Origin of the sequence: Pseudoflavonifractor gallinarum, from assembly GCF_014982855.1 — a bacterium.
In the GTDB taxonomy this organism is placed as follows: Bacteria; Bacillota; Clostridia; order Oscillospirales; family Oscillospiraceae; genus Pseudoflavonifractor_A; species Pseudoflavonifractor_A gallinarum.
Genome location: NZ_JADCKF010000002.1, coordinates 286,275 through 343,042, shown reverse-complemented (window position 1 = coordinate 343,042; position 56,768 = coordinate 286,275). Strand labels below are relative to the sequence as shown.

Sequence of the window (56,768 nt, the reverse complement as noted above, 5' to 3'; positions counted from 1 at the left end):
CTTCTTCTCATTCCAAGCCTGGGCGTCCCAGATCTTGGCCTTGTCATTGTTGCCCACCACGACGATGTCCCGGGTGAGCCCCGCATAGTCCCGCAGATCCTGGGGGATCAGGATCCGCCACTGGCTGTCCGGCTCACACCGGGCGGCGTTGCCGAAGATCACATCCATGGCGGCCGCCTGGCTGCTGGGCAGCTCGGCCACCCGCTCCTGTAAGCGGCGCCAGGTGGCGTCCGGATACATCACCAGGTATTTGCAGATGCCGGCGGCGTCGCGATTGGCGCCCACCGCCACGTGGAAGCTGGGGCCCAGCTCCTCCCGGAGCTTGGCTGGCAGGAACATGCGGCCCTTGGCATCCAGGGTATGCTCGTAGGTGCCGGTCATGCTCCGCTCACTCCCCTCACCGGAATGGGATTTTGCTCCCTATTCCTCCATTCTGCTCCACTCTGTTTCTTAGTATAAAGGCTCTGTAACCAAATTGCAAGTATTTTCTATTTCTTTTTTTCAAAAAAGTTCCGTCTTTTCGGGAAAATTTCACGGTTTTCAGCACAAAAACATACGTTCGATTTAAATAATATCCCCGTCCTCTTTCGCTCCGGAATCTGGCATAATTTTGTAAGAACCGTGACTTTCCGGCCCAAACATGGTAAGATGGGACAGAATCCCATCCTGCGTATACAGGACTGGAAGGAGGAAATCGGATGAGTCACTGTGCCAACTGTGCCCCCCACTCCTGCGCGGGGGGCGTTTTGGAGCACCCGCCTGTGGACTGCCCCAGCTGTGCCGGCCCGCTCCAGGAGCAGGCCATGTCCCTTCTGGCGGAGGAGGAAAACCAGAGGCTGGCCCGCACGGCCGCCCAGGTGGAGGCGGAGGGGTATGGCCGCCTTACCCGGGTGGAGGAAACCATCCTCTTTTTGAAGAAGATGGGCTGTCACAAGATCGGTCTGGCCTTCTGCACCGGGCTGTGGCGGGAGGCCCACGAGCTGACCAAGATCCTGGAGTACCACGGCTTTGAGGTCTGCTCCGCCATCTGTAAAAACGGCTGTCACCCCAAGCGGGATCTGGGCCTGAGTGACCAGGAGACCGTCCGGGGCTGTGCAGACGAGGTCATGTGCAATCCCATTGCGCAGGCACTGGTCCTCAACGAGGCCCGCACCGACTTCAACCTGCTGCTGGGTCTGTGCGTGGGGCATGACACTCTGATCCTGAAATACCTGGAGGGTCCCGCCTCGGTCCTCGCCGTCAAGGACCGGGTCACCGGACACAATCCCCTGGCCCCTATCTACCAGGCCCAGGGCTATTACCGCAAAAAGCTCTATCCGCCCCGGGAGGACTGATCCTCTCCCCCGGCCAAAAAACAAAAAACGCTCCCTCTTCCGAACAACCCGGAAGGGGGAGCGTTTCTTTGCATTTATTTATTGCCCATGCTGGAGGCGGCGCTGCGGAACCGGGCACGGGACTTCTTGATCTCGTCATAGGCCTCGGCCACTGCCTCTTCCGTGCGGCGCAGGGCGTCCTCACAGTAGGCGTTGGCGGCCTGACGCAGCTCCCGGCTGCGCTCCTCCGCCTGGCGGAGCATCTCGTTGCCCCGCTGCTTGGCCTGGGCGGTCAGCTCATCCTCGGCCAGGATCTGCTTGGCCCGGTCCTCGGCCTGGCGCTTGATAAGGTCGGCCTCCCGCTTGGCGGAGGCGATATAGTCGTTCCGGCTGGCGATCAGCTTCTTGGCCTCGCTCAGCTCCATGGGGAATTGGCCCCGGATCTCATCCAGAAGGTCCAGCGCCTTGTCCCGCTCGATGATGCACTTGTCACTGCTCAGGGGCACGCCCTTGGCCTCGTCGATCAGTTGATAGAGCAGGTCCATCAGTTCTTCCACACCGCTGGCCATTACTCTCCCCTCCTCTGTCTCATTCGTTCGTTCACATCGTCGATGATCTCCCTGGGCACGAAGTCCGAGAGGTCGGCCCCGTAGCGGGCCATTTCCTTCACCACACTGGAGCTGATATAGGTGTATTTCGCGCTGGACGGCATCAGCATGGTATCCAGTCTGGGATTGAGCTTTCGGTTGAGCAGAGCCATTTGCAGCTCGTTCTCATAGTCCGATACCGCCCGCAGGCCCTTCACCAGGGTGCAGGCCTTCCGCTCCCTGGCGTACTCCGCCAGGAGGGTCGTGGACCAGTCCACCTCCACATTGGGCAGCTTGTACACCACTTTGCGGATGAGCTCCGCCCGCTCGGGCGGGGTGAAGAGGCCCGTGTGGAGTTTGTCGGAATTCACCATCACGCAGACGATCAGCTTGTCAAAGCACACCGCCGCCCGCTTGATGATATTCAGATGGCCCAGCGTAATGGGATCAAAGCTTCCAGGATAAATCGCAGTCTTCAAGGGATAACTCTCTCCTCCCCCGCGGACGTCCGTTACAGTCCGCGCCGGTACAGGGTAATCTTGATTTTGCCGTAACGGTACTCCCTGCCCTTCTGATAGGGCTCAGCCAGAGCGGGAAGGGCCTGTTCGGCCGCACTTTCGCAGACCATTATACCATGTTCCGAAAGGATGTCAATTGCAGCGATCTGTTCCAGGGCCTTTTCCAGCAGGCCGGAAGCATAGGGCGGGTCCAGGAAAATCAGGTCGTATTTCTGCCGGCAGGTGAGCAGGAAGGACAGAGAATCCCCCTGGACCACCTTGCCCCGCTCCTCCAGACGGGTAGCCTTCAGGTTCTCCCGGATGAGGGCGGCCGCCTCCCGGCGCAGGTCCACAAAGGTACACTCCGCCGCTCCCCGGGACAGGGCCTCGATGCCCAGCTGGCCCGTTCCGCCGAACAGGTCCAGCACCTTGCGCCCCTCGATGTCAAACTGTACAATATTGAAAATGGATTCTTTCACCTTGTCGGTGGTGGGCCGGGTCTCCATGCCGCTCAGCTCCTTGAGCCGACGTCCCCGGGCCTCTCCCGATATCACGCGCATATCGCTTCATTCCTTTCCTGGTTGATGGGTCTGCCCCTCCGGCTCCTGCCGGGGGTGGAAGTGCGCATAGACCGCCTGGGCCGCATTTCTGGGCACTACGTTTTCCAGCTCCTCCACTGTGGCGGCCCGGATGTTTTTGATGCTCTTGAAGTGGCGCAGCAGCTCACTGCGCCGCTTCTCCCCTACGCCCGGGATCTGGTCCAGCTCGGAGCCCCGGACCCGCCCCTTCCGCTGGAGGCGGTTGAATTCGATGGCAAAGCGGTGGGTCTCCTCCTGGATCTGTCCCACCAGGGAGAAGAGGGCGGGATTGCCCTGAATACCGATCTCCTCCCCGGCCGGGGTGACCAGGGCACGGGTCCGGTGGCGGTCGTCCTTCACCATGCCGTACACCGGAATGGAGAGCTCCATCCGCTCCAGCACCCCGGCCGCCACCCGGGCGTGGGTGGTCCCGCCGTCGATGAAGAGGAGGTCGGGCTTCTGATCAAACTTCTCGTCCCCGTCCAGATAGCGCCGGAACCGCCGGGTCAGCACCTGCTCCATGGAGGCATAGTCGTCCGGCCCGTCCATGTCCCGGAGCTTGAAGTGGCGGTAATCCCGCTTGCGGGGCTTTCCATCCACAAAGACCGTCATGGAGGCCACGATGTCGTCGCTGCCGGTGTTGGAGATGTCATAGGCCTCGATGCGGTGCGGAGGCTCGGGCAGATCCAGGAGCTTTCCCAGCAGCTCCATGCGCTTGCTCTGGCGCTCCTCCCGGGAGGTGGCCCGGGCCACCTCCTCCACGGCGTTCTTGGTGGCCAGGCGGATGAGATCCATCTTGGCCCCCCGCTGGGGTGTGATGAGATGCACCCGCCGGCCGGCCTGCTCGGAGAGCATCCGGGTGATGGGCACCTCGTCCTCCAGCTCACAGGGCAGCAGGATCTGCCGGGGCAGGTCCCCCCGGCCCCCATAGAACCCCCGCACCAGGGCGGAGATCACATCCCCCTCGTCCTCCTCCATGGGGGTCTCCAGCAGGTCCCAGTCCTTGGCGGCCAGCTCCCCGTCCACATAGTGGAGGACCACAAAGCAGCTCTTGGCCTCTCCCCGGTGAAAGCCCACCACGTCGGTGTCGGCCAGACTGCCCGCCACCACCTTCTGCCGCTTTCCCAGCAGCTCGATGGCCCGATAGCGGTCCCGCAGCTGGGCAGCCCGCTCAAAGCGCAGCTCCTCGGCGGCCCGCTCCATCTCGGCGCGGATCTCCTCCCCCACCTCCTGGAACTTTCCCTCCAGAAGGCGCACCGCCTGTTCGATGGCCTCCCCATAGCGGGACTGGTCCATGTCCTTCCGGCAGTAGCCGTCGCACCGTCCCATGTGGTAATTGAGGCAGGGACGGCCCTTTCCGATGTCCCGGGGGAAGACCCGGGCACAGGTGGGCAGGCGCAGGGCGGCGCAGATGGCGTCCAGGATGGCCTGGGTATTCCCCCGGCTGGCAAAGGGCCCGAAATACCGCGCCCCGTCCTCCGCCACCTTGCCCACCAGGGAAAAGCGGGGATAGGCGTCCTGAACCGAGAGCCGGACATAGGGATAGCCCTTTCCATCCTTGAGCAGGATGTTATAGTGGGGCTGGTGCCGCTTGATGAGGGCGTTTTCCAGCACCAGGGCCTCAAACTCGGAGTCGGCCACGATGACGTCGAAATGGTCGATCTGGCTGACCATGGCCCGGGTCTTTTCCGTGTGGGAGGCCAGATTGGCAAAGTACTGGCTGACCCGATTTTTCAGGGCCTTGGCCTTCCCCACGTAGATGACCGTGTTTTTGGCGTCCTGCATGATGTACACGCCGGGCTGGAGGGGCAGGCTGTGGGCTTTTTCTTTCAGTTCGTCAAAGGTCATATTCCACCTCTGGAGGACATCCCAGGAAAACGGTTGAAAAAAAGCGCCGCGGTCAGCGGCGCTTTTTTCTTGTGCGCATAAAGATTACTCGGAGAAATTGGAGCTGATCAGCTCGATGAGAGCCTCCACAGCTTCCTTTTCATCGGGGCCGTCCGCGATCAGGTTGATGGAGGTGCCCTTCACGATACCAAGGGAGAGCACACCCAGCAGACTCTTAGCGTTCACCCGGCGCTCCTCCTTCTCGACCCAGATGGAGCTCTTGAACTCATTGGCCTTCTGGATGAAAAACGTCGCCGGACGCGCATGCAGACCGACCTGGTTGTTCACCACTGCCTCTTTCATATACATAAGCGTTTCCTCCCCATATGCACTTGCATACTCTGTAATATAGAATATCAAATTTGTCCCAACCCGTCAATGACATTTTACACAAATTCCAGCGAACCATGTCGCTCCTTTCCACGCAAGCATGGAAAAGAGTCATCTGTTTGTCACAGGCGGACGTTCCTTTCAATATCCGTCGATTACTTCAGCTCCACCACGGTGACGCCGTCCTCGCCCTCGCCGTAGCGGCCGGGCCGGAAGGACTTCACATAGCGGCTGCGCTTGAGGTGCTCCCGCACCGCCTTGCGCACCGCGCCGGTGCCCTTGCCGTGGATGACCACCACCTCGGTCAGGCGGCCCATGACGGCGTTGTCCAGGAAGATGTCCAGCGCGCCCACGGCCTCGTCGGTCATCATGCCCCGCAGGTCCACCTCGGGCGAGGCGCCCAGGCTGCGCAGCTTGTGCTCGGCCCGGCGGATGACCTTCTGGGCCTCCTTCTTGGTCTGGCTCTCGCCCTCCACCACCCGGACCTCGCTCTGCTTGGCGGTGATCTTCAGGATGCCGGCCTGGAGCTGGAGGGAGCCGTCCTTGTTGACGCTCAGGACGGTGGCCTGGGTGCCCATTTTGACCAGCTCCACCGTGTCGCCGGCCTTGGCAGGCCGGGTGGGGGGCGGCGCGGGGGTCTCCTTCCGGCGGCCCAGCTTGTCCTCGGCCTCGTTCAGCCGGTGCTTCAGGCCGGAGCGGGCCTCGTTGACCCGCTGCCAGTCCTCCTCCTTGCGCTGGCGCTTTCGCATGTCGTTGAGCTCCTGGAAGACCTGGTCGGCGGTCTCCCGGGCCTCCTCCAGGATGCGCCGGGCCTCGGCCTGGGCCTTCTCCACCGCCTTGGCCCGCTCCTGCTCCAGCTTCTCCCGGTACTCCCGGGCCACCTTGGCGGAGTTCTCCATCTCCCGGCGGAGCTTGGCGGCATTCTCCTTCTCCTGTTCCATCTGCTGGCGCTGCTCATCCAGCTGGGTGAGGACGTCCTCAAAGCGGACATTCTCCGCGTCCAGCCGGTCGGCGGCCTTCTGGATGATGTGCTTGGGCAGGCCCAGCCGCTCCGAGATGGCAAAGGCGTTGGACTTGCCGGGGATGCCGATGAGCAGCCGGTACGTGGGGGCCAGAGAGTCCACATTGAACTCGCAGGAGGCGTTCTCCACCCCCTTGGTGGTCATGGCGTACACCTTGAGCTCGGCATAGTGGGTGGTGGCCGCCACCAGGGCCCCCAGTTCCCGGGCGCTCTCGATGATGGCGGCGGCCAGGGCCGCGCCCTCGATGGGGTCGGTGCCCGCTCCCAGCTCATCGAAGAGGATGAGGGTCTCGTCGTCGGCCGCCTCCAGAATGCCCACAATGTTCACCATGTGGGAGGAGAAAGTGGACAGGCTCTGGGCAATGGACTGCTCGTCTCCCACGTCGGCCAGCACCCGGGAGAACACCTGGATGTGGCTGTCCCCGTCCACAGGGATGTGGAGGCCGCACTGGGCCATGAGGACCAGGAGGCCAATGGTCTTGAGGGTGACCGTCTTACCGCCGGTGTTGGGGCCGGTGATGACCAGGGTGTCAAACTCCTCCCCCAGCATCAGGTCGTTGGGCACCGCCTTGTTGGGGTCCAGCAGGGGATGGCGGGCCCGGCGGAGGTAGATCCCCCGGGAGACGATCCTGGGCTCGGCTCCCTTCATCCGGTAGGAGAGCTTGGCCCGGGCAAAGATCACATCCAGCAGGATGAGCAGGTCGTAGTTCTGGGCGATGTCCTCCCGGTAGGAGGCGCACTCGGCGGAGAGCTCGGCCAGGATGCGCTCGATCTCCTTTTCCTCCCGGGCCTGGAGCTCCCGGAGCTCGTTGTTGGCCTTGACCACGCCCATGGGCTCAATGAAGAAGGTGGAACCCGAGGAGGACACGTCGTGGACCAGTCCGGGCACCTCGTTCTTGTGCTCCGACTTCACGGGCACCACATAGCGGTCGTTGCGCTGGGTGATGATGGCCTCCTGAAGGTACTTGGCCTGGTTGGAGGAGATGAGCTTGTTGAGGATGTCCCGCACCTTGCTGGCGGTGGAACGGATGTGGCGGCGGATGGAGGCCAGCTCGGGACTGGCCGAGTCGGCGATCTCATCCTCTCCCACGATGGAGCCGGTGATCTTCTCCTCCAGATAGCGGTTGGGGGTCAGGGAGGCGAAGAGGTGGTCGATGCAGGTCCGCTTCTCCCCGCCCGCCCGGCCGTCGGCGTACTCCTTGGCGCTGCGGGCGGCACGCAGGACGGCCGCGATGTCCAGCAGCTCCCGGGTGTTGAGGGCACCCCCCATATTGGCCCGCTGTAGGGAAGCTCCCACCGGCTTCACGCCGGAGAAGGAGGGCGTCCCGCTCAGGGTCATCAGCTCCACCGCCGCCGTGGTCTCGGCCAGACGCCGCTTCACGTCGTCGGCGTCGGTGAGGGGACGCAGGGCGGCGCAGCGCTCCTTACCCTCGGCCGTCACCGCCTGCTCGGCCAGGCGCTCCAGCACCCGGGGCAGCTCCAGCGTCTGTATGGATTTTTCAAATAGATCTGTCATAGTTTCGATATACTCCAATCGGTTTCCCGGCGCCCGTCCTTACAGGCAGTGGACCCGCGCCGGGTCATAGCGGTCCTGCTGGGCCTTCTCCCGCTCGGGATAGCCCACAGGCACGATGGCGAAGGCCTCCAGATGATCGGGCAGATTCAGGATCTCCCGCATCTTATCCATTCGCTCCGGAACCGGGGCGATGCCCAGCCAGACAGCGCCCAGCCCCAGCTCCACCGCCTCCAGCAGGATGTTTTCGGTGGCGGCGCTCAGGTCGATCTGGGCATACTCCGGATGGGCCGCGTCCTTCCGGTAACAGGGCACGACGGCCATGGGTGCGTTTTTGGCACACATGGAATAGGCATGACACTGGGACAACTGCTCCAGCAGCCCCCGGTCCCGCACCACATAGAACTCCCAGGGCTGCTGGTTGGTGGCGGAGGGAGCCGCCATGGCCGCCCGGAGAAGCTGCTCCACCTGGGCGTCGGTCACCGGCTTGTCCTGAAATTTACGTACGCTTACCCGCTGAAAAATACTGTTCATACTGATCGGTTCTCCTGTTGGTCGTTGCCCCCCGCCGCCGGGCTGAGCCCGGGTATGGGAAAGGCCAGATTCTTATAAAAGTCCAGGGTGCGAAAGCCCCGGTCCAGCTGCGTGGTCAGAAACCGCTCGCTCACACGCCCCAGCTGCCGCAGCCCCTCCTCCCCCAGTGCAAAGGAAAAGAGCCGCTTGGGGTCGCCGTACACCACATGGCGCATGGCGGCCAGCACCCCCGGGCTCACCGGGACGGAGAGTCCCTCCCCGCCCCCGCGGCAGCGAGCACACAGCAGCACCCCGTCCACCAGCTGAAAGCGGGCGTCCTCCGGCTCGGGCACGCCGCAGACGGCGCAGGCGTCCAGCAGCGGCTCATACCCGATGAGGGAGAGGAGCTTGAGCTCAAAGGCCGCCTTGACCAGCGGCAGGGGCTTGTTCAGCCGGTCCAGCGCGTAGAGGGCATTGAGGAGGAGGGAGAGCACGGCGGGATCGGGCTGCTCCTCCCCCACCACCGCCTCCAGCACCTCGGCAAAGTAGGAGCCCAGGGCCACCTTCTCCACGTCGGAGCGCACGCCCCAGAAGAGCTCCAGCGGCTCGGCCTCGTTGAGGGTATAGTGGTCCCGGTAGGAGAAGAGGGTCATCTCCGAGTAGACCAGCAGCTGGGTGGAGGCGGCCAGGCGGCTCCCCTTCCGGCGGCAGCCCCTGGCCTTGACCGTCACCTTCCCCCCGCTCCGGGTGAGTACGGTGAGGATCTTGTCCGATTCCTTGTAATTGACCTCCCGCAGGATGATCCCCTGTGTGGTGAGCAGCATGTCCCTTTCCCCATTCTATGTAAGGGGGACAAGTCCCCCCGCCGCCTCAGGCGGTCTTATCGTTTTGGGCCTCCTCCTCGCTGTGCCGGAGATACTCCGCCAGCGCGGCGGCCTCCGGCAGGCCGGTGGCCCAGAAGAGTTCCCACAAGGTCTCGCTGTCCATGGCGCAAGCCCCCTTTTCACGGTTAGCTTGGCTGAGGACGCGTGGATTTATAAGCGGTAAATTTTATGGTCACTCGTCTTTATATCCAAAATTATGGATCAAATTCAGGTTGTCCCGCCAGTCCTCCTTCACCTTCACCCAGGTCTGGAGGTACACCTTGGCGCCCATGAAGCGCTCGATATCCTGCCGGGCCAGGGTGGAGATCTTCTTGAGCATGGCGCCCCCCTTGCCGATGATGATGCCCTTGTGGCTGTCCTTCTCACAGTAGATGGTGGCGTCGATCTCGATGACGCCGTCCCGCTCCCGCTCGGCAAAGCGGATGAGCTCCACGGCGGTGCCGTGGGGGATCTCCTTGTCCAGGCACAGCAGGAGCTTCTCCCGGATGATCTCGGCACAGACCTGCCGCTCGGGCTGGTCGGTGACCATGTCCTCGGGGAAGAGCTGGGGTCCCTCCGGCAGGAACTGGGCGAGCACGTCCAGCACCTCTTCCACTCCCTCGCCGTTTTTGGCGGAGATGGGCAGGATGGCGTTGAACTCGTGGGCCGCAGCGTAGGTCTGCATGACGGCCAGCAGCTCCTCCTTCTCCACGGTATCGATCTTGTTGATGATGAGCACCGAGGGGACGCCCAGGCTCTTGATGCGCCCGATGAGCTCCTCCTCCGGTCCTCCCACGTGGGGAATGGGCTCCACGATGAGACACACCGCGTCCACATCAGCCACGCTGTCCTTGACCACCTTCACCATGTAGTCACCCAGCTTGGTGCGGGCCTTGTGCAGGCCCGGGGTATCCATAAAGACGAACTGGCAGTCGTTCCGGTTGACCACAGCGCAGATGCGGTTGCGGGTGGTCTGGGGCTTGTTGGTGACAATGGCGATCTTCTCGCCCACCAAGGCGTTGGTCAGAGTGGACTTGCCCACGTTGGGCCGTCCCACGATCGATATCATGCCCGATTTTTTGATTTCCATAGGTTATCCTCAACTTTCTTGAGCATATTTATGTTAGGATTCTCCGTGATAAGCGAGATCCTGCCAGGCCTCTTCCACCGGGAACCACCCCCGGCTGTCCACGGTGTACTCCGCCCGGACCACCGGGGTGAGCTTCCCGTCGATCCGGTCCTCCACGGTCAGCAATACCCGGTCCTGTTCCTCCGTCGCGCCGGGGATGACGCTGCTGTCCGTGCGGCGGACGCACACCAGCTCGCCCTCCTCCCAGCGGTAGAAGGCGTGGGTCCCCACCAGCCCGGCATAGCCGCCCCGGGTATAACTGCGCACCACCTGCCCGGCTGCGTCAAACTCCGGTGCGCAGACCTCCGCCAGGGCGGGCTCCTCCACAAATTCTCCCGCTTCCGGGTCCCAGAGCCAGTAGTTCCAGTAGGTGGGCTGATTGCCCATAAAGTACAGACATCCGAAGTCCGGGTATCCGTCAAAATTAGCGTCCGCCACCTCGCTCACGCCGAAAAAGTAGGGGGTCTCCAGCGTCTGCTCCATGGTCTGGAGGGGGGCGGACAGATCGGTGGGGTCCCACACCTGGATGCAGGACTTGTCCTCCTCGATATGGTTCAGGGTGACCCAGAAGTCCCCTACCGCGAAGGCCCGGTGGTTCTCGTCGGAGAGCCACCGCACCGCTTCCTGCTCCGGATCCTCGGCGGCCTCCGGGGTGGGCGTGGGTACAGACTCCGGGGCCGCGCAGGCGCACAGGCCGGTCAGCAGTACCGCGGCGCTCAGCGCCAGGGGCCACTTATTCTGCGCCATGGTCCTCCTCCCGGGTGATACCCAGCGCGCCCAGGATGGCCTCCTCCCGCTCCCGCATCTGCTTCTTCTGGGGGCCTTCGTCCAGATGGTCGTAGCCCAGCAGGTGGAGCACCGAGTGGACCGCCAGATAGCAGAGCTCCCTTCGCTCACTGTGGCCGAACTCCGCGGCCTGGGCCTTGATGTGGTCTACCGAGAGTACCATGTCTCCCAGGGGGAGCACCTCGCTGCCCGGGTCCAGCAGGTCCTCGTCCTCCGGCGTGGGAGGCTCCCCCGGCGTGAACTCGAACATGGGAAAGGAGAGCACGTCGGTGGCGCGGTCCACATCCCGCTGCTCCAGATTGATCTGGTGGATGCCCTCGTCGTCGGTGAAGAGCACGTCCACCTCACAGGGAAGCCCCACTCCCTCCGCCTCCAGTGCGGCCGGGATGACCTCCCGCAGGGCGTCGGCAAAGGCCTCGACGCCCTCTACCTCGGTCTCAATGATGATCTGATGTTCCATCTGCTTCTCCCCCTCGTGCGGCGCTTCCCGTTACTTGTCCCGCCGGGCGTTGCGGCGGTTTTCATCCTCTTCATAGGCCTTGATGATGCGCTGTACGATCACATGGCGCACCACGTCTCCCTCATTGAGCTTGCAGATCTCGATGTCCTGCACGCCCTTGAGCACCCGCATGGCCTCCTTCAGACCGCTGACCTTGTCGGTGGGCAGGTCGATCTGGGTGATGTCGCCGGTGATGACGATCTTGGAGCCGAAGCCCAACCGGGTCAGGAACATCTTCATCTGCTCCCGGCTGGTGTTCTGTGCCTCGTCCAGGATGATGAAGGAGTCATCCAGGGTCCGGCCGCGCATATAGGCCAGGGGGGCCACCTCGATGTTGCCCCGCTCCACATATTTCTGATAGTTCTCCGGCCCCAGCATGTCGAAGAGGGCGTCGTACAGCGGGCGCAGGTAGGGGTCTACCTTGGACTGGAGATCGCCGGGCAGGAAGCCCAGCCGCTCCCCCGCCTCCACGGCCGGGCGGGTCAGGATGATGCGGTTGACCTGCTTGTCCCGGAAGGCGGCCACCGCGGCGGCCACCGCCAGATAGGTCTTGCCGGTGCCCGCCGGGCCGATGCCCAGGGTGATGGTATTCTTCTTGATGGCCTCCACATACCGCTTCTGGCCCAGGGTCTTGGGCTTGATGGGCTTTCCCTTTGCGGTGACGCAGAGCACGTCCTTGGCCAGGATGCCGATCTTGTCCTCATTGCCCGCCCGCACCAGATTGATGATGTAGCGCACATTCTGCTCGTTGATGGACTCCCCCTTGGCCGAAAGGGTGAGCAGGCCCTCGATGGCCTTCACGCCGTACATGACGGCCTCGGCCTCGCCGGTCACCTTGAGCTGGGAGTCCCGGTTGAGCACCGTCACCCCCAGCTCCTGCTCGATCAGCTTGATATTTTCATCGAAGGAGCCAAAGATATTGATGGCCTCCTCCATCCGTTCGATGTTGATGGTGTGTTCGATCATGAATTTGTTTCGTCTCCTCTTCCCGCCGGCAGGCGGGTCTGGTATCCAGGCTCGTCAAAGGGTACGAACCGTCCGATCTCTTCTGTGCACTCCGCCCGGAGGGTGACGGTCAGCATCTCATCCGTCACAACGGCGGTATACTCGGTCCGCGTGATGCTTCCTCCTTCGATCTGTTCCGTGAGAGCCCGCTCCAGCTGCGCCTCCAGCATCTCTTGGGCGGCAGCCAGGTCCACTTCTGCCGGGGTGAGCGTGTATTCCCGCATGGTCTCCCGGCCCAGGCTCAGAGGGAGAGCCAGATCCATTCCGCTCCCCGCATTCCAAGTACTGCTTATTTTATCATACTGTGGGAAGGAAATTCCACTCTTTCGGTAAAAATTGATGCGTTTTCCCAGAATGGTGAGAAACCAGCGTCCGGTCTCCCGCCCGGTGTACTCCTTGACCTGGGCCGTGAGCGGAATGGTGGCCTGAAGGGTGCGCCAGGTCTGTGCCTCCACCCGTCCCTGGGCCCGGACCTGCTGCCAGCCCACGTCCTGTTCGCTGTACATGGGCCCCTCCAGCAGCACATTTCCCTGGATGAGCACGTCCCCCGCGGCCACCGGCTCCCCCACCTTGCGCTCGGTCTCTCCGGCGAGGACCTCCAGGCGGGTGATGACGCCGTCGGTCTCGGCGATGATGTCTCCATGCTCGCTCTCGTCCACCAGCTCTGGGGCCTTGACCCGCTCCCGCACCAGCACCTCGGCCCGGGCCCCGTGGAGGTTGATGGACATCCACGAGATGCCTTCCAGCTCCAGCAGCGCCCGCTGCTCGATGTAGTTGATCTCCAGCGCCGGACCAAAGGCCCCGGGGCGCACCCCCAGACGGCGCAGGGTGGACAAAATCGTGGCCGACGGCACCTCGGTATTGCCCGAGACATCCACCACCAGCACAAACTGGGTCATCAGGAGGACCGCCAGCAGCGACAGGGCCAGTCCGGCCAAGAGGGCGTACCGCCTGCGGAAGCGCTCCAAAAAGGTGGGCAGCCCGCCCCGCTCCACCTCGGAGAGAGTGCATCCGGACCGGACCGCCAGGTCCTCCAGGTCGCCGCGCTCCTGCCGGGGCACTTTGAGCCGCACGGCGGTACTCTCCACCCATTCTACCCCCCAGAAGGACACTCCGCGCTGGGCACACAGGTTGAGAAACCGCTCCGGAAAGGCCCCCTGGGCCTCCACCTCCACGCTGCCCCGGAGGAAATTGACCACTTTTTTCATCCACTTCCTCCTAATCCAGCTCCACGGCCCGGATCTGTCCGGTGATGAGCAGCTCTCCGGCGTTCATGGAACGCAGCTCCAACCCCTCGCCCCGCACTTTCAGGATGAGTTTTCCTCCGGAAATATGGATCTCCTCCGACCCATAGGCCAGAATCCCCCGGTGATTCTCCATCCGCAGCTCCCGGTCACCGATCAGCTCCATCCGGGGCAGTCCCGCCACCAGATCGCCGGGCAGATCAAAGACCTGGGCGGTCCGCTCCAGAACGCTCTCCTTTTTTCGCTTCCCTGCCATGGCAACGCCCTCCTGTTCCCGACTACTTTATGCGCCGCCCCGCTCGGAATTGCCTGTCCCAACGAAAAGGGTGTGCATCCGGATCTTCTCCGGACGCACACCCTGTATTCTGCCGCTCACTCAGGACGCCTCAAACCAGAAGCCGGTGAAGCTGTCTTTCATGACCCGGTATCCGTTCATCATACACGGGTAGGAGAAGGAGCGCAGTACATTTCCCTCCCTATCGCACTCGCCAAAGGTATGGGCCACGCCGCTGTTGAACACATAGTGCTCCCCCACCTCCTGGACATTGGACACGATGCTGGAGTAGACCAGCGGGATGGACTCCACCAGAGCAAAGGTCCGGTTTGTCTCGTCCACCCGGTAGTAGTAGATGTAGGAGGATACGCCCGCCCCGTCTGTCAGGGACGTGCCCACACTCTCGTCCAGCTCCGGCTCATAGCCGTCCCGGGTGCTCAGCCCCCAGTAGTTGTTGTTGTACATGCGCAGAAGGTACACGCCCTCCGGCAGGCTCTCATCCTCCACCCGTTCCACATCGTGCTGTCCATACTGGAAGACAAAGTCCCCCTCCGGCTGATAGCACAGACTCTCATACTCTGTGCCCGCCCAGAAGTCCGGGTCTCCGATGAGCGCGGTGAGGACCGGCTCGGTCTGAAGGCCCGTGACCTGCAGAATGGTGGAGGTCTCCCGGGAGCTGACCACGATGCTGTCGCTCTCCTCCAGATACTGGATGGAATTCAGGTGCAGCCAGTCCCGCTCCCCTGCCTGCCAGAAAAAGGGGTCTGTGGCGCTGATCGGCCGGGTGCTCTGACAGTAGGAGTCCATCAGCTCGGAAAAATCCACCCGCTCGGTCACCGCGCCGCTCTCCAGATCGATCTCGATGACCACGTCCATCGTGGTCTCCTGCTCCGTATCGGTCACCAGGGCGAGGATGGTCCCGTCCGGCCCCCAGTTGATGTCGTGGTGGAGCTCATACTGTCCCAGATCATAGACCCGCACCGCCTGGCCCAGCGGATTGAGAAGGGCGATCTTCCGGCTGCCCACACAGGTGTAGAATCCCCGCTCCTCCCACAGGAAGCGGTCGGAGTGATAGCCCTCCAGCACCATCTCATACCGCAGGACCCCCTCATTGTCAAAGAAGAAGGTGTAGCCGTAATAATCTCCGATCCCCGTGGCATAGAAGAGCCCGTCGGAGAGGGCCTCTCCCTCCGCCTGGCCGGTAGCGTCCAGGCGGGTATCATAGCCCGAGAGGGCGTCCGGCATCGCCACCGTAAATGTGGCCGACTCCTGTACCTCCCCCCGCTCGTCCACCGCCTCCAGAGTGACCTGGTTGGTCTCCCCCGGGACCAGACCGATCAGCAAAAAGCAGTGGCGGTCCGTGTAGGCCTCCTTTCCGCTCTTGGCCGTCGCGGTAAAGTCGGGATCATCCGCGCTGGTGGTATGGACCGTATAGCGGATCTGGGTCTTCTCCCCGGTGTCAAAACACAGCAGCAGTCCGTTGGAGCCCGTACCGAAAGGATTGAGCACCGCCAGCGGCTCCCCGATCTCATGCGCCTCCTGCTGGATGAGTTCCAGCAGATGCTGGGCCAAACGCTGCTGTACCGCCTCGTCATAGTAGGTGAAGCCCTCCTGCTCATACTCCTCGGGCACCATCTGCACCACCGGGATGCTGGCCTCGCAGGGCGCCGTATAGACCTCGATCCCCCGCTCTTCACTGGTGTAGATATGCTCTCCCACCGCGATATCCCAGCTGTCCCGGCTGCTCATCTCCGCGCCCAGAAAAGAATCCACCGCCAGCTTACACCCCAGCAAAATACCGGCAACCAGCAGGATCCCTCCTCCGATCAGCAGGATCGCTCGTTTTTTTGTCATGGTACACTCGCTCCTTGGCGGTCCGCTCACCGGACCTGAGGTAAATTTCTATCTTTCAATGATACGGAATCCATTTCCGATATCAAGTACAAATCTGTAAATTTTTTGCGTCATTTCGTCTCTCTCCGCCCAAAAAGGTGCCGCCCGAACCTCCGGGCGGCACCTTTTTACGCTCTGTTCGCTTCCTGCTCCATCTGCTCTGCCAGCCGATCCACAGCCGCTCCGACCAGGGCGACTACCGCGCCGATCTGTTCCGGCGTGATGCCGTCCACATGGATGCCGCCGCTCACCAGGACCGCGCAGTCCAGCCGCTTGGCCAGCCGCTCGGCGGCCTTTTTCACCACGCCGTCCTCCTTATGGCTGGGCAGGACCAGCACCGACGCGCTGGAGCCGATGCTCCCGTCCGGATGGCGGTAGGGCGCGCCCAGCGCCGCCGCGCCCAGATGGGGAACCTCCCCTCCGGTGATGGTCACGTTCCAGTCCCGGCCCATGCTCTGGGCCGTCAGGGTCAGGGCGATCCCCTCCCCCTCGGTATGCAAGGTCAGCATGTCGTATCCTCCTCGATTGTCTCGGATGTCTCGCTCAGATAGGCCCGCAGCCGCTCCGGCGTATTGGCAGAGGGGTCTTCCAGTACGTGGTCCAGCAGCTGCCGCTGGGCCGCGCCGATGTCCTTCCCCCGGTAGCCCAGGGCCGCCAGGTCCTGCCCGGACAGGGCCAGTTCCTTCACGCTCCAGCAATCCCCCCGGCGGAGCACCTGCTCCAGCGCAGGGGAGCTCTCACGCCCCTCCCAGTCGCCCATCCAGGCTCCGGCCCGGGCTCCGTCGACGCCATACTCCCACAGGGCGCGCCGCCATGCCTCGTCGGTCTGGGGCAGTCCCGCCTTCCACAGCCGGAATCCGTCGGCACAGGCCCGGATGGTCTTTCTCTCCAGGCGCAGCGTCTCCAACAGGGAGGGCCCCTCCTCTCCCACCACGGCGCAGAAGCCCGCCCAGCGGGCCTCCGGCGTCCGGGGCAGACGGCTCAGGGTGACGAAGGCCCCCCGGGGGATGCACCCGTACCGCCGCATCAGCCCGGTGTCAAAGAGCATCCGGGCCCATCCCGGCCGGGGAGAGCACAAGATTTTCTCCAGCTCTCCCCGCACCCGCTCATGGGAGAGCACTTCGGCCAGCGCCGCACACCGCCAGATGCCCCGCGCCGTGTCGGTCTGGAGCTCAAACCCCAGCTGGGCCGCAAAGCGCACCCCCCGGAACATCCGCAGGGCGTCCTCGGTAAAGCGCTTCTCCGGCTCTCCCACGCACCGGATGAGCTCCCGCTCCAGATCCTGCCGTCCGCCGAAGGGGTCGATCACCCCTCCGTCCGGGGCCAGAGCCATGGCATTGATGGTAAAATCCCGCCGGGCCAGATCCTCCTCCAGCGTGGCGTCAAAGCGCACCTCGCCCGGGTGGCGCCCGTCGGTATAGCCGCTCTCCCGCCGGAAGGTGGTGATCTCCACCGGCCCGTCCCCGGTGAGCACGGTGACCGTCCCGTGGCGCATGCCCGTGGGGACGGTGCGGGGAAAGAGGGCCATCACGGTCTCGGGCCGTGCCGCCGTGGTCAGGTCAAAATCGCCCGGCGTCCGTCCCAGGAGCAGATCCCGGACACATCCGCCCACCGGATAGGTGGGCCACCCCGCCTCCCACAGGCGGTCCCGGCACCTCCGCACGCCGTCCGGTATGTACAGCTCTTTCACCATACCACCCCATTTCCCGTATTTTTCTCTTGTAAGGGGACTATACTGCGGTATATAATAATATGTTCCAAATCTGTTTTCCCTCTGCGCCCAGGGCGCAATACGATACCATATCGTCATTATAAACTTCTGGAAAGGGTGTGTAAACCCATGGCTGCAACTGACATCCATGATTATCTGCGTCCCGGCCGGCGGGCCCATCTGGTCGGCATCGGCGGCGTTTCCATGTCCCCTCTGGCGGAGGTCCTCCACGGGGCCGGTATGACCATCACCGGTTCCGATATGCGGGAGAGCGCCACCACGGAGCATCTGCGCTCCCTGGGCATCCGGGTGGACATCGGCCACCGGGCCGAAAATGTCGCCGGCGCCGATCTCATCATCCGCACCGCCGCCGCCCACGACTCCAACCCCGAGATCGCCGAGGCCCACCGTCTGGGCATCCCGGTCTTTGAACGGGCCCAGGCCTGGGGCTCCATCATGCGGGGCTACCGCAACGCCCTGTGCATCGCGGGCACCCACGGCAAGACCACCACTACCTCCATGTGCACCCACATCGCCATGGCCGCCGCCGCCGACCCCACCGTCATGATCGGCGGTACCCTTCCCCTGCTGGGCGCGGGCCACCGGGTGGGCAAGGGGGACACCATCATTCTGGAGAGCTGCGAGTACTGCAACTCCTTCCTCTCCTTCTTCCCCACCGTGGCGGTGATCCTCAACATCGAGGCCGACCACCTGGACTTCTTCAAGGATCTGGAGGACGTGGAGCACTCCTTCCGCGCCTTTGCCGACCGGGTGCCCGAGGGCGGTCTCATCATCGCCAACCGGGACGATGCCAACACCATGCACGCCCTGGAGGGGGAGGCGCGTCCCATCCTCACCTTCGGTCTGGAGGAGGGCGACGTCCACGCCGCCGGTCTGACCTGGGTCAACGGCCTGCCCGCCTTTGACGTGATCTGCCGCGGGGAGAAATTCGCCCATGTGGAGCTCCAGGTCCCCGGCGTACACAATGCGAAAAACGCCCTGGCCGCCGCCGCTTCGGCCATCGCCCTGCACTTCCCCCCCGCCGCGGTGGAGGAGGGCCTGGCCGCCTTCCACGGCGCGGGCCGCCGCTTTGAGCACAAGGGCAGCTTCCACGGGGCGGAGGTCTACGACGACTATGCCCACCATCCCGGAGAGCTCCAGGCTCTCTTCTCCGCCGTGAAGGGCATGGGCTATGAGCGCATCATCTGCGCCTTCCAGCCCCACACCTACACCCGGACCAAGGCCCTCTTCTCCGACTTTGTCCAGGTGCTCCGGGAGCCTGATCTGGCCATCCTGGCCGAGATCTACGCCGCCCGGGAGACCGACACCCTGGGCATCTCCTCCCGGGACCTGGCCGAGCAGATCCCGGGCAGCCGCTACTGCGCCACCCTGGAGGAGGTCACGGCTCTCCTGCGGGAGATCGCCCGTCCGGGGGATCTCATCCTGACCGTGGGCGCCGGCGACATCTACACCGCCGGAGAGGCTCTGGTCAAACACCAGTAATCCAGTCAAAAAGCGGGCATACCCGGAAAGTCCCCTCTTCCCGGGTATGCCCGCACTGTTATTTCTGCATGCGCTGGAATACGACGGCGGCCTGCTCCCGGGTCAGGGGGGCGCAGGGCTGGGTCCCGTCAAAGAGCCCCGCCTGCACCGCCGCCTCCCAGTCCGTCTCCGCCCAGGAACTGACCGGCTTAGCCGCCTGCTCCTTGCGGTAGGCCGCCATGGCGGTCTGAAACATGGCGTCAAACTGCTCCTGTGTCAACTCGTCCTCTCCTTCCAGAAGGGCCTTCACATCGGCCCGCAGGGTATCCATGCTCTTGCCGTGCCTGGGAAACCAGTGGGACACGTCGGCGTGGTTGCTGGCCATATCCTCCTGGTAGCCCTCCCGGTGGTCCACGATGTCCCGCAGGGGGTCCAGGCCGTATTTGCGGCAGAGCATGGCGCACAGCTCCACGGCGTTGGCGTAGACCCGCCGGAAATAGTCCGCGTTCTTCTCCGCGTCATAGCCCACCATGGTCCCTCCCTGGTAGGTGTGCCCGGCGGGCTCCAGGATCTCAAAGCTGATGTGGGTGTTGTTGGCCGACGTGCCGCCGTTGGGCGGCGTCCCGGCGTGCCAGCCCCGCCAGTTCCAGGGCAGGGTCTCGGTCACGCCGTCGGCATGAACAAAGGCGTGGGCGCATTTATCCACCCCCGGCTGGTCCCACAGCCGCAGCCAGACATTCACGTCCGGCTGCGGCGTCCCTGTGGAATGGACCATAATGCCCTTGGGTACGATGGTGCGCCCCGCCTTATAGCAGTCGTTTCGTGTTAAAATGTGTTCGGTCAGCTGCATGGTCTCTCCTCCCGGAGTATCCTATGCGCCGCCTCTCTTTTCGGACACCCTGCGGCCCCCTTGGGAGATCAGCCGCCCAGGGTCAGGCCGCTCCCCTTCTGGGAGAGACCGTCCTTTTCCAGCATCTGCTCCAGCACCTTCACATCGGTGGTGATGTCCATGGCCGTGTTCTCAAAGAGCTTATCCAGCTGCTTTTCAAAGCCCTCCACCACCTTATCCATCATCCCCTCGATGCGGACCTTGGCGGCGCTGATGTTCTCGCCCTCCACGCCCTGCTCCTCCAGCTGGGCATAGGAGTTGAGGATCTTCAGCGTGGTGGGAAGGTAGTAATTCAGGAAGCTGCGCAGCTGGCCGCCCTTTTCCGGGTTCTTCTTCTGATACTCAAAGATCTTGCGGGTGATCTCCTCGATGCGGTCGATCTTCTCGCTCATGGCGGCGTCCTCAATGGCGTCGTTCACCGCGCGGATCTGGGCCAGCGTCCGGTCGTCCTCTCCCTGGGCGGGTTCGGGCTTCGGCTCAGGCTTCTCCTCCTGAATTCCCTCGTCGCTGAGGATGAGGCGTCCGGTGCTCATGTCCAGATAGCCGGTGGGCAAGAGGCCCTCATCCAGCATCTCCTGCAGATCATCGCAGGCCGTATGCACCGACACCGGCATGGCCTGCGCCAATGTCTCCACCCAAATCGAGGTCTGATGCCCGATCAGCGCCAGATACTTGCGGAACCGGCGGGCCTTTTTGTTCCTGCTCATCCCCACGGCCAGCACCACGAAGCCGGCGCAGCAGAAGCCCAGGGGGAAGAATACGTCCTCCAGGTACCAGATGGGATTGCCGCCCCAGAACAGGCTCTCCACCATCTCCAAAATGGCGCTGGCAGTGCCCAGACCGAAGACGCCCGCGATCACGCCGCCGACGATCATCATGCTCTTCCCCCGGTTCAGGCGCAGGTGTTCCTGCTCTGCCGGGACCCGGCGCCGGACCTTCCGCGCTGCCCCCATTCCGGTGGATACCCCCTGGGTGCCGGGCTGGCGCACCTCCGTCCGCCGGCGTACCACCGGCCGCTCCTCCTGGTGCACGCCCTGGGTACCGGGCTGCACATAGGTCCGTCCGGTGGGGGCCGAACGCCCATGGCTCGCCGGGCGGTTGTTCTCGGTCAATTTCCGGAACAGCAGAAACAGACCCACCGGCCAAAACAGCGCCAGCATAAGCACGATCAGGATCCAGGATCCGATCTCACTGTTATTTGTATCTTTCTTCCCATAACCCGCCATATCCGGGCCCTCCTGTTCGGCAATGGTTTTTCCACTCTTATTATCTCTGATTGTAGCACAGAACTCTGAAAGAATCGATGAAAAATATATTTAAATTTTTTTAAACCCGCCCCACACAGGGAACCGAATCCCTTTTGGCACGTCTAAAAAGTACTTCAAACTCATACAACACGCTTAGATGGAGCGCAAACCGGCAGGAATAAGCCCTGTAACCGTTCTGTAATTGCATTTTGGGGCAGGGACACCTATAATGGAGAGCGTATCCAGTTCGTTACCTCAATATTGGGAGTTGATATCCATGGAACACTCGAAAGGCAAACGCGTCATGCCCGACCCGGAGGGCGGCAGACGCAGAAAATCCGGCCGACCACCCAAGGTCCTGGTCGGTGTACTCATTTTCCTTTTGCTGCTCTGTGCCGGCTACGCCGGCATGTGTGCCTATGCCGCCACCAGCGGGAAGCTGCTGCCCAACACCCGCATCAGCGGCGTCCAGGTGGGCAGTCTGACCCGGGAAGAGGCCCAGGCCAAGCTGGAGGCGGAGCTTCCCACCCGGCTCTCGTCCCTCTCCGCTGACTTCACCTGCAACGGCAGCACCTTTACTGTCTCCGGGGATGCCCTGAGCGCCGATATCTCCGGCGCGGTAGAGGCGGCCTGGAACAACAACCAAAAGGGCGGCGCGGCGGCCGGCGGCTTCCGCTTCCTCTCCGCCCTGGCAGGGCAGTCCAGCGAGACGGAGGTCCAGCTCTCCTTCTCCCAGACCCCCGCCTCCATCACTCAGGCGGAGGAGCATATCTCCAACCCCATGGTGGAGACCAGCTGGACCGTAACGGCCGACACGCTGGACTTTACCAAGGGCACCACCGGGCAGGCCATCGACGTGGACGCCCTGGAGGAGCAGCTCCTGCGGGAGTTCCAGACCCTGCTGTCCGAGGGCGGCACCTCCGCCCCTGTACCCATTGAGGTCCCCGTGATGACGGAAGAGCCCCCCGAGCCCGACTTTGAGGCCATCTATCAGGAGGTCTACACCGAGCCTGCCGACGCCTACCTGGACAAGAACACCAAGGAGATCGTCCCCTCGGTCACCGGCATCCGGTTTGACACGGACGCCGCCCGTACCGCCCTGGCCGACACTGCGGAGGGCGAGGTCTGCTCCGTGCCTCTGGAGAAGGAGGAGCCCAACATCACCACCGCTAAGCTCAATGCTAATCTCTTCAAGGATGTCCTGGGCAAGTCCTCCACCAAGACCGCCGGCGGCTCCTCCCGCTGGCACAATGTGGATCTGGCCTGCCAGCGGGTCAACGGCACCATTCTTCTCCCCGGCGAGACCTTCTCCTACAACGCCACGGTGGGTCCCTACTCCCAGGCCGGCGGCTATCAGAAGGCCGGCGCCTATGTGAGCGGCACCACCCAGGACACCTGGGCCGGCGGCGTGTGCCAGCTCTCCTCCACCCTCTATTATACGACCCTCAAGGCCAATCTGGAGACCGTGGAGCGCCACAAGCACAAGTACGACGTGGGGTATCTCCCCTCCGGCCTGGATGCCACGGTCTACAGCAACAGCCTGGACTTCCGGTTCAAGAACAACACCGACTACCCCATCAAGATCGTGGCCTCTCTCACCAAGAGCGGCGGCACCCGGTACTGCAACGTCACCATCTACGGCACCAACACCACCGGCATCTACGGCGATCCCTACTCGGTGGTGGTGAGCACCACCGCCCCCAAGACCGTCTACGAGCCCAACAGCTCGGTGCCCCAGGGCTCCAAGCCCCAGAAGGACCCCACCCGCACCGCCTACACCGGCAAGGTAGTGGAGGTCCATCAGCGCCTGCGGGATGCCAACGGCAAGGTCATCAGCGACACGGTCATCCACAACGACCGCTTTGATGTGCGCAACGCGGTCTACTTCTATAACCCCGCTGACGCGGCCCGTCTGGGCATCGACACCTCCACCGGTCTGATGACCGAGGTGCCTGTCACGCCCACACCGGCGCCCACGCCGTCCCCCACCGCGACACCGGCGCCCACACCGGCGCCCTCCAGTACCCCCGCTCCCACTGCGGCGCCCACGTCGACACCGACTCCGGCGCCCGCCACCTCCGCACCCCCCAGCAGTACACCGGCACCCACTGCATCCACCGATCCCAATGTGCCGGTCCTTCCCCCGGAGGCCCAGACCGGAACCTGAGTTTTTTCGTCACATGGAGCGCGGGTCATCTCTGACCCGCGCTCCTGTTTATCACTTCAAGGAGGGATTCCCCTATGTTTCAAGGCTTTTCCGATGCCACCATCGACTTTATGTGGGGCATCCGGTTCAACAATGAGCGCCCCTGGTTTCAGGCCCACAAAGAGGAGTATCTGACCCACTTCTACCAGCCCATGAAAGCCCTGGCCCAGGAGGTCTATGACGCCTTCCAGGACCGGCACCAGGTCCCGGGCCTGTGCTGCAAGGTCTCCCGTATCTACCGGGACGCCCGGCGCCTGCACGGCAGAGGCCCCTATAAGGATCATCTCTGGTGGTCCATGGAGCGTCCCACCGAGGACGCCTTCTCCACCCGCCCGGTCTTCTGGTTTGAGCTGGAGCCGGAGGGCTGGTCCTACGGTCTGGGGTATTACTCGGCCACTCCGCTGACCATGGCCAAGTTCCGCGCCCGGCTGGACCGGGACCCCGCGCCCTTTGAGCGCCTGGTCCGCAGCCTGGACCGGCAGGCGGTCTTTCAGCTCACCGGCGTGGACTACAAGCGTCCCAAGGGGGCCCCTCCCTCCCCCCTCCTCGCCCCCTGGTACAACAAGAAGAGTTTGGCGCTGGAGTGCGATCACAAGCTGGACGACCTTCTCTACTCCCACGACCTGGTGGACACTCTGCTGGAGGGATATGACTTCCTGCTCCCCTTCTACACCTATTTCTCCTCCCTGGACGGCGATCCGGACCCGCGGGAGGGATAAGAAAGCAGCTCTCCCGGCGCGTCTGGCGCAAACCGGGAGAGCTGCTTTTTTCCGAAACAAAAAAGCCCCTGCGGACTGTGGAGGAGTGCTCCATAATGTGCGGCCCGGACGGAAGTACCGCCCGGGCCGCACGTCAGTTTTGTGGAAAGAAATCCGTGCTTAGATCATGCCGTTACCGTCATCCCATCCAGGTAGGCCCCGGCGATCTCCACCAGATCCTGCAGGTCGACTCTGCCGTCCTGGTTTACGTCGGCCTTCTGGGCCTCATCCCATCCGGAATCGCCCTCTCTGACCTGATAGAAGTCCTGAGCCGCGGCGATGTCGTTGATGTCCAGCGTACCGTCTCCGTTCACATCATAGCGATTGCTCACCGCCGTCGTGACCGCGGCAGCCTGCGCGTTCACCTGTCCCTGAACACCGTCGTTGCATTTGACCTCGTTCAACGTGACCGTGAGGTTGCCCTCAGACTCCAGGGTACGGATATACAGGGTCATCATGTCCTTCTGCTCCGCCAGAGCCTGTACATCGGAAAGGCCATAGCTCAGCACCGCATCATAGCGCAGGGAGCCGTCTTCCTGTGCAGTCTTTTTGTAGGTCAGCAGCGTAAAGGGATCGGCCGCCACCAGAGAGGCGGCATCGGCAAAGAGGCCCTCTCCCTGTACCTGGAAGGTCAGATGGATGGTCTTGAGGCCCTCATCGCTCCCCTCCGCGGAGAACACATAGGGAACGCGGGCGTTCTGACCGGCCTGCGCAGGGCCGGAGACCGAGACGGAAATCTGATTCTCCTCGGGCTGGCTTTCCCCCTTGAGATCCGTACCATAGACTGCGGCGATCTCCGCGTCGCTCAGGGCGCGATTCCAGATGCGCAGGTTATCCATCCCGAAATCCAGATCGGTTCCGCCGATGTAGAAGGGGGAGCCGGAGGTCAGCGTGGCATTTTCGTGCAGGCTTCCGCTGGCGTAGGGGATGCCGTTGACATAGGTGGTATAGGTCTTGGCCTGGCGGTCCACTTTCAGCGTAATCATGGACCACTCGTTCTTGTCAAAATCACGGAAACGGATGTAGGCGGTCTGATCATAGTTTCCGTTGCCCGGCCCGATGGAGCCGCTGATATGGTCGGGGGTGCCGTCGTTGTAATCATAGGCGAAAATCACACCGGCATTGGTGGCGCTGCTCCAGCTCTTGTTGCCCATGATGGTCTGATCGGCCCTAGCGGTATAGGGCTTATACCAGAAGCTGATGGTCATGTCCTGGTCCTTGCCCAGTTGATCCAGGGTCTCCCGGGCGCCCAGATCAATGCGCTCTCCGCTCTCCAGGCGGACAGCAGTGCCGTTGTTGACGCCGGACTCGTAGCTAATGGTGTCGTCAGTGGTCACCGCAGCGGTGCTGTCGGCTCCATCCGTCAGGTCATGCTCAAACTGCAGGTCCATCTGCAGGCCATCCCAAATGCCTTCGGGCAGGACGGTGGGCGGGTCCAGGGAGACTTCCTTCCCTGCCTCAGCCTGCTCCATGAGGGACTCCAGTTCACTGATCCAGATGTAGCGCTGGAGATCTTCTGCCGCATCCTGACCGGCAGCGACCTCACTCAGCTTCTCTTTCAGGGCCTGGATCGTGGCGGCGGGATATGTGATTTGATAGACCCCATCTGTGCCGGCCTCCGCCTTTTCCAGCAGAGCCTGGGCCTTTTCCACCGCCTCGGCCAGCAGGGCGGGATAGTCCCCTTCCGGCAGGTCCGCACCCTCTCCCGCAGTCTGGAAGGTGATGCTCTGAGGCGTAGATTGATTGCCGAAGTTATCCACGGCAGTGACCTGGATCTGGTAGAGCGTGCCCGGCTTCAGCTCCGAGAAGAGCAGGGTCATCTCGGTGGGATAGGGCCGCAGGTAGAACCGGGAGTAGACGGTAAAGGACCCGGTATAGGACTTGGGCTCATTGCCGCCGAAGAGGGTAGGAGCCACAGAGTAAGTGGCGTCCTTGTTGCCCAGCAGTTCCTTGACCGAGATCTCATAGTGCTCGGTGAGCTCGTCGTCCACCGCCTGGGTAAAGGTGAGCGTGGCGCCGGTCTCACTGACCTCGGACATGGAGATCTGGGCATCCTCCTCAAACCAGGGCGCGACCTTGCTGCGCTGGTCGCTGGTGTAGCGGAAACCGTCGGTCCCCTCCTGCGTCTCGATGACCCAGGGCATTCCCATCCAGCGCTCATTGGTCGCATCAAAGCGGCGGATGACCGTGGTGCCGTCCTCCAGGACCGAGACGAAATTACAGGTGCGCTCATACTCCACCAGCTGATCTCCCTCGTACTTTCCCTGGGCGGGCGGGAGGACCGGCTCCAGACTGGAGGGCAGTTCCACATAGTCCATGGAGCCGTTGTTCACCACTGTGAAGTCATCCTGGTAGATCCCGTTCTCCGCCTCATTGCTGTAGTGGGAGTGGGCGGTAAACACGATGGCCTGCGGATAGTCCGCCAATGCGTTCTGGATCGCGGTACCCACAATATCCTGATAGCCGCCCCAGGTGGTTCCGTTGAGGCCGCTGTGAACCTGTACGAAGATGGGCTTACCCATATCGTAGTCCTCGGCCGAAGAGATCTCCTCCAGCGCCTGAGAGAGGAAGGATTGGTAATTGCGGTAATCCAGGGAGATAAAGTCGTAGCCGTTGATCTCCACATGGTAGTTGCTGTAATCGCCGCCGTCCGCCTGCTCAAAATACCAGTTGGGACGGCCGTCCGCCTTCGCCTCGCTGAACATGGGTATCATGTAGTCGCCGGGGCGGTCATGGTTGCCTACGGCATAGAGAATGGGCATCTCCTTGCCGAAGGTCTCATCCATCAGCTGGATGACCGCGTTGTAGAAGTCGCGGCTGCTGTCTGGATATTCCAGGCGCTCATTGGCCTCCACGTCGCCGTCCACCAGTACCGCATCGGTTTCAAACCCATTGTCCACAGCCCAGTCTTTGATATTGGTGAAGACGTTCTTCCACTTCTCATAGCTGGAGACATGGGTATCCGACATACTGATGAATTCCAGCGCCGCCGGGACATCGTTATAGGCCTCATTGGCCTGATCCACCCGCTCCTGCGTCATGGCCTGTACGCCTTCCGGCGCGGCTGCCATGGCGGTGGGAAGGATGGAGAGCATCAGCGCCCCGCTCAGCGCGGTCGCCATCCATCGTCTCATGTGCATAGCAAATTACCTCTCTTCGCTCTCAAATGTACAAGGGCGCCCCTGTGTCAACCCAGCGGCTGTCCTTACCCCAAATACGGTTTTCCATACGTGCGAACCTTTCTTCAGGGGATCCATAGGATAAGTATAAATATTCTCTGTAAAGTCTGATATCCGCCTTCCGATAAGTTCTCGTAAAGCAGAGTCTCCGCTTTCTTCCCTTCTGCAGGCAGACCACCCCAAGGGAAAATATCCATTTTATCTGTACATTTTTCTTCTTCCCATTTAAAATCACATCCGGGCTATTTCAGAGCAAAATAAAGATTGTACAATTATTTTGTAAATTTTCATACATTCTTCCGGGTCTCCCGCACAGTCCATGCCTTCCCAGGCAAGGCCATAAAGCGGCGCGCTTCTTTCGTGATTTTGCCGAATGCAACGCACAAAAAATGCCCCTCAGGACCAACGGCTGATCGCCGTGTCCTGAGGGGCACATGTCATACATCGAACTGAGGCTTCCAAATACACCCAGATCGATTTTCTCTTATGATATCAGTTCAAAAAGTCCTTGAGCTTCTTGGAGCGGCTGGGGTGGCGGAGCTTCCGCAGGGCCTTGGCCTCGATCTGGCGGATACGCTCACGGGTGACGTTGAACTCCTTGCCCACTTCCTCCAGGGTGCGGGTGCGGCCGTCCTCGATGCCGAAGCGGAGCTTGAGGACCTTCTCCTCCCTGGGGGTCAGGGTGGAGAGCACGTCCACCAGCTGCTCCTTGAGCAGGGTGAAGCTGGCGGCCTCGGAGGGCTCGGAAGCGTCCTCGTCGGGGATGAAGTCGCCCAGGTGGGAATCCTCCTCCTCGCCGATGGGGGTCTCCAGAGAGACCGGCTCCTGGGCGATCTTCAGGATCTCCCGCACCTTGTCCACCGGCATGGACATCTCGGCGGCGATCTCCTCGGGGCTGGGATCGTGGCCCAGCTCCTGGAGGAGCTGACGGGAGACGCGGATGACCTTGTTGATGGTTTCCACCATGTGGACGGGGATGCGGATGGTACGGGCCTGGTCGGCGATGGCGCGGGTGATGGCCTGCCGGATCCACCAGGTGGCGTAGGTGGAGAACTTGTAGCCCTTGGTGTAGTCAAACTTCTCCACGGCCTTGATGAGGCCCAGGTTGCCCTCCTGGATCAGGTCCAGGAAGAGCATGCCGCGGCCCACATAGCGCTTGGCGATGGAGACCACCAGACGGAGGTTGGCCTCGGCCAGACGCTGCTTGGCCGCCTTGCCCCGGCGGATGGCCTTCTTGATGGCGGCCTCCTCCTCGGCGGTGAGGGGATAGTCCTCCCCGTTCTTGCGGGCCTTCTCGATCTCGGCCCACTGCTCCTCAGCGGCGTCACCGGCGCCCATGTCCTGGGCCAGCTGGATCTCCTCGTCGGGGGAGAGGAGGTTGACCTTGCCGATCTCCTTGAGGTACATGCGCACGGGGTCGTCGATGTTGAAGGCGTCCACCAGCGTGTTGGGGTCTACGATCTCCTCCTCGGGGATGTCCTCCAGATCGTCGATGGAGGGGACGATGTCATCGCCCAGGTCGGGGAGATAGTCCTCACCGGCGGTGTCGATACCCAGGTTTTCCAGGGTATCGTAGATCTTGTCCATCTGGTCGCTCTCCAGATTCATGTTCTCCAGCACGTCCATCAGCTCGCTGGCCGAGAGCTTGCCCTTCTTCTTGCCCCGCTCGATGAGCTCGCTGAGCTTCTCCGCGCCGGGCACACCCTCCACGACCTTCATGATCTCCAGGCGTCCGGCTTCGATCTGGGCCTCGCTGGGGCCCTTGGCACCCTTGGCCGCGTTTACTTTCTTTTCACTCATGTGCTCATCCTCCGTAGGCTTTTTTTTCTCTAAATTTTTCCGCGGCCGCCAGGAGGGGGTCCACTGCGCTCTCCCCCGCCCGCTTGAGGGCCTCGGTCTGAATGATGGCTATGTAATCCCGCAGAGCCTGCTGGCTGTGGGCCAGAGACTCCGGCTTTTCCAGCACCCCGGCCAGGAAGCTCATCTCCTCGCTGGTCAGCTCGCCGGCCAGGGCGGCCAGCTGGGTGCTGCGTCCCTCCTGAAAGCGCTGGCGCAGTAGGGCGTATACCCGCCCCAGCACCGGGACGGAAAACTGCTCCGGCGTCAGGGATTCGCTCTCCCGGAAGAGGGCGGGCTCCAGCAGCATCAGCCGCAAAACCCCCTCCTCCGCCCGTCCCGAGCGCATGTTGGGATAGCGGATGCCGTACTCCCGGGGCTGAAGCTGGGCCGCCGGGGTCAGGTCCCGCCGCTCCTGCTGCTTCTTGGCCTGCCGGAGCCGGCGCTGATACTCCCGCTGGATCTCCTGCGCCATGGCCTGGGGGGAGATCCCCGCCGCCTGGGCGGCCCGGCCGCCGTAGATCTCCCGCTCCACCGGGCTGGGGAGGGTGGAGAGCATGGCGGCGCTCTCCCGGAGAAATTCCACCTTCTGGGCGTCGTCGCTCAGGTCGTATTTCACCTGGATCTGGCGCAGGCGGTACTCAATGTGGTTCTCGCTCTGATCCAGCAGCTTGGCAAAGGCCTCCCGGCCGTATTTCTTGATAAACTCATCCGGGTCCTTGGCCCCCCGCATCTGGAGGACCTTGACCTGGATGCCCGTCTTTTCCAGAATGGGGATGGCCCGCTGGGCAGCCTTCATCCCCGCGCCGTCCCCGTCGTAGGCGATGACCGCCTCCTTGGTATACCGGGAGAGGAGCTGGGCGTGCTCCTGGGTCAGGGAGGTGCCCAGGCTCGCCACCGCGCAGTCAAACCCCGCCTGGTGGAGGGAGAGGGTATCCATATACCCTTCTGTGAGGATGATCCGGCCCTGCTTGGATTTTTTGGCGATGTTCAGAGCAAAGAGGTTGCGGCTCTTGTTGTAGATCACCGTATCCGGGGAGTTGAGGTACTTGGGCGTGGAGTCGTCCAGCACGCGGCCGCCGAATCCGATGACCTCCCCCCGCAGGTCGATGATGGGGAACATCACCCGGTTGCGGAAGCGGTCATAGATCCGCCCCTTTTTGTTGTCCACCGCCAGTCCGGCATCCAGCAGCTCCCGCTTGGTATAGCCCTTCTCCATCATGGCCTGGATCAGGTTGTCCCACCCTTCCGGGGCAACGCCCAGTCCAAAGCGGGTGACCACCCCTGGGGAGAGGCCACGCTTCTGGAAGAGATATTCCGCCCCCGCTCTCCCCTCCGGGGCCCGCAGTTTTTCGTGGAAAAACCGGGCCGCATCCTTGTTCAGAGCCAGGAGCCGCTCCCGCCGGCGGCGGTATCCCTCATTCTCCCCCTGCTCGGGCATCTCCATGCCGGAGCGCTGGGCCAGAAAACGTACCGCCTCCACAAAGGGCAGGTTCTCCATCTCCATGATGAAGGAGATCACCCCGCCGCCCTTTCCGCAGCCGAAGCAGTGGTAGATCTGCTTTTCGGGGGCCACGGAGAAGGAGGGGGTCTTTTCGTTGTGAAAGGGGCACAGGCCCCAGAGATTGTTTCCCTTTCGGGTCAGGTGGACGTAGGAGGAGACCACGTCGGAAATCTCGTTCCGGGCCACCAGCTCGTCGATAAATGCCTCAGGTATGGCCATGGCGCTCCCCCCCTCTCCCCTCATTTTACCGCCCAGGCCCTTGGGATGGCCAGGGTGCGGAACTGCTCCACGGCGTATTTGTCGGTCATGCCGGCGATGTAGTCGCACACCGCCCGCTCGGTCCCCTCCAGCGCCCGGATCTCCTGGAACTCACCGGGGAGGCGGTCGGCCTCCCTCCGGTAGTACTCAAAGAGAAAGCGGAGCATATCCTGGGCCTTGCGCTCCTCCCCCTTGGCCAGGGGGCTGTGGTAGACCCGTGCAAAGAGAAAGGCCCGCAGCTCCTCCATGGCCCGGCGGCAGGGCTCCGACTGGCAGATCTCTCCCTTGTCCCGGCTCTGTTCGATCACGTCGGAGACCAGGGTGTCGATCCGCTCCCCGTGGGAGAAGCCCAGCACCTGGGACAGCTCCAGCGGCACATCCAGCGGATAGAGCACGCCGCCCCGGATGGCGTCGTCGATATCGTGGTTGATATAGGCGATCCGGTCGGCCAGGCGGATGAGCCGTCCCTCCAGGGTGGCGGCCTCCTCCGCGCCGGTATGGCAGCGGATGGCGTTGCGCACCTCCCAGGTGAGGTTGAGTCCCGCGCCCCCCTGCTCCAGCCGCTCCACCACCCGGAGGGACTGGACATTGTGTTCAAACCCGCCGGGCATGATCTCGTTGAGGACGGCCTCCCCGGCGTGGCCGAAGGGGGTGTGCCCCAGATCGTGCCCCAGAGCGGCCGCCTCGGTCAGGTCCTCGTTGAGACGCAGTCCCCGGGCCATGGTCCGGGCCACCCGGGCCACCTCCAGAGTGTGGGTCATGCGGGTACGGTAGTGGTCCCCCTCAGGGGCCAGAAAGACCTGGGTCTTGTGCATCAGCCGCCGGAAGGCCTTGGAGTGGACGATCCGGTCCACATCCCGCTGAAAGTCCGTGCGCATGGGACAGGGCGGTACCGGCCGGGCCCGGCCGCGGCTCTCCTCTGCCCGGCAGGCCCAGGGCGACAGCTGCTCCCGCTGGGCCTGTTCCACCGCTTCCCGTACTGTCATGGCGCTCCTCCTCCCGAAACGACTGAAAAGGCACTCCAATTACTATATACGCTTTCCGGCGTGAAAATCCTTCTTTTTGCAAAAATTTTTTTGCACTCCGGCTTACACCGGGTCGTCGGCCAGACGGACCATGTGGATGTGGTCCTCCCACACCCCGTGGATGCGCAGATAGGCCCGGGCCAGGCCCTCCTCCCGGAAGCCGCATTTCTCCGCCACCCGGAGGGAGCGGCGGTTGCGGGGCATGATGTTCCCCTCGATGCGGTGCAGGCCCAGCGTCCCGAAGGCAAACGCGGCGCAGGCCTTGACCGCCTCGGTCATATAGCCCTTGTTGATCTCGCTCCCGTCCATCTTGCAGCCCAGGAAGCAGGACTGAAAGGCACCCCGCACGATGTTGTTGAGGGCGATGTAGCCGATGGCCCGCTCCGGCTCCCCTTTGCGGAAGAGCCAGAAGGAATAACCCCGGCCCTCCTCCCGGTCGATCCGGGCCTGCCGGAGCAGGCGGCTCTGCTCCTCCAGCGTGTAGAATTCCGGCGCGCGCTCGGGCTCATAGGGCTCCAGAAAGTCCCGGTTGCGGGTGTAGAAATCCAGGACCAGAGCGGCCATGGACTCCTCCGGAGCCCGGCCCACCAGGCGCTCGGTCTCCAGATACAGTTCCTCTGTCATCTTCTCTCCTCCTCACTCAGCCGATGGGTACGTCCTTGAATACCTCTCCCACCACCTGGGCCGTGGAGGTGCCGGCGGTGAGCTCGGTGATGCGGGCCTGGAAGGGCTCCACCGCCCCCTCCGGCAGGAGGGCGTGGACGGTGACGTCGGCGGCGTATTCGGTCTCTCCCAGCACGCCGCCGCAGGCCTCCACTTCCAGCTTGACCCGCTCAAACATCGCATAGGGACAGGGCACGGCCGTATCCACCCAGCGGCGGACTACGGAACGGCCCGCCGCGTCCAGGGCGTCCTTGGCCGAGCGGGTATAGGCCCGCACCAGGCCCCCAGCCCCCAGCAGGATGCCGCCGAAGTAGCGGGTCACCACACAGCAGACGTTGGTGATCTCCTCCTTCTGGAACACCCCCAGCATGGGCTGTCCCGCGGTTCCCTGGGGCTCCCCGTCATCGGAGTAGCGGACGATCCCGCCCTCCCGGATCAGATAGCACCAGCAGTTGTGCCGGGCGTCGTGGTATTTCTTCCTGGTGGCCTCGATCCGGGCCCGGGCCTCCTCCTCGGACTCCACCCGCCAGACATGGCCGATGAAGCGGGAGCGCTTCTCCACAAACTCGGTCTCCGCATCCCCCGTGGGGATATAGTACTCGGTCATCGCCGCCCCTCACTTTCCCCTTGTTCTCGCCCAGTCCGCGCGCGTCATGGCATAGCACAGCGTCAGGCGGGGCTCCCCGCCGAACGCGGTCAGACGCTGCATCCGGAGGAAGCGGAAGGAAAAGCCGCACTTCCGGATGACCCGCTTGGACTTCTGATTGCCGTCATAGTGGTCGCACCAGATGGTGTGGAGGCCCAGGTCCTCAAACCCATAGCGCAGCAGCTCCTCCACCGCCTCGGGGATGAGTCCCCGTCCCCAGTAGGCCGGGTCCAGGGAGTAGCCGATCTCGTCATCCAGCCCTCCGGCCTCCTTCCGGTGCCGCCCGGTGAAGCCCGCCGAGCCGATGACCCGTCCGTCCTGCCGGTGTACCACGGCAAAGACCCCGGGCTCGGAGAATACGGTGCGGATGATCTCCCGGCTCTCCTCCAGGCTCTCATGGGGCTTCCAGCCCGCGGGGGGACCCACCCTGGGGTCCTGGGCGTAGGAGAAGAGATCCTCCGCGTCCCCCGCCTCAAAGGGCCGCAGGATCAGCCGTTCGGTTTCCAGACGCATCCTCTCTCCTCCTCAGTCCTCCCAGAATTCCTTGGGCGGTTTCCAGCCCTCTACGATATAGTCCTTCATGCGCCCCAGCAGGATGGGGGTGAGGATGCCCGTCACTTCGATGGTCTCCCCATACTCCACCTGCTCCACCTTGGCATCCCGGTAGAGCATATCCAGCAGGCCACCCTGGTCATAGGGCAGGTGGAGCACCACCCGGCAGGCACCGGTATCCAGCCGCTTACCGATCTGCTCCAGCAGCTGGTCCAGCCCCTGGCCGGTCTTGGCCGAGATGGCCACGATATCCTCCCCGTGGGGCACGATCTCCCCGGTATAGCGGTCGCACTTGTTGAATACGTCGATGCGGGGGGTCTCGGCGGCCCCCAGCTCCACGATGAGCTTCTCCACCACCGCGGCCTGGTCCCGCCACTCCGGGTTGGAGGAGTCGATCACGTGCAGCAGAAGATCGGCATAGCTCAGCTCCTCCAGCGTGGCCTTGAATGCCTCCACCAGGTGGTGGGGCAGCTTGGAGATGAACCCGACCGTGTCCGAGATGAGCACGGTGCAGGTGTCCGAGATCTCCAGCGTGCGGGTGGTGGTGTCCAGGGTATCGAAGAGGCGGTTGTTGGCGGGGATGTCCGCCCCGGTCAGCTTGTTGAGCAGGGTGGATTTGCCCGCGTTGGTGTAGCCCACGATGGCCACCACCGGCACCTCATTTTTGATGCGCCGCTCCCGCTGGACGCCCCGGACCCGGCGCACTTCCTCCAGCTCCTCCTTGAGCTTGGAGATCTTGCGGCGGATGTGGCGGCGGTCGGTCTCCAGCTGGGTCTCGCCGGGGCCGCGGGTGCCGATGGGGGACTTGCCGCCCGAGGCGGTCTGGCGCACCAGGTGTCCCCACATGCCGGTCAGCCGGGGGAGCAGGTACTGGTACTGGGCCAGCTCCACCTGGAGGCGGCCCTCCCGGGTACGGGCCCGCTGGGCAAAGATGTCCAGAATGAGGGCCGAGCGGTCCATCACCGCCACCTTCAGCTCCTCGGAGAGCACCCGCTGCTGGGAAGGAGAGAGGGCATTGTCAAAGATGACCATGTCCGCTCCGCTGTTCTCCACCAGCTCCCGCACCTCGGCCACCTTGCCCTCGCCGATGAAGGTGCGGGGATCGGGGGTGTCCTTGTTCTGGAGCACCGAGCCCACGCAGGTGCCTCCCGCCGTCTCCAGCAGGTCCTCCAGCTCCTCCATGGTGGTCTCGGTGGCGTTCTCCTCGGCGCTCAGGCAGTGGGCGGAGAGGCCCACCAGCACGGCGCGGTTGATCTCTTTCGTGTTTTGTTCGGTCATAGTACCTCCTGTGGGCGTCCCTTATGCTTTTTGCAGGACCTCCACGATCTCGCCGATATACATCCGGTGATAGTCCTTCTCGGGATAGCACTGCTCCAGCACCGCCGGGTCGGTGAAGTGTCCGGGCTCCAGGTCCTGCCAGTAGAGCTTGCGGCAGACGATGACCAGCTCGGCCTCCTCAAAATAGGGGGCGTCCCCCTCCGCCGCGGCCACGGTGAAGCCGCACTCCCGGATCTTGTCCAGCTCCCGGCCGCTCTTGGCCCCGCACAGGGCCAGCTCCCGGCGGTACTTGTCGCCAAAGAAGGACAGAGTAAAGTATCCCTCCCGCTCCACAAATTCCATCGTGTAGCGCTGGGGACGGATAACGCACATGGCCACATTTCTGCGCCAGAGCACACCCAGTCCGCCCCAGGAGGCGGTCATGGTGTTGCAGTGTTCCGGCGTGCCGGCCGTGACCAGCATCCACTGGTCGTTGAGCATGGAGAAGAGATTCTGATCGATCTCCTCCGGTCTGATCTTCCTGAACATGGTTGTCCCTCCTTGGATGGATGCTCCGCCCGGATGCTCCGGGGGGCGGGTACAGAAAAACCCGTACCGGAACCGGTACGGGTTTTCATTGGAATCTTACTTCTGATCCAGACCAAACTTCTTGTTGAAGCGGCTGACACGTCCGCCAGTATCCACCATCTTCTGCTTGCCGGTGAAGAAGGGGTGACACTTAGAGCAAACTTCAACCTTAATGTCCTTCTTGGTAGACCCGGTTTCGATCACATTACCGCAGGCGCACTTAATGGTAGTCTGTTCGTAATTGGGATGGATGCCTTCCTTCATTTTATGTTCACCTCTTTCTCCCAGGGGATCAGTCGTCATAAACGCAACTGATATACTACCACCTTTCCCCTGAAATTGCAACTGTTTTTTCAAATTTTTTTGATTTCTTTTTTGAGGGACATGGTCCTCCCGCCCGGCGCATACCTGTGTATCACCGGGAATCGGCCCGGATCTGCGCAACGGACGGAGGGTAAACTATGTCATTTCTCACCGCGCTGGGGGACGCCATCTGGAACCCCTGGCTTTTGCTTCTTTTTCTGCTCACGGGGCTATGGTATTCCCTGCGCACCGGCTTCTTTCAGATCTTCGAGGTCCGCCGCTGGCTCCGCGCCACCGTGGGCTCCCTCTTCCGCCGGCGGGGAGAGCGGTCCTCCGGAGGGCTGACCCAGTTTCAGGCCCTCTCCACCGCCCTGGCCTCCACCATCGGCACGGGCAGCATCGCCGGGGTGGCCACCGCCATCTTCTACGGCGGTCCGGGGGCGGTTTTCTGGATGTGGGTGTCCGCCCTGTTGGGCATGATGACCAGCTGTGCGGAAAAGACCCTCGCCGTGCGCTACCGGGAGCGCGCCCCCGGCGGCGGCTGGCAGGGCGGCCCCATGTGCTACATGGAGCGGGGCCTTGGGTCGCGGCCCCTGGCCCTCTGGTTCTCCCTGTGCTGTGTGGCAGCCTCCCTGGGAGGCGGGAACCTGGTGCAGGCCAACTCCATCGCCGCCGCCCTCCACAGTACCCTAGGCTGGGATCCACTGACCATCGGTCTGGCGGTGGCCCTGTGCTGCGGGGCGGTCATCCTGGGCGGGGTGGGGCGGATCGGCGCGGTCAGTGAGAAGCTGGTCCCGGCCATGGCGGGGCTCTTCCTCACCGGCGGGATCTTTGTCATCCTCCGCCACGCCGACGCCCTTCCCGCCGCCCTCTTCCAGATCTTCTCCTGCGCCCTGTGTCCACAGGCCGCCCTGGGAGGCGCGGCGGGGTATGGCCTGGCCGCCGCCATGCGCTACGGCGTGGCCCGGGGGGTCTTCACCAACGAGGCCGGCATGGGCTCCTCCGCCATGGCCCACGCCGCCGCCCAGGTGACCGATCCTGCCGAGGAGGGCATGTGGGGGATCTTTGAGGTGGGGATCGCCACCCTGACGGTCTGCTCCATCACGGCGCTGGTCATCCTGACCTCCGGCGTGTACGATCCGCAGGCCGCCCTGGACGCCATCGCCGGGGGCCATGTCTCGGGCACCCTGCTGGGCGCCCCCCTCTCGGCCGCGGCCTTCTCCACCGTGTTCGGCCCCTACGGGGGACTCTTCGTCTCGGTGTGCCTGCTCCTCTTCGCCTTTACCTCCCTGCTGGGATGGAGCTACTACGGGGAGCGGGGCCTCGCCTACCTCACCGGGAGCCGCCGGGCCTGCGCCCTCTACCGGGTGGTCTTTCTGGTGACGGTGGTGCTGGGGAGCGTGGGGGACGTGTCCGCCGTGTGGCAGCTGGCCGACATCTTCAACGGCCTCATGGCCCTGCCCAACCTGGCGGCCCTCCTGCTCCTCACCCCGGAGGCCCTCCGCCTGCTGCGTCATTGGCGGGAGCTCCAGCCCTGAACCTCTGCGCCTATCCCATCTGATAGAGACCCACCAGAATGGGCATGGTCACGATACACAGGAGGGTCGTCACCACATAGATGGCGCTGGCATAGTCGGCCTCCCGGTCATAGAGCTGTGCCATCTGGGTCACCGTGGCCGCCGACGGCGTAATGGCGGCCAGAAGGCTCACCAGCAGGATGGTCTCGCCGTTCTCCGCTAGGGCGGAAAGCCCGCTGAATTTCAGCAGCCCCAGCAGGATCAGCGGGACCACCACCAGGCGCAGGGCCGTCACCTTCCAGATGCCCCGGAAGGAGAAAGCCTTCTTCAGGTCCATCCCGCCGATCAGCATACCGGCCACGACCATACTGAGCGGCCCGATCATGCCGCCCATCCCCTCCATGGCGCCCGTCAGCAGCTCGGGCAGCCGGATGCACGCTGCAAAGAGAACGACTCCCGCCAGCACTGCCAAAATATTGGGGTTGAGCAAAATTTTCCGGAGGGAAACCTGCCGCTCCCCGCTGAGGAGGATCCGGCAGTGTGTCCACAGCAGCGGGACCTGAATGGCCAGAAAGACGCTGGTGAAGACCACCCACTCTTTGCCCAGGATCGCACTGACGATGGGGATAATGAGATTTCCCGCATTGGAGTACATCACAGAGGCCTGCTCCACCGCACGAAACCGCCATACCTTTCCAAGCAAGGTGACCAGCAAAAAGAGAACCACATGGATGACTACCGCCGTCAGCAGAGAGAGGAGCAGTCCTTTCACCAGCTCCGGCGTCCGCTCAATCTGAAAGGCGTTGAGCATCACGCAGGGCGAGACCAGGTAAAGGGTCACCACCGAAAGACTTCGGCTGTCCTCAGAGCGCAGAAGTCCGCTCCGCACCAGGCCCCACCCAAGCAAAATCATCAGGAACAGCTCTCCGATCTGCTCCGCCAGCAGCAAACTGATCATGTTTCTCTCCTCTTTTTCTTCTCAAACACATGGGATTTCTCTCTGCCGATTTTTCCGGCAGGTTCACATCATTTCTACCCCTCGGTTCTCCGAAAAGAACCACAGCACCCGGCGGCAGACCGGGCGGCCGGTGATCTCCTCCAGGGCACGGCTGTACGCCTCCAGCTGGGGACGGTAATCCTCCGCCCTTTGGCGCAGGGCCTCCCCCGCCACCCGGTCGGTCTTGAAGTCCACCACGGTGATCCCCTCCGCCGTCTCAAAGAAGCAGTCCACCACGCCCTGGAGCAGGACCTCTTCGCCCTCTCCCGCCTGGGGCCAGTAGTCCCGGGCGGGGACCAGGATGGAAAACTTGAACTCCCGGCGGAGGGTAGCGGAGGAACACACCTCCCGCCCCAGGGGCGAGGCAAAGAAGGCGGCCAGACGGGCGGGGTCCACCGCCTTCCCCTGCTCCGGCGTGAGATACTCCTCCCGGACCAGGCGCTCCACCTCCCGGGCCACCTGGGCCTCCGAGGACGCCTTGGAAAAGTCGATGTACTGCATCACCAGGTGGAGGGCCACTCCCTTCTGGGCCGGGGTCAGACCGAACTCCTCCTCCGCAAAGCGGGGACGGCGGAGCACCCCCTCTCCCCGGCGTGTGCCCGCCTGGGGGGTGTGCTCAGCGGCCTCCCGGTCCAGCTCCCGCCCCTTGAGCTGGGTGGCGGTCAGCTTGGACGGGATCTCCACGTCCCGCGCCCAGGGATAGCGCCAGGTGAGGGCTTCCCGCAGCTCCCCCTCCCCCATGCCGGTGGGACGGACCGTCCGCACGGTCCGCTCCTCCGTCTGAGAGGACACAGGGGGACGCTTCAGCGCCCCGCCGGGGATCCAGCGGATGTCCCAGGCCGGACCCAGGGTGGCCAGGGTGGGCGGGACCTCCACCGCACCCGCGTCCCGGAGGGGGGCCGCCTCAGGCCGGGCCAGGACAGGCAGGAGGACCCACTGCCCCACCGACTGACAGGCGGCCAGGGCCTGGGGCTCCACCGGACAGCCCGCGTCGGGGGCCAGCCGGGCAATGTCCCGTCCGCCCCCGGTGAGGGCCACCGAGAGGATGAGCTTGTCCTTGGCCCGGGTCACCGCCACATAGAGCAGGCGCAGCTCCTCGGCCATCATCTCATACTCCAGCTGCCGGGCCACCGCCCGGCGGGCCAGGGTGGGGTACTCCACCATCCGCCCCACGTCCAGCCGCTTGGGCCCCACGCCCAGTCTGGGGTGGAAGAGGATGGGGCGCTGCATGTCCTCCCGGTTGAGCCGCCGGCTCAGGCCGCACAGCAGCACCACCGGGAATTCCAGTCCCTTGGAGCGGTGGATGGACAGGATGCGCACGCCGCCCCCCTCCCGTCCCGGGTCGGGTGCGGTGATGCGCTCCCCCTTCTCCTGCAGGCGGGTGAGGTAGGAGAGGAAGCCGTACAGCCCCCGGTGGCCCGCCTTCTCAAAGCGCCGGGCCAGCTCGGTGAGGAGCAGGAGGTTGGCCTGCCGCTCCTCGCCGTTGGACATGCTCCCAAAGACCCCCATCAGGTTGGAGCGGTCATACAGCCGCCAGAGCAATTGATAGCAGCTCTGATCGGCCGCGCCGAAGCGCAGCTCCTCCAGCTCCTCCAGGAAGGCCCGGCAGGGCTCGTCCCCCCGCTCGGCCCCGGAGCAAACCGCCTGATAGAAGTCTCCATCCGGGCAGCCCGCCCGCAGCAGGGCCAGCTGGTCGGCGGTAAAGCCGTACACCGGGGAGCGCAGGGCCGAGATGAGGGGCACGTCCTGCCGGGGATTGTCCACGATCTGGAGGAGGGCCAGAGCCACATTCACCTCGGTGGAGGCAAAGAAGTCCCCTCCTCCGTCGGCCTCCCAAGAGATGCCCCGCTCGGCCAGCGCCCGGGCATAGTGGGGAAGCACCGTGTTGGGGGAGCGCAGGAGGATGACGATGTCGGAGGGCTCCGCCGGGCGGACTCCTCCCTTCCCGTCCCCCACGGGAAAGCCCTCGTCCAGAAGGGCGCGGATGCGCGCCGCGGCAAAGCGGGCCTCCTGCAGGTCCCGGGAGACCCTGGCCGCCCGCTCCTCGGCGGGGCGCTCCTCCTCGTCCTCTCCGGACAGGTCCAGGGCGTCCAGCTCCACGGCGGGATTGGGGATCTCCGGGAAGTCGGGACCCGGATAGAGAAACTCCTCGGGCGTATAGTCCATCTCACCGAACTCCACCGACATGAGGTTGCGGAAGAGGAAGTTGGCCCCCTCCAGCACCTCAGGCCGGGAGCGGAAGTTCTTGCTCAGATTGATCCGCCGGCTCTCCCCCTCCCGGGCATACTCATAGGAGGGGAAGGTGCGGTATTTCTCCAGAAAGATGGTGGGGTCGGCCAGCCGGAAGCGGTAGATGGACTGCTTCACATCCCCCACCAGGAAGAGGTTCTTCCCCTCCCGAGAGAGGGCGGAGAAGATGGCGTTCTGCACCTCGTTGGTGTCCTGATACTCGTCCACCATGATCTCGGCGTACCGCCCGGAGAGCTGCCCGGCCAGCTCGGTGGGCCCCTCCGGTCCCACCAGCAGCTCCACGGTCAAATGCTCCAGGTCGGAGAAGTCCAGCACGCCCCGGCGGCTCTTCTCGGCGGCATAGGCCCCCTCGAAGTCCCGCACCAGGGCGAAGAGGGCCCGCACCGCCGGGTGGACCGCCCGCAGGTCGTCCAGGAGATCGGCGCTCTCGTCCAAAAAGCCCTCGGCCAGCTTCTCCATCCGCTTCTTGCAGCGATTGCGCAGGTCCTTCACCCGCTCGGCGTCGGCCAGCCCCGCCGGGACCTTCTTCCGCCCCGGCGTGGGGAAGGGGATGGGGAGGGCCTCCCGGGCGGCGTCCCACCCCTGGCGGGCGTCCTGGGAAAAGCGGCGCAGCCCCTCCAGCGTGGCGGACAGGCTGGGGGCGTAATTCCCCTCAAACACATCGTCGCAGGCGCACAGCTCCAGGGCCCGGGCCATCTGCCCGGCCCAGTAGTCGGCCTGCCGCCCGGCGTCCTCCAGCAGCAGCCGGCCCCATACCGTCTCGCCGGCCTCGGCCACGCCGTCCAGCAGGAAGGCACGCTCCTGCTCCGCCAGCCACGCCGCCGGGCGGGGATGGCTCTGGACCCGCCCCCGGATGTCCAGCACGATCTGGACCAGGCGGCTGTCGTCCCGCCCCGCCGACATGGTGTCCACCAGGAAGGAGAAGTCGTCCCCCTCCTCCAGCGTCTCATAGCGCCGCTCCAGCACCTCTGTGAGGGTGTCCAGCATGAGCAGGCCCGCCTCGCTCTCGTCCAGCAGGCGGAAGTCCGGATGCAGGTCCAGCAGATGGCCCTGCTCCCGGAGGATCTGGGCGCACAGGGCGTGGACGGTGGAGATCTGCGCCTTGTAGACCAGCGTGGACTGGCGGCGCAGGTGCCCGTCCTCCGGATGGGCGGCCAGCCGGGCGGAGAGCTCCTCCACGATGCGGGAGCGCAGCTCCGCGGCGGCCGCCTTGGTGTAGGTGATGACCAGGAAGGCGTCCACGTTGAGCCCCTCCCGCTCCACCCGGTCCAGCAGCCGCTCCACCAGCACCCGGGTCTTGCCCGAGCCGGCGGCCGCCGACACCAGAAGGGTCCCGCCCCGGTTGTCCACCACCGCCTGCTGCTGTTTGGTCAGTTGAAATCCCATGCGCCTGGCTCCTTTCCCGGCCGCTCTTCCGGCCCTGTCTCATGCAAGGGAGGGGCTTACTCCTCCCACTTCCGGGCGTGTTCCTCGTTCCAGATCTCGGGGTCGCCCACCCCCACCTCGCTGGCCCGGTAGACCGGGTTCTTTCCCGCCCGGCGCTGCTCGTTGTAGTCCCGCAGGACCCGGAGGGCCTGTCCGCCCAGCAGGAGGATGGCCACCAGGTTCACGAGAGCCATCAGGCCCATGAGCACGTCGGCCAGGTTCCACACGGTAGAGAAGTCCATCTGGGCCCCCAGGAAGACAGCGGCCACACAGGTTACCCGGAACAGGTTGAGTCCGGTTTTGGAATCCCGGATGAATTTGAAATTGGTCTCGGTGTAGTAGTAATTGCCCACCAGGGAGCTGAAGGCAAAGAGGAAGATGGACACCGTGATGAAGAGGGGTCCGAACTCGCCCACCTGGTTGAGCACCGCCGCCTGGACGTAGCCCATGTCCTTGACCGCCGGGTCGATGGGCACCCCGGAGAGGAGCAGCATGAAGGCGGTGGTGGAGCAGATGAGGATGGTGTCGATAAAGACCGAGAGCATCTGCACCAGGCCCTGCTTGACCGGGTGGGACACGTCGGCCGCCGCCGCCGCATTGGGGGCGGAGCCCATGCCCGCCTCGTTGGAGTAGAGTCCCCGCTTGACGCCCTGCATGATGCAGGAGGCACCCAGACCGGCAAACATGGCCTTGGGATCAAAGGCCTGCTGGAAGATCATGGAGAGCATGGCGGGCACCTGGCCGATGTTCTTGACCGTGATGAAGAGGCCCAGGGCGATATAGACGGCCGCCATGACCGGCACCAGGCCGGAGGTGATGGCGCTGATGCGGCGCACGCCGCCGAAGATGCTCACCGCCGTGAGGGCGGCCAGGATGCCGCCCACCACCAGAGGCCAGATCGAGTCGGCATAGTGGGGGATATAGTATTTCAGAGAAGTGCCCGCGTTGAAGGCCTGGAGGGCGTTGAAGCCGTAGGCAAAGCAGGCGATGAGGAGCACCGCAAAGACCACGCCCCACTTCCGGCTGCCCAGCGCCTTCTGGATATAGTAGGCGGGACCGCCCACCCAGTCCTCTCCGTGCTTTTCCTTATAGCACTGGGCCAGGGTGCTCTCGATAAAGGCGGAAGCCGCCCCCACCAGCGCCAGCAGCCACATCCAGAACACCGCGCCGTATCCGCCCACGGCGGTGGCGGTGGCGATGGCGGTGGCCACGCCGGCGATGTTGCCCGTCCCTACCCGGGAGGCGGTGGAGATCATCAGGGCCTGGAAGGACGAGATGTCCTTTCCGTCCCGCTTTTTCTCCCCCAAAACCCGGATGGCCTCGGGAAAGAGGCGGAACTGCACCGCCTTCGTGCGGAAGGTGAAATAGAGTCCCGTCACCACCAGCAGGGCGATGAGGATATAGGTGTACAGAAAGTTGCTCAGCTCTCCTAACAGCGAGTTGAACCAGGTGGTCATATACTTCTCTCCTTAAAACATTTGATCTGCAAAATCGTGTGGGACCTCACAGCCCCAGCTTCCGCCAGAAATCCTCCCCCTTTACCGTGGGGAAGTAGCGGATGCGGTCCTCGCCCCGCCCCTCCTCAAAGTGGCAGGCGGGGGCGTAGTCGCACCACTGGCAGGCGTTGTGGTCCGGTCCCCGCCAGAAGGGGTCGGCGGCGATCTTTCCGGCCGCCAGCTCCGCGCCGATCTCCCGGAGGATGGCGGAAATGTGGCGCTCCAGCCGGCCCAGCCGCTCGGCCGAGACCAGGGCGTCGCCGGTGATGGCCCCCGTCCGGCTGGAGACCTTGACGGGCAGGAAGCGGATCCCCTCCGGCCCGGCGTGCTCCATAGCCGAGAGCACCTCCGGCTCGTCCAGAATGAGCCCCTTGCGCTGGAGCTCCCGGTCCATGGCCCGGCGGCGCTCGCTCTCGCTCATGGAGCGGCTCCCCGCCAGAACGGCGTCCCGGGCGGGCAGGTAGAGCACCCCCGCCGGTACGATATGTTTCCCGAAGCGCTCCTTCCCCTCCTCGGTCAGGGTGAAGAGGTAGAGGAGCATCTGAAGCCCCATGCCGTTCCAGATGTCGGTGAGGTCGAAGGACTTCCGCCCCGTCTTATAGTCCACCACCCGGAGACAGAGTTTGTCCCCGTCCACCCAGCCGTCCACCCGGTCCACAAAGCCCGAGATGCTCACGGTCAGGCCGTCCACCTTCAGCTGGACCGGCGGCAGGTCCTTCCCCTGGCCGAAGCCCAGCTCAAAGGCGATGGGCTGGAAGTCGGAGCGGGAGAGCTCCTCCACCACGTTCTCCACCACGGCGTACACCGACTTGAGCAGACGCCGGAAGAGGTAGCGGAAGCGGGGGGACTCCCCCTCCAGGCCGCCCAGCTTCTCCCGGACATACCGTTCCACCACCGACCGGCTCAGGGCGTGCAGCTCCTCCTGCTCCATCTCCCGGGGGACGGGGACGGTGCCCTCTTTCGTCAGGGTGCGCAGCACGTGCTCCAGCACATAGTGGACAAAGGTGCCGTACTCCGGGGCCTGGAAGCCCGCCGGGCGGCGGGCCTTTGCCTTGAGGCCGTACTGCATGAAATAGGAGAAGTGGCAGGACTTGAACTTGTCCATGCGGGAGGCAGACATGGGCACCTGCTGTCCGTACAGGGCGGCCACCGCCGCGGGGGACAGGTGCCCCCGCTCCAGGGCGGCGGCCCGCTTCATCCGCTCCACCAGCGCCGCGTATTCCGGGAGGGCCTCCAGGGCCTCCTCCACCTCCGGATAGCGCCCGGCCAGCTCCAGAGCGGGCCGGGGGGCACACAGGCGGAAGGTCCCGCCCGTCTGGCTCTCCCGCTCCACCCCCAGGCCGGGGAACATCCCCCGCAGGCGGCCCACCAGGAAGGCGGGACGGCGCTCCTCTCCCTCCGGTCCGGCGGCCGGCCAGCTCACCGAGAGCCGCTCCGTTGGAATACACAGGGATTCATAGACCGTGGTCATCTCCCGGTCCAGCCGGTCGGGCAGGCTGGGGGCCAGCTCCAGCCCGAAGGAGGCCAGAAGGCTCCGGTCGTCGTCGTTGAGCAGGCCCGGCCCCGGGGAGGCCTGGGGGATGGAGGCGTCGTCCGCCCCCAGCAGGAAGAGGGCCCTGCACCTCTTGTGGGCCAGGCGGGGCATCTCCCCGGCGTGGACCCGGTCCAGGGAGACCGGGATGGAGCCCACGCTGTACTGGGAGAGCACCAGGGAGAAGAGCCGGGCGTACTCCTCCCCCTCCAGCGGCAGATCGCCCAGAATGCGGGCGCACTGCTCCATGGCGTCGCACAGGATGTCCCAGAGCTGGCGGTATTCCTCCGCCAGGGCGGGCTCTCCCCGGGCGCGGAGGGCCTCCTCCCGCTCCAGAAGGCGCTGGGGCAGGCCGATCTCCTCCAAAAACTGATAGAGGGCCATGGTCTGTCCCCGGCCGGTCCGGTCCACCCCCAGCCGGAGCTTCTCCAGGGGCCCGGTCACCTTCCGGCGCAGGGCGTTGAGCTCTGCCAGGGCGGCGCGGTCCTCCTCGCTCCAGGACAGGCCGTATCCCTGGGGGTGCATGGTCCAGTCCCCCTTCTGGGTCCACTGCCCGCCCCGCAGGTTCCATTTGAGGGCATAGTTCTCCAGCCGGTCCCGCTCCTCGTCGGTGAGGTCGGTGAGCCCGGTCTTGAGATAGCGGAAAAGGTCCTCATAGCGGTACTCCCCCGCCACCGTATCCAGGGCGGCCGTGATGAGGGAGAGCACCGGCTTTTGCAGGATGTCGCTCATCTCCCCCAGGAACACAGGCACTCCATAGCGCCCGAACACCGTCTCGATCAGGGGGCCGTAGAGCTCCATGGAGCGGGCGGTCACCGCGATGTCCCGGAAGCGGTAGCCCTCCTCCCGGACCAGGCGGAGGATCCCGGCGGCAGCCCGCTCCACCTCGGCGTAGGGGGCGGCCGCCTCAAAGAGGGAGATCCCCTCCCAGTCGCTTCTGGCCTCGCCCGGGCGCAGGGCGAAGAGCTCCTCCTCCACCGCCTGGAGGGCCGGGCTCCGCTCCCCTCTCCCCTCCAGCACCTGGGTATCGGCAGGGACTCTCCCCTGCCGGGCCAGGCGGAGGAGCTGTCGGGCGGTGCGCCGGGCCGTGGTAAAGAGTCCGCCCTCTCCGTCCCCCTCCTCCAGGGTGTCACAGGTGAGGGTCACCGTCACCGACCGGGCCTGCCGGAGCAGGACGGCCAGCACCTGGCGCTCCTGAGGCGTGAAGTCGGTAAAGCAGTCCAGATAGAAGTCCTTTCCCTGGGCCCAGCCGCTCCCCTCCAGGGCGGTGACCAGCCGGGTGAGGCGGTCCCGGGGGTCGGCCCCCTGCTGCTGGGTGAGGGCCTCATAGGCCCCGAAGATCAGGGCGATGTCCCGGAGCTTGTCCCCCTCGCCCCCGCCGGTCTCCTCCCCGGCCTCCCAGAGGGCCTCGGGAGAGATGCAGCAGCTCTTGAGCTCATCCACCGTGGAGAGGAGACCCGTCAAAAAGGCCGGCTTGCGGGAGGGCCGGCGGTAGACCGTGAGCTTGTCGGCAATCTGCCGCAGGGCGGCATACATGAGCAGGAGCCGTCCCCCCGCGTCCAGCGCCGGGGTGGCCACTCCTCCGTAGACCGAAAATACCCGCCCGGCCAGCCGGGTGAAGGAGAGGACCTCCGCATAGCGGGAGACCTGGTTCCCCGCGGCGGCGCACAGCCGGCGCTCGCTGTCGTGGGAGTGCTGTTCCGGCACGATGAGGATCTGGGGGCGCTCCCCCCCGCTCTCCCGGATGCGCCGGAAGAGCTCGCCGGAGGCCGCGCCTCCTCCCCGGCTCAACAACAGATGCAGCATACTGGACCTTCTCCTTCCGCAGGGCGGCCTCTGGCCGCCCCTCCAGACTGTCAATAACGTGTACTTCTGCCCTTTGCACTGCAAAAGCCTCGCAGAGTTCCGTTGTCCGCAGACAACGGAAGAGAGACAAAGCGTGTTTTCCGGCGGCGTGTACGTCGGAAAACACACCCCTCAGGCCGCAAGCGTGCGCCCCTTCCCAGGAACCCAAACGAAGCCCAGCGAAGCGGGTTTGTTTGGGAGAGGAGGGGCAAGGGAGTGAAATGAGCCCTGGCTGTCAGGCCGGGGCGAATGGTGCGGACTTTGACCCGACGATGCATGCAGCGGCCTGCATCCTCTCGAAAAAATGCTCGCATTTTTGAGAAGCATGTCGGACTTGTCCGACATGCGGAAGGGCCCGCGCCAACGCCTGGCGCGGGCCCTTGTGTTTGCGTTTACTGGGGGCTGACGGTGTAGTTGGGAGCTTCCTTGGTGATGTAGATATCGTGGGGGTGAGACTCCCGCAGACCGGCCGCCGTGATCTGGATGAACTGAGCCTTCTGCTGCAGATCGGCGATGGTGGGGCAGCCGCAGTAGCCCATACCGGCGCGCAGGCCGCCCATGAGCTGATAGATGGTCTCGCCAGTGAGTCCCTTGTAGGGGACGCGGCCCTCGACGCCCTCGGGCACCAGCTTCTTGTTGTTCTGCTGGAAGTAGCGGTCCTTGGAGCCGCAGGCCATGGCGCCCAGAGAGCCCATGCCGCGGTACACCTTGAACTGACGGCCCTGGTAGACCTCGGTGTCCCCGGGGGACTCCTCACAGCCGGCCAGCAGGGAGCCCAGCATGACCACGTTGGCGCCGGCGGCGATGGCCTTGGCGATGTCGCCGGAGTACTTCACGCCGCCGTCGGCGATGATGGGCACGCCGTACTCGGCGGCCACGCAGGCCGCGTCATACACAGCGGTGATCTGGGGCACGCCGATACCGGCCACCACGCGGGTGGTGCAGATGGAGCCGGGGCCGATACCGATCTTCACACAGTCGGCGCCCGCCTCGATGAGGGCACGGGTACCCTCGGCGGTGGCCACGTTGCCGGCGATGAGCTGCACGTCGGGGTACAGGGCCTTGATGCGCTTGACGCACTCCAGAATGTTGTGGCTGTGGCCGTGGGCGGAGTCCAGAGCCAGCACGTCGGCGCCGGCGTCCACCAGGGCGGAGACGCGGTCCATCACGTCGGAGGTGACGCCGATGGCGGCGCCCACCAGCAGGCGGCCCTTCTCGTCACGGGCGGAGTTGGGGTAGACGCTGGCCTTCTCGATGTCCTTGATGGTGATGAGGCCCTTCAGGTTGCCCTTCTCGTCCACCAGGGGCAGCTTCTCGATCTTGTGGCGGCGCAGGATCTCCTTGGCCTCCTCCAGGGTGATGCCCTCCCGGGCGGTGACCAGGTTCTCCTTGGTCATCACGTTGTCGATGAGCTGGTTCATATCGGTCTCAAACTTCATGTCGCGGTTGGTGATGATACCGATAAGACGGCCGTTGTCACAGATGGGCACACCGGAGATGCGGTACTTGGCCATCAGCTCGTCGGCCTCGGCCAGCGTGTGGCCGGGCGCCAGCCAGAAGGGGTTGGTGATAACGCCGTTCTCCGAGCGCTTGACCATATCCACCTGCTCCGCCTGGGCGCCGATGGACATGTTCTTGTGGATGATGCCGATGCCGCCCTCCCGGGCGATGGCGATCGCCATGCGGTACTCCGTCACGGTATCCATAGCGGCGCTCATCAGAGGAATGTTCAGGGTGATCTTCTTGGTGAGCTTGGTGGTCAGGTCAATGTCCGCGGGGAGTACGTTGCTCTCAGCAGGCACCAGGAGCACATCATCGAAGGTGAGCCCCTGCTTGGTAAACTTCTGGCTTGCATCCGTATTGACCATAGTGCATCTCCTTATCTGCAATGAATTTTTCCTATTTTACTATCTGTGTCGAAGGTTGTCAACCCTCCGTTTCCGGAAGGGGCGCAAGGGTGAGGGCCGCGTCAAACCGGCTCTTTCCATCCCGGTCGGAGCCGTGGGCATACCACATGCCGTTCTCCGTGCCGGTATAGACCTCAATGGTCTCGCCCGGCAGGCATTCCGCCAAAAATCCCACCTGGAGCTCCGAGAGGAACTTCCCCTCGCCCAGCTTCTCCATATGCAAAGCGTCGCAGATAAAATCGGCGTATTTGCTGTTGTTCACATGGCGGTTGACGTCGGCATCGCTGTAGTGCATGCGCCGCTCCTCCGCCAGGGCCATCTCCGCGGGCAGGTGGATCTTGCCCAGGGTGCGCTCCTTGCACAGCTCTCCCCCGTCGGTCCCCGTGAACTCGGGCACCTTGGACAGGCGCAGGAGCTTGTGGGTCTCCAGATCGGCCAGCACCCAGGTGGAGACCGCCTCGCCCACATAGACCCCGTCCACATACAGGTCATAGTCCCGGTAGGTGGAGGCCCCCTTGCCGCCCCGGTGCCAGGTCTTTACCGTGACGGTCTCGTTCCAGTGGAGAGGCCGCTCCAGCCGATACCACATCCGGGCCAGCATCCAGAAGCAGTTGTACCGCTCCAGCGTCTCCTCCCGGGAGACGTGCAGGGCCACGGCCGCCTCGGTGGCCGCCTCCTGCAAAAGCCCCAGCAAGGCCGAGGGGCGGCACTGGTTGAAGGGATCGGTATCCCGGGAGTCAATGGTATATTCATAGGTGAAATACATATATTTCCCTCCTCTTTCCGCCGTCACGCCCGGCGTCCGTGGATGCGGAGGGTGTGCTTGCAGCAGATGTCCTCAATATCGCTCTCGGTGGCAGCGGGGATGCGCAGATCGCCCCCGCACGCGGCACAGACCAGGTCCACCGAGCTGTAATTGACCTGTAGCTTCCACTCCTTGCCGCCGCAGGAGCAGGAGATCCCGCCCCGCTTGGCGATGTCCCGGATCTCGGAGAGCACCTCGTGCATGACGATCTCATCCAGGAACGCGCCCCGCTCGCCGGCCTCCCGGTGGAGCTTGTCCACGGCCTCCTCCAGGCGGCGCACCGCGCCGAACACGGTGTCCTCCTCGCCCACATAGCAGCAGTCCAGGCCCGACTTCCCGCAGGAGAAGGCCAGTCCCCGCCGGTGGAGGAAGTCATGGCTGGCGCAGGTCACCCGGTGCTCGCCTCCGCAGGAGACACAGGGCACGGTCAAATGCACCCGATCTCCCATCATCTCCACCCGCAGGGCCGATTTCCCGCAGGGACAGGGCAGCTCATTGGGCGCCGCGGCCAGCTGGAACACGCTCCGCTCCAGGATCACGCTCTGCCGGCAGGCGGGACAGATATAGGCAATGGTTCGTTTCTCTTCCGCCATAAAAACTCCTTTTTTCCACAAAAGCAGTGCCGCCGCGCCGCGCATGCACTCCCCCCAAAAGGAGTGCCCACTGTCTTCCGCGGCCGCACAGGATAAAAATATTATACTCGAAACATCCCGCTTTGACCAGACGTTCCCCCCACAAAATCCACGTGCATAAGACCCTTTCTTTTTGTTCAAACTAGGCCCGAGAACAACATTTGGAGGCGAAAGGCATGAACAGCAAACGACGGGGCAAGCAGACCGTGGCTCTGACGCGCCCTCCTTCCATCGCCGGCTTTGCCAGCGTGGTGGGAAAAAAAGAGGGCGAGGGGCCGCTGGCCGCCACCTTTGACCAGATCGGCGCGGATGACACCTTCGGCGAGACCAGCTGGGAGAAGGCCGAGAGCGCCATGCAGCGTCTGGCCCTGTCCGCCGCCCTGGAGAAGGCGGGAAAGGCCGCCTCCTGTCTGGATTATATCCTGGCCGGGGACCTGCTCAACCAGTGCATCGGCACCGGATTTGCCGTCCGGGGGACCGACGTCCCCTTTTTCGGCCTGTATGGGGCCTGCTCCACCATGTCCGAGTCCCTCTCTCTGGCGGCCATGCTGCTGGACGGGGGGTTCGGCACCCTGACGGCCGCCGTGACCTCCTCCCATTTCTGCTCCGCCGAGCGGCAGTACCGCACCCCCCTGGAATACGGCGGCCAGCGCACCCCCACCGCCCAGTGGACGGTGACCGGGTCGGGCGCGCTCATCCTGACCGCCGAGGGGAGCGGCCCCTATGTGACCCATGTCACCACCGGCAAGATCGTGGACAAGGGCATCCAGGACCCGGCCAATATGGGAGCCGCCATGGCCCCGGCGGCCTACGACACCATCCGCACCCATCTCTCGGACACGGGGCGCAAGCCCTCCTTCTACGATCTCATCGTCACGGGGGATCTGGGCAAGCTGGGACATGAGATCGTGCTGGACTTTTTCCACCGGGACGGCGTGGATCTGAAAAACCTGGTGGACTGCGGGGTGCTCATCTACGATCTGGAGGGGCAGGACGTCCACTGCGGCGGCTCGGGCTGCGGCTGCTCCGCGGTGGTGCTGGCGGGCCATCTTCTGAACGGCATGCTCCAGGGCCGGTGGAAGCACATCCTGTTCTGCGGCACCGGCGCCCTCCTCTCCCCCACCTCCACCATGCAGGGGGAGAGCATCCCAGCCATCTGCCACGCAGTGGCCATCTCCACCCAGGTCTGAGGAGGAATGCATATGGATCTCTTTTGGGAATATGCCCGCGCCTTTCTGTGCGGGGGCGTCCTGTGTCTGATCGGACAGCTGCTCATTGACAAGACCTCTCTCACGCCCGCCAAGATCCTGGTGACCTATGTGGTCTCCGGCGTGGTCCTGGGCGGGCTGGGGATCTATGAACATCTGGTGGACTTTGCCGGCGCCGGGGCCACCGTCCCCCTGACCGGGTTCGGCTATCTGCTGGCCAAGGGCGTGCGCAAGGCGGTGGAGGAACAGGGCGTGATGGGGGCGCTCACCGGCGGGATCACTGCCGCCGCCGGAGGAATCACCGCCGCCATCTTCTTCGGCTACCTGGTGGCCCTCCTCTTCAAGCCCAAGCCAAAATCCTAAAGCCTGTTTGAAAAAGCGGTCGAACCTATTCACGCACGCTGAGCGCCTGTCCACCCGTTTGGGGGACAGGCGCTCTTTTCTTTCCCCATGTCTTTGTGGTATACTCAATCGTATTCCAACGCAAAGGAGTATCCGCTCATGAAATGGCTCATCGCTTCCGACCTGCACGGGTCGGCTTACTGGACAGCCCGCCTGCTGGACGCCTTCCACACCGAGGGCGCCCACCGGCTGCTCCTGCTGGGGGACCTGCTCTACCACGGGCCCCGCAACGACCTGCCCCGGGACTATGCCCCCAAGGAGGTCATCGCCATGCTCAATCCCCTCGCCTCCCAGATCCTGTGCGTCCGGGGCAACTGCGAGGCGGAAGTGGATCAGATGGTGCTGGACTTTCCCGTCCTGGCCGACTATGCCCTTCTCCAGGAGGGGGAGCACCTGATTTTCGCCACCCACGGGCACCAGTTTCATCTGGACCACCCGCCCAAGCTCCAGCCCGGAGACATTTTGCTCCACGGACATACTCACGTCCCGGTCTGTGTGGAGGGGCCGGTCTTTACCTATCTCAATCCCGGCTCGGTCTCCATTCCCAAGGAGAACAGCCCCCACAGCGTCCTGCTGCTGGAGGACGGCCGCTTCCAGTGGAAGGACCTGGAGGACGGGCACGTCTTTCAGGCCTGGTCCATGTCCCCTGCCCGGTAAAGACATGGACGTTCCCGCTCCCCTGTGGTAGAATCAAACTACCGCAATCCCCCATTTATTCCAGATCAAAAGGAGTATTTTATGAAATTTCCCCGACTCTTGCTCCCCTCGGCTCTGCTGCTGGCCTGTACCCTGAGCGCCTGCGGCGGCGGAACCACCGCCGCCTCGCCCTCCCCTTCCCCCTCGCCCTCTGCCGCTGCGGAGGATACGGCCCAGGAACAGAGCGGCGTCCTCAGCGCCTTTACCGCCACCGACCTGAACGACCAGGCGGTGGACCAGTCCATCCTGGCCGACTATGACCTGACCATGATCAACGTCTGGGGTACCTTCTGTCCCCCCTGCAAGGAGGAGATGCCCGCGCTGGCCGAGCTGCACACCGAGTATGCCGACCAGGGCTTCCAGATCGTGGGCATCGTCAGCGACGTGCTCAACCAGGACGGCACCCTCAATCCGGAGCAGGTGGAGGAGGCCCGCACCATCGCGGAGGGCTCGGGCGTCACCTACACCAATCTTCTCCCCTCGGAGAGCCTCTATCCCATCCTGGGGCAGATCTACGCCCTGCCCTCCACCTTCTTTGTGGACTCCGAGGGCAACCAGGTGGGGAAGTTTTACATGGGGGCCAAGACCAAGGAACAGTGGGCCGCCGTCATTGAGGAGACCCTGGAGGAAGTGCAGTGAAGAACGTGCGCGCCTTTCTCCCCACCCTGCTTGTGCTGGGGCTGGGGGCGGCCCTGATGGTGGTGGGCACCCGTCTGGGGGGACGGGACGCGGTCTTTATGAAGGCCGTGAATCTCTGTCTGGAGTGTGTGGGCATTGGATAAGAAGCGCCGCGGTCTCCGGACCTGGGTCCAGCTGGCCTGGACCGCCCTCACCAACGGCTATGTGCAGGGCTTTACCTCCGGGACCATCTGGAAGGGTCCCTCCAAGGCCTACTGCGTCCCGGGGCTCAACTGCTACTCCTGCCCCGGCGCGCTGGGCGCCTGCCCCCTGGGCGCCCTCCAGTCCACCCTGGCCAGCGGCCGGGCCAGGACCGCTCTGTATGTGCTGGGCTTTCTGATGTTCATCGGCGCGGCCCTGGGCCGCTTTGTGTGCGGCTGGCTGTGTCCCTTCGGCCTGGTGCAGGACCTGCTCCACAAGATCCCCTTCGTGCGGAAGCTGCGCCGTCTGCCCGGGGAGAAATGGCTGCGCAGGATCAAATACCTGCTGCTGATCGGCTTTGTCATCCTGCTCCCCCTCTTTGCGGTGGACGCCTTCGGACAGGGCTCCCCCTGGTTCTGCAAGTACGTCTGCCCCTCCGGCACCCTGCTGGCCGGCTGGCCCCTGGCCGCCGTCAATCCCATGCTGCGGGACGTCCTCGGGTTTCTCTTCGCCTGGAAGAGTCTGCTCCTCATCCTGCTGATCGTGCTCTCTCTTCTGGTCTACCGTCCCTTCTGCCGGTACCTGTGTCCCCTGGGGGCCATTTACGGCCTCTTGAACCCCATTTCCCTGTACCGGCTGAAGGTGGACGCCCACCGCTGTACCAGCTGCGGCCACTGCCAGAGCGCCTGTAAGCTGGACATCCCGGTCTGGCAGCGCCCCAACAGCGTGGAGTGCATCCGCTGCGGCGACTGCCTCCAGGCCTGTCCCACCGGCGCCATCACCTCCACCCCGGCCCAGCTGCGCAGGGCCTGCCGGGGCAGATCCTGATTTCTCCCCTGCTGTGAAAGGAGCGCCCGCCTTGTCTGTTTCCCGACTGACCCGCTGCGCCGTACTGACGGCTCTGGCCCTGGCCCTCTCGGTGGCCGAGGGTCTGGCCCCGCTGACCATCCTCATCCCCCTGCCCGGCCTGCGGCTGGGCCTTGCCAATCTGGTGACGGTATACGCCCTGTGCCGCCTCTCCGGGCGGGAGGCTCTCCTTATCCTGCTGGCCCGCTGCTTCCTGGGCAACCTTCTGGGGGGCAATCTGATGGCCCTGGCCTTCTCCCTGACCGGCGGACTGCTGGCACTGGGGGTCATGGCCCTCCTGTTCCGGCTCCCCGCCCTCTCCCTCTACGGCGTATCCATCGCCGGGGCCGCCGCCCACAACACCGGGCAGATCCTGGCCGCCATGGCTGTGCTGGGCAGCCGGGCCCCGCTGGTCTATCTGGCCCCGCTGCTCCTGTGCTCTCTGGTGACGGGGGCGGTCACCGGGGCGGTCTCCCTCCTGCTGGTGCGGCGGGTGCCCGCACCCTTCTCCGCCGCCTGACTGGACCTTTTCCAAATCTTACACGATTCGACGGAATTTCGTAAGAATTTGTAACCTGTTTGTGGTTTTTTTCGGTCCTTTCCGCGCTATGATAGTGTCTGCCGGAGGAGCATCGTCCCCTGGGACGCCGTCTTCTCCTCCTTCCTCCGGAAATACAGATGATAAAGAGAGGATGCGAGCTTTATGAATTGCCTGAAACGCGGCGCGGCCTTTTCTCTGGCCCTACTGATGACCTTTTCTCTGGCCGCCTGCCAAAAGCCCGGCGCAACACCCGGACCGGAGCCGAGCGCCTCCGCCGCCCCGGCCCCCACGCCCACACCCACGCCCGACCCGGAGGAGGCCGTGCGCACCTACTGGTCGGAGGACCAGCTCACCCAGGCCTGGGGCCCCAACCAGGTGGTGGAGCATCTCTTCTTCCACCCGGTCATCGCCTATCCGGAGTTCACCTTCTCCAGCGCCGTGCCGGAGAACCGGCAGAAGGGCCTGGACGACTGGATGCTCACCGCCGACGAATTCAAGAAGATCCTGGACGAGCTCTACCGGCGGGACTATATCCTGGTCAACATGTGCGATGTGTGGAGCGAGTACACCACCGAGAGCGGCGAGTCCCGGATGCAGCGCAACACCCTCATGCTGCCCGAGGGCAAGAAGCCCCTGGTCCTCTCCTTTGACGATGTGAACTACTACGAGTACATGCTGGCCGAGGGCTTCACCTCCAAGCTGGTGCTGGGCGAAGATGGAGACATCTGGGCCGAGTGCACCGATCCCAACACCAAGGAGACCTTCCTCACCCAGGATCTGGACGCCACTCCCATTCTGGACCAGTTTGTCCGGGCCCACCCGGACTTCTCCCTCAACGGCGCTAAGGGCTGCTTCTCCCTCACCGGCTATGAGGGCATCCTGGGCTACCGCACCCAGAACGACATCGACATCGCCGCCGACGACCCCCGCCGTCCCGCCTTTGACGCCAACCGCCAGGCCGAGATCGAGGCGGTCAAGCCCATCATCCAGCGCCTCAAGGACACTGGCTGGACCTTCGGCTCCCACACCTGGGGCCATATCAACCTGGACTCGTCCAAGGTGGATCTGGACTGGGTCAAGCGGGACACCGTCCGCTGGGCCGAGGAGGTGGGCTCCCTGGTGGGTCCCACCAATATCCTCTTCTATCCCCACGGCGCCCGCCCCGACGGGGACGACTGGCATCAGACCGGCCCCAAGCTCCAGTACCTTCAGAGCCAGGGCTTCCGGATCTTCGCCAGCGTGGGCGTCAACTCCTTCTCCTACATCAAGGACGATCTCTCCGCCGTCATCTGCGACCGGCTCCATCCGGATGGGACCACCCTGCGCTACGGCGGACACCACTACACCCAGTTCTATGACGTGCGGGACATCATGGATACCGTCCACCGCCCCGACTACGGCAACAACTGGGCCGAAAAGGCCTCCATCCTGGACCAGATCCAGAAGCCCGGCGCCTGAGCACAAAACAAGCCCCCGGCTTTCCTCCCTGTTGCGGGAGGACAGCCGGGGGCTTTTTCATGGATGTCTGGGCGCTCAGTCCCGCTCCTTGAGGGGCAGGTAATCCTGATGGGTGCCCACATACTGATAGGCGGGCCGGATGATCTTGCCCATGTTGATGAGCTCCTCCATCCGGTGGGCGCCCCAGCCTGCCATGCGGGCCATGGCGAAGAGGGGGGTATAGAGCTCCTGGGGCAGGTCCAGCATGTGATAGACGAAGCCGGAGTAGAAGTCCACGTTGGCCGACACGCCCTTGTACATCTTCCGCTCGCCGGAGATGACCTCGGGACCCAGGCGCTCCACCAGTGAGTAGAGCTC

Annotated in this window: 51 protein-coding genes (2 of these 51 cut by a window edge); 13 read left to right on the top strand and 38 right to left on the bottom strand. The window is 64.1% G+C overall.

Annotated elements, in window-relative coordinates; genetic code table 11:
- A protein-coding gene (mraZ, locus tag INF37_RS03615; protein ID WP_101693536.1) for a division/cell wall cluster transcriptional repressor MraZ crosses the window boundary here: on the bottom strand, window positions 1-381 show its 5' portion. 57 nt of this gene lie to the left of the window's left edge; 381 of the gene's 438 nt are visible here — the first part of the coding sequence; the start codon lies at window positions 379-381; its stop codon lies off the left edge, out of view.
- A 317-nt stretch (window positions 382-698) separates the two neighbouring features.
- Between mraZ and INF37_RS03610 the strand changes: the two genes are divergently transcribed.
- Complete coding sequence (locus tag INF37_RS03610) at window positions 699-1,334, top strand: DUF1847 domain-containing protein (RefSeq protein WP_193536453.1); 636 nt, start codon at window positions 699-701, stop codon at window positions 1,332-1,334.
- Window positions 1,335-1,408: 74 nt separating this feature from the next.
- On the opposite strand, the gene INF37_RS03605 is transcribed toward INF37_RS03610, so the two are convergent.
- From INF37_RS03605 to INF37_RS03525, 17 genes are all read right to left on the bottom strand, one after another.
- Window positions 1,409-1,882 carry a hypothetical protein gene (locus INF37_RS03605; RefSeq protein ID WP_101693538.1) on the bottom strand — a complete coding sequence of 158 codons (474 nt, stop codon included), beginning with the start codon at window positions 1,880-1,882 and terminating at the stop codon, window positions 1,409-1,411.
- The gene (gene coaD / locus INF37_RS03600) at window positions 1,882-2,379 is read right to left on the bottom strand and encodes a pantetheine-phosphate adenylyltransferase (protein WP_101693539.1); all 498 of its coding nucleotides are present in this window, start codon (window positions 2,377-2,379) and stop codon (window positions 1,882-1,884) included. Before coaD ends, INF37_RS03605 begins: the two co-directional genes overlap by 1 nt.
- A gap of 32 nt (window positions 2,380-2,411) precedes the next feature.
- Complete coding sequence (gene rsmD, locus INF37_RS03595; RefSeq protein WP_101693540.1) at window positions 2,412-2,957, bottom strand: 16S rRNA (guanine(966)-N(2))-methyltransferase RsmD; 546 nt, start codon at window positions 2,955-2,957, stop codon at window positions 2,412-2,414.
- A 6-nt stretch (window positions 2,958-2,963) separates the two neighbouring features.
- Window positions 2,964-4,823, bottom strand: coding sequence for an excinuclease ABC subunit UvrC (uvrC, locus tag INF37_RS03590; RefSeq protein WP_193536451.1), 1,860 nt, complete (start codon window positions 4,821-4,823; stop codon window positions 2,964-2,966).
- Window positions 4,824-4,907: 84 nt separating this feature from the next.
- Complete coding sequence (locus INF37_RS03585) at window positions 4,908-5,171, bottom strand: HPr family phosphocarrier protein (RefSeq protein ID WP_101693542.1); 264 nt, start codon at window positions 5,169-5,171, stop codon at window positions 4,908-4,910.
- A 176-nt stretch (window positions 5,172-5,347) separates the two neighbouring features.
- Window positions 5,348-7,729 (bottom strand): endonuclease MutS2, encoded by a 2,382-nt coding sequence (locus tag INF37_RS03580; protein WP_193536448.1) that lies wholly within the window; start codon window positions 7,727-7,729, stop codon window positions 5,348-5,350.
- A gap of 39 nt (window positions 7,730-7,768) precedes the next feature.
- Window positions 7,769-8,260, bottom strand: coding sequence for a nitroreductase family protein (locus tag INF37_RS03575; protein ID WP_193536446.1), 492 nt, complete (start codon window positions 8,258-8,260; stop codon window positions 7,769-7,771).
- Window positions 8,257-9,063, bottom strand: coding sequence for a DNA repair protein RecO (gene recO, locus INF37_RS03570; protein WP_101693545.1), 807 nt, complete (start codon window positions 9,061-9,063; stop codon window positions 8,257-8,259). The genes INF37_RS03575 and recO overlap by 4 nt, the downstream gene beginning before the upstream one ends.
- Window positions 9,064-9,295: 232 nt before the next feature.
- Complete coding sequence (gene era / locus INF37_RS03565) at window positions 9,296-10,192, bottom strand: GTPase Era (RefSeq protein ID WP_193536444.1); 897 nt, start codon at window positions 10,190-10,192, stop codon at window positions 9,296-9,298.
- 33 nt (window positions 10,193-10,225) lie between these two features.
- A complete protein-coding gene (locus INF37_RS03560) occupies window positions 10,226-10,978 on the bottom strand; it encodes an XAC2610-related protein (protein WP_193536442.1) in 753 nt (250 codons plus the stop codon).
- On the bottom strand, window positions 10,965-11,477 hold the full coding sequence (ybeY, locus tag INF37_RS03555; RefSeq protein ID WP_101693548.1) for an rRNA maturation RNase YbeY: 513 nt from the start codon (window positions 11,475-11,477) through the stop codon (window positions 10,965-10,967). Before ybeY ends, INF37_RS03560 begins: the two co-directional genes overlap by 14 nt.
- Window positions 11,478-11,507: 30 nt before the next feature.
- Entirely contained in the window at window positions 11,508-12,482 is a 975-nt protein-coding gene (locus INF37_RS03550) for a PhoH family protein (protein ID WP_193536440.1), read from the bottom strand.
- Window positions 12,479-13,729, bottom strand: a complete 1,251-nt coding sequence (locus INF37_RS03545; RefSeq protein ID WP_101693550.1) for a sporulation protein YqfD — start codon at window positions 13,727-13,729, stop codon at window positions 12,479-12,481. The genes INF37_RS03550 and INF37_RS03545 overlap by 4 nt, the downstream gene beginning before the upstream one ends.
- A gap of 10 nt (window positions 13,730-13,739) precedes the next feature.
- Complete coding sequence (locus tag INF37_RS03540; protein ID WP_101693551.1) at window positions 13,740-14,021, bottom strand: YabP/YqfC family sporulation protein; 282 nt, start codon at window positions 14,019-14,021, stop codon at window positions 13,740-13,742.
- 120 nt (window positions 14,022-14,141) lie between these two features.
- Window positions 14,142-15,893 carry an aryl-sulfate sulfotransferase gene (locus INF37_RS03535; protein WP_193536438.1) on the bottom strand — a complete coding sequence of 584 codons (1,752 nt, stop codon included), beginning with the start codon at window positions 15,891-15,893 and terminating at the stop codon, window positions 14,142-14,144.
- Between the two features lie 167 nt (window positions 15,894-16,060).
- A complete protein-coding gene (gene lpdD, locus INF37_RS03530) occupies window positions 16,061-16,441 on the bottom strand; it encodes a prenylated flavin chaperone LpdD (RefSeq protein WP_193536436.1) in 381 nt (126 codons plus the stop codon).
- Entirely contained in the window at window positions 16,435-17,625 is a 1,191-nt protein-coding gene (locus INF37_RS03525) for a CCA tRNA nucleotidyltransferase (protein WP_193536434.1), read from the bottom strand. Before INF37_RS03525 ends, lpdD begins: the two co-directional genes overlap by 7 nt.
- Before the next feature lie 147 nt (window positions 17,626-17,772).
- Here INF37_RS03525 and murC point away from each other — a divergent pair, with 147 nt between their 5' ends.
- Window positions 17,773-19,146, top strand: a complete 1,374-nt coding sequence (gene murC, locus INF37_RS03520; RefSeq protein ID WP_193536432.1) for a UDP-N-acetylmuramate--L-alanine ligase — start codon at window positions 17,773-17,775, stop codon at window positions 19,144-19,146.
- A gap of 58 nt (window positions 19,147-19,204) precedes the next feature.
- Here murC and INF37_RS03515 read toward each other — a convergent pair whose 3' ends face one another.
- Window positions 19,205-19,975, bottom strand: a complete 771-nt coding sequence (locus tag INF37_RS03515) for a peptidoglycan recognition protein family protein (protein ID WP_186962822.1) — start codon at window positions 19,973-19,975, stop codon at window positions 19,205-19,207.
- 68 nt (window positions 19,976-20,043) lie between these two features.
- Window positions 20,044-21,240 carry a 5-bromo-4-chloroindolyl phosphate hydrolysis family protein gene (locus INF37_RS03510; protein WP_193536431.1) on the bottom strand — a complete coding sequence of 399 codons (1,197 nt, stop codon included), beginning with the start codon at window positions 21,238-21,240 and terminating at the stop codon, window positions 20,044-20,046.
- Between the two features lie 298 nt (window positions 21,241-21,538).
- On the opposite strand from INF37_RS03510, the gene INF37_RS03505 reads away from it, so the two are divergent.
- Both INF37_RS03505 and INF37_RS03500 read left to right on the top strand, forming a co-directional pair.
- Window positions 21,539-23,428, top strand: coding sequence for a VanW family protein (locus tag INF37_RS03505; RefSeq protein ID WP_193536429.1), 1,890 nt, complete (start codon window positions 21,539-21,541; stop codon window positions 23,426-23,428).
- Between the two features lie 74 nt (window positions 23,429-23,502).
- Entirely contained in the window at window positions 23,503-24,186 is a 684-nt protein-coding gene (locus tag INF37_RS03500) for a DUF2461 domain-containing protein (RefSeq protein ID WP_193536427.1), read from the top strand.
- 164 nt (window positions 24,187-24,350) lie between these two features.
- Here INF37_RS03500 and INF37_RS03495 read toward each other — a convergent pair whose 3' ends face one another.
- From INF37_RS03495 to rpmE, 10 genes are all read right to left on the bottom strand, one after another.
- A complete protein-coding gene (locus INF37_RS03495; RefSeq protein WP_193536425.1) occupies window positions 24,351-27,365 on the bottom strand; it encodes a LamG-like jellyroll fold domain-containing protein in 3,015 nt (1,004 codons plus the stop codon).
- Between the two features lie 531 nt (window positions 27,366-27,896).
- The gene (rpoD, locus tag INF37_RS03490) at window positions 27,897-29,204 is read right to left on the bottom strand and encodes an RNA polymerase sigma factor RpoD (protein WP_186962825.1); all 1,308 of its coding nucleotides are present in this window, start codon (window positions 29,202-29,204) and stop codon (window positions 27,897-27,899) included.
- A 4-nt stretch (window positions 29,205-29,208) separates the two neighbouring features.
- The gene (gene dnaG / locus INF37_RS03485; RefSeq protein ID WP_101693559.1) at window positions 29,209-30,963 is read right to left on the bottom strand and encodes a DNA primase; all 1,755 of its coding nucleotides are present in this window, start codon (window positions 30,961-30,963) and stop codon (window positions 29,209-29,211) included.
- Between the two features lie 20 nt (window positions 30,964-30,983).
- Window positions 30,984-31,988: a deoxyguanosinetriphosphate triphosphohydrolase gene (locus tag INF37_RS03480; protein WP_101693560.1), complete on the bottom strand. Its 1,005-nt coding sequence runs from the start codon at window positions 31,986-31,988 to the stop codon at window positions 30,984-30,986.
- Window positions 31,989-32,090: 102 nt separating this feature from the next.
- Window positions 32,091-32,651, bottom strand: coding sequence for a GNAT family N-acetyltransferase (locus INF37_RS03475; protein WP_193536423.1), 561 nt, complete (start codon window positions 32,649-32,651; stop codon window positions 32,091-32,093).
- Between the two features lie 16 nt (window positions 32,652-32,667).
- Window positions 32,668-33,297: an IMPACT family protein gene (locus INF37_RS03470; protein ID WP_101693562.1), complete on the bottom strand. Its 630-nt coding sequence runs from the start codon at window positions 33,295-33,297 to the stop codon at window positions 32,668-32,670.
- A 9-nt stretch (window positions 33,298-33,306) separates the two neighbouring features.
- Entirely contained in the window at window positions 33,307-33,849 is a 543-nt protein-coding gene (locus INF37_RS03465) for a GNAT family N-acetyltransferase (RefSeq protein WP_193536421.1), read from the bottom strand.
- 12 nt (window positions 33,850-33,861) lie between these two features.
- Window positions 33,862-35,166 carry a GTPase HflX gene (gene hflX / locus INF37_RS03460; protein WP_186962827.1) on the bottom strand — a complete coding sequence of 435 codons (1,305 nt, stop codon included), beginning with the start codon at window positions 35,164-35,166 and terminating at the stop codon, window positions 33,862-33,864.
- Between the two features lie 21 nt (window positions 35,167-35,187).
- Window positions 35,188-35,694: a flavin reductase family protein gene (locus INF37_RS03455; RefSeq protein WP_193536419.1), complete on the bottom strand. Its 507-nt coding sequence runs from the start codon at window positions 35,692-35,694 to the stop codon at window positions 35,188-35,190.
- A 96-nt stretch (window positions 35,695-35,790) separates the two neighbouring features.
- Window positions 35,791-35,997: a 50S ribosomal protein L31 gene (rpmE, locus tag INF37_RS03450; protein ID WP_101693566.1), complete on the bottom strand. Its 207-nt coding sequence runs from the start codon at window positions 35,995-35,997 to the stop codon at window positions 35,791-35,793.
- Window positions 35,998-36,194: 197 nt separating this feature from the next.
- Here rpmE and INF37_RS03445 point away from each other — a divergent pair, with 197 nt between their 5' ends.
- A complete protein-coding gene (locus INF37_RS03445) occupies window positions 36,195-37,574 on the top strand; it encodes an alanine/glycine:cation symporter family protein (RefSeq protein ID WP_193536417.1) in 1,380 nt (459 codons plus the stop codon).
- A gap of 10 nt (window positions 37,575-37,584) precedes the next feature.
- On the opposite strand, the gene INF37_RS03440 is transcribed toward INF37_RS03445, so the two are convergent.
- From INF37_RS03440 to INF37_RS03410, 7 genes are all read right to left on the bottom strand, one after another.
- Window positions 37,585-38,511, bottom strand: a complete 927-nt coding sequence (locus INF37_RS03440; protein WP_193536415.1) for an AEC family transporter — start codon at window positions 38,509-38,511, stop codon at window positions 37,585-37,587.
- A 63-nt stretch (window positions 38,512-38,574) separates the two neighbouring features.
- The gene (gene addA, locus INF37_RS03435) at window positions 38,575-42,186 is read right to left on the bottom strand and encodes a helicase-exonuclease AddAB subunit AddA (RefSeq protein WP_193536413.1); all 3,612 of its coding nucleotides are present in this window, start codon (window positions 42,184-42,186) and stop codon (window positions 38,575-38,577) included.
- 56 nt (window positions 42,187-42,242) lie between these two features.
- Window positions 42,243-43,682: an alanine/glycine:cation symporter family protein gene (locus INF37_RS03430; RefSeq protein WP_193536411.1), complete on the bottom strand. Its 1,440-nt coding sequence runs from the start codon at window positions 43,680-43,682 to the stop codon at window positions 42,243-42,245.
- A gap of 46 nt (window positions 43,683-43,728) precedes the next feature.
- On the bottom strand, window positions 43,729-47,058 hold the full coding sequence (locus INF37_RS03425) for a PD-(D/E)XK nuclease family protein (RefSeq protein ID WP_193536409.1): 3,330 nt from the start codon (window positions 47,056-47,058) through the stop codon (window positions 43,729-43,731).
- 431 nt (window positions 47,059-47,489) lie between these two features.
- Complete coding sequence (guaB, locus tag INF37_RS03420) at window positions 47,490-48,965, bottom strand: IMP dehydrogenase (protein WP_101693572.1); 1,476 nt, start codon at window positions 48,963-48,965, stop codon at window positions 47,490-47,492.
- Window positions 48,966-49,023: 58 nt separating this feature from the next.
- Entirely contained in the window at window positions 49,024-49,770 is a 747-nt protein-coding gene (locus INF37_RS03415; RefSeq protein ID WP_101693573.1) for an acyl-[acyl-carrier-protein] thioesterase, read from the bottom strand.
- Between the two features lie 23 nt (window positions 49,771-49,793).
- Window positions 49,794-50,402, bottom strand: coding sequence for a hypothetical protein (locus INF37_RS03410; RefSeq protein ID WP_101693574.1), 609 nt, complete (start codon window positions 50,400-50,402; stop codon window positions 49,794-49,796).
- 215 nt (window positions 50,403-50,617) lie between these two features.
- Between INF37_RS03410 and spoVAD the strand changes: the two genes are divergently transcribed.
- The 8 genes from spoVAD (at window position 50,618) to INF37_RS03370 (ending at window position 56,411) form a co-directional block, all read left to right on the top strand.
- A complete protein-coding gene (spoVAD, locus tag INF37_RS03405; protein WP_193536407.1) occupies window positions 50,618-51,631 on the top strand; it encodes a stage V sporulation protein AD in 1,014 nt (337 codons plus the stop codon).
- Between the two features lie 12 nt (window positions 51,632-51,643).
- Entirely contained in the window at window positions 51,644-52,012 is a 369-nt protein-coding gene (gene spoVAE, locus INF37_RS03400; RefSeq protein ID WP_101693576.1) for a stage V sporulation protein AE, read from the top strand.
- 138 nt (window positions 52,013-52,150) lie between these two features.
- Entirely contained in the window at window positions 52,151-52,708 is a 558-nt protein-coding gene (gene yfcE, locus INF37_RS03395; protein ID WP_101693577.1) for a phosphodiesterase, read from the top strand.
- A gap of 81 nt (window positions 52,709-52,789) precedes the next feature.
- A complete protein-coding gene (locus tag INF37_RS03390; RefSeq protein WP_193536405.1) occupies window positions 52,790-53,386 on the top strand; it encodes a TlpA family protein disulfide reductase in 597 nt (198 codons plus the stop codon).
- On the top strand, window positions 53,383-53,529 hold the full coding sequence (locus INF37_RS03385; RefSeq protein WP_180956887.1) for a CD1871A family CXXC motif-containing protein: 147 nt from the start codon (window positions 53,383-53,385) through the stop codon (window positions 53,527-53,529). Before INF37_RS03390 ends, INF37_RS03385 begins: the two co-directional genes overlap by 4 nt.
- Window positions 53,522-54,394, top strand: coding sequence for a 4Fe-4S binding protein (locus INF37_RS03380; protein WP_207730425.1), 873 nt, complete (start codon window positions 53,522-53,524; stop codon window positions 54,392-54,394). Before INF37_RS03385 ends, INF37_RS03380 begins: the two co-directional genes overlap by 8 nt.
- Before the next feature lie 31 nt (window positions 54,395-54,425).
- Window positions 54,426-54,932 carry a Gx transporter family protein gene (locus INF37_RS03375; RefSeq protein WP_193536401.1) on the top strand — a complete coding sequence of 169 codons (507 nt, stop codon included), beginning with the start codon at window positions 54,426-54,428 and terminating at the stop codon, window positions 54,930-54,932.
- A gap of 183 nt (window positions 54,933-55,115) precedes the next feature.
- Window positions 55,116-56,411, top strand: coding sequence for a polysaccharide deacetylase family protein (locus INF37_RS03370; RefSeq protein WP_101693581.1), 1,296 nt, complete (start codon window positions 55,116-55,118; stop codon window positions 56,409-56,411).
- A 75-nt stretch (window positions 56,412-56,486) separates the two neighbouring features.
- Here INF37_RS03370 and INF37_RS03365 read toward each other — a convergent pair whose 3' ends face one another.
- Window positions 56,487-56,768 carry the 3' end of a citrate/2-methylcitrate synthase gene (locus INF37_RS03365; RefSeq protein ID WP_193536399.1) on the bottom strand. Its footprint extends 1,086 nt past the window's final position, so 282 of the gene's 1,368 nt are visible here — the last part of the coding sequence; its start codon lies off the right edge, out of view — the gene reads right to left on this strand; its stop codon occupies window positions 56,487-56,489.

Excerpts from the sequence above, each read along its gene's own strand:
- INF37_RS03610 (WP_193536453.1), top strand. The coding sequence starts at position 699 with ATGAGTCACTGTGCCAACTGTGCCCCCCACTCCTGCGCGGGGGGCGTT.
- INF37_RS03605 (WP_101693538.1), bottom strand. The coding sequence starts at position 1,882 with ATGGCCAGCGGTGTGGAAGAACTGATGGACCTGCTCTATCAACTGATC.
- rsmD (WP_101693540.1), bottom strand. The coding sequence starts at position 2,957 with ATGCGCGTGATATCGGGAGAGGCCCGGGGACGTCGGCTCAAGGAGCTG.
- uvrC (WP_193536451.1), bottom strand. The coding sequence starts at position 4,823 with ATGACCTTTGACGAACTGAAAGAAAAAGCCCACAGCCTGCCCCTCCAG.
- INF37_RS03585 (WP_101693542.1), bottom strand. The coding sequence starts at position 5,171 with ATGTATATGAAAGAGGCAGTGGTGAACAACCAGGTCGGTCTGCATGCG.
- INF37_RS03580 (WP_193536448.1), bottom strand. The coding sequence starts at position 7,729 with ATGACAGATCTATTTGAAAAATCCATACAGACGCTGGAGCTGCCCCGG.
- INF37_RS03575 (WP_193536446.1), bottom strand. The coding sequence starts at position 8,260 with ATGAACAGTATTTTTCAGCGGGTAAGCGTACGTAAATTTCAGGACAAG.
- recO (WP_101693545.1), bottom strand. The coding sequence starts at position 9,063 with ATGCTGCTCACCACACAGGGGATCATCCTGCGGGAGGTCAATTACAAG.
- era (WP_193536444.1), bottom strand. The coding sequence starts at position 10,192 with ATGGAAATCAAAAAATCGGGCATGATATCGATCGTGGGACGGCCCAAC.
- INF37_RS03560 (WP_193536442.1), bottom strand. The coding sequence starts at position 10,978 with ATGGCGCAGAATAAGTGGCCCCTGGCGCTGAGCGCCGCGGTACTGCTG.
- ybeY (WP_101693548.1), bottom strand. The coding sequence starts at position 11,477 with ATGGAACATCAGATCATCATTGAGACCGAGGTAGAGGGCGTCGAGGCC.
- INF37_RS03550 (WP_193536440.1), bottom strand. The coding sequence starts at position 12,482 with ATGATCGAACACACCATCAACATCGAACGGATGGAGGAGGCCATCAAT.
- INF37_RS03545 (WP_101693550.1), bottom strand. The coding sequence starts at position 13,729 with ATGAAAAAAGTGGTCAATTTCCTCCGGGGCAGCGTGGAGGTGGAGGCC.
- INF37_RS03540 (WP_101693551.1), bottom strand. The coding sequence starts at position 14,021 with ATGGCAGGGAAGCGAAAAAAGGAGAGCGTTCTGGAGCGGACCGCCCAG.
- INF37_RS03535 (WP_193536438.1), bottom strand. The coding sequence starts at position 15,893 with ATGACAAAAAAACGAGCGATCCTGCTGATCGGAGGAGGGATCCTGCTG.
- lpdD (WP_193536436.1), bottom strand. The coding sequence starts at position 16,441 with ATGCTGACCTTGCATACCGAGGGGGAGGGGATCGCCCTGACCCTGACG.
- INF37_RS03525 (WP_193536434.1), bottom strand. The coding sequence starts at position 17,625 with ATGGTGAAAGAGCTGTACATACCGGACGGCGTGCGGAGGTGCCGGGAC.
- murC (WP_193536432.1), top strand. The coding sequence starts at position 17,773 with ATGGCTGCAACTGACATCCATGATTATCTGCGTCCCGGCCGGCGGGCC.
- INF37_RS03515 (WP_186962822.1), bottom strand. The coding sequence starts at position 19,975 with ATGCAGCTGACCGAACACATTTTAACACGAAACGACTGCTATAAGGCG.
- INF37_RS03510 (WP_193536431.1), bottom strand. The coding sequence starts at position 21,240 with ATGGCGGGTTATGGGAAGAAAGATACAAATAACAGTGAGATCGGATCC.
- INF37_RS03505 (WP_193536429.1), top strand. The coding sequence starts at position 21,539 with ATGGAACACTCGAAAGGCAAACGCGTCATGCCCGACCCGGAGGGCGGC.
- INF37_RS03500 (WP_193536427.1), top strand. The coding sequence starts at position 23,503 with ATGTTTCAAGGCTTTTCCGATGCCACCATCGACTTTATGTGGGGCATC.
- INF37_RS03495 (WP_193536425.1), bottom strand. The coding sequence starts at position 27,365 with ATGCACATGAGACGATGGATGGCGACCGCGCTGAGCGGGGCGCTGATG.
- rpoD (WP_186962825.1), bottom strand. The coding sequence starts at position 29,204 with ATGAGTGAAAAGAAAGTAAACGCGGCCAAGGGTGCCAAGGGCCCCAGC.
- dnaG (WP_101693559.1), bottom strand. The coding sequence starts at position 30,963 with ATGGCCATACCTGAGGCATTTATCGACGAGCTGGTGGCCCGGAACGAG.
- INF37_RS03480 (WP_101693560.1), bottom strand. The coding sequence starts at position 31,988 with ATGACAGTACGGGAAGCGGTGGAACAGGCCCAGCGGGAGCAGCTGTCG.
- INF37_RS03475 (WP_193536423.1), bottom strand. The coding sequence starts at position 32,651 with ATGACAGAGGAACTGTATCTGGAGACCGAGCGCCTGGTGGGCCGGGCT.
- INF37_RS03470 (WP_101693562.1), bottom strand. The coding sequence starts at position 33,297 with ATGACCGAGTACTATATCCCCACGGGGGATGCGGAGACCGAGTTTGTG.
- INF37_RS03465 (WP_193536421.1), bottom strand. The coding sequence starts at position 33,849 with ATGCGTCTGGAAACCGAACGGCTGATCCTGCGGCCCTTTGAGGCGGGG.
- hflX (WP_186962827.1), bottom strand. The coding sequence starts at position 35,166 with ATGACCGAACAAAACACGAAAGAGATCAACCGCGCCGTGCTGGTGGGC.
- INF37_RS03455 (WP_193536419.1), bottom strand. The coding sequence starts at position 35,694 with ATGTTCAGGAAGATCAGACCGGAGGAGATCGATCAGAATCTCTTCTCC.
- rpmE (WP_101693566.1), bottom strand. The coding sequence starts at position 35,997 with ATGAAGGAAGGCATCCATCCCAATTACGAACAGACTACCATTAAGTGC.
- INF37_RS03445 (WP_193536417.1), top strand. The coding sequence starts at position 36,195 with ATGTCATTTCTCACCGCGCTGGGGGACGCCATCTGGAACCCCTGGCTT.
- INF37_RS03440 (WP_193536415.1), bottom strand. The coding sequence starts at position 38,511 with ATGATCAGTTTGCTGCTGGCGGAGCAGATCGGAGAGCTGTTCCTGATG.
- addA (WP_193536413.1), bottom strand. The coding sequence starts at position 42,186 with ATGGGATTTCAACTGACCAAACAGCAGCAGGCGGTGGTGGACAACCGG.
- INF37_RS03430 (WP_193536411.1), bottom strand. The coding sequence starts at position 43,682 with ATGACCACCTGGTTCAACTCGCTGTTAGGAGAGCTGAGCAACTTTCTG.
- INF37_RS03425 (WP_193536409.1), bottom strand. The coding sequence starts at position 47,058 with ATGCTGCATCTGTTGTTGAGCCGGGGAGGAGGCGCGGCCTCCGGCGAG.
- guaB (WP_101693572.1), bottom strand. The coding sequence starts at position 48,965 with ATGGTCAATACGGATGCAAGCCAGAAGTTTACCAAGCAGGGGCTCACC.
- INF37_RS03415 (WP_101693573.1), bottom strand. The coding sequence starts at position 49,770 with ATGTATTTCACCTATGAATATACCATTGACTCCCGGGATACCGATCCC.
- INF37_RS03410 (WP_101693574.1), bottom strand. The coding sequence starts at position 50,402 with ATGGCGGAAGAGAAACGAACCATTGCCTATATCTGTCCCGCCTGCCGG.
- spoVAD (WP_193536407.1), top strand. The coding sequence starts at position 50,618 with ATGAACAGCAAACGACGGGGCAAGCAGACCGTGGCTCTGACGCGCCCT.
- spoVAE (WP_101693576.1), top strand. The coding sequence starts at position 51,644 with ATGGATCTCTTTTGGGAATATGCCCGCGCCTTTCTGTGCGGGGGCGTC.
- yfcE (WP_101693577.1), top strand. The coding sequence starts at position 52,151 with ATGAAATGGCTCATCGCTTCCGACCTGCACGGGTCGGCTTACTGGACA.
- INF37_RS03390 (WP_193536405.1), top strand. The coding sequence starts at position 52,790 with ATGAAATTTCCCCGACTCTTGCTCCCCTCGGCTCTGCTGCTGGCCTGT.
- INF37_RS03370 (WP_101693581.1), top strand. The coding sequence starts at position 55,116 with ATGAATTGCCTGAAACGCGGCGCGGCCTTTTCTCTGGCCCTACTGATG.